The sequence below is a fragment of the Bradyrhizobium tropiciagri genome (assembly GCF_018130545.1).
In the GTDB taxonomy this organism is placed as follows: domain Bacteria; phylum Pseudomonadota; class Alphaproteobacteria; order Rhizobiales; family Xanthobacteraceae; genus Bradyrhizobium; species Bradyrhizobium tropiciagri_A.
The window spans coordinates 112,342-170,012 of the sequence record NZ_JAFCKF010000012.1; the positions used below are offsets into that span (position 1 = coordinate 112,342).

49 protein-coding genes (2 of these 49 only partly in view) are annotated in these 57,671 nt (G+C 64.3%); 35 read left to right on the forward strand and 14 right to left on the reverse strand.

The features are described from left to right. Positions 1-572, forward strand: the 3' portion of a protein-coding gene (locus JQ616_RS36690; RefSeq protein WP_212023046.1) for an AraC family transcriptional regulator. The gene continues 382 nt to the left of window position 1, outside the view; 572 of the gene's 954 nt are visible here — the last part of the coding sequence; its start codon lies beyond the left edge, outside the window; it ends in the stop codon at positions 570-572. 88 nt (positions 573-660) lie between these two features. On the opposite strand, the gene JQ616_RS36695 is transcribed toward JQ616_RS36690, so the two are convergent. From JQ616_RS36695 to JQ616_RS36710, 4 genes are all read right to left on the reverse strand, one after another. Then, complete coding sequence (locus tag JQ616_RS36695) at positions 661-1,335, reverse strand: peroxiredoxin-like family protein (protein ID WP_212023047.1); 675 nt, start codon at positions 1,333-1,335, stop codon at positions 661-663. Between the two features lie 165 nt (positions 1,336-1,500). Further along, on the reverse strand, positions 1,501-2,379 hold the full coding sequence (locus tag JQ616_RS36700) for a LysR family transcriptional regulator (protein ID WP_212023048.1): 879 nt from the start codon (positions 2,377-2,379) through the stop codon (positions 1,501-1,503). Positions 2,380-2,468: 89 nt separating this feature from the next. Further along, positions 2,469-3,395 carry a response regulator gene (locus JQ616_RS36705; RefSeq protein WP_212023049.1) on the reverse strand — a complete coding sequence of 309 codons (927 nt, stop codon included), beginning with the start codon at positions 3,393-3,395 and terminating at the stop codon, positions 2,469-2,471. Further along, positions 3,385-6,753: a hybrid sensor histidine kinase/response regulator gene (locus JQ616_RS36710; protein ID WP_212023050.1), complete on the reverse strand. Its 3,369-nt coding sequence runs from the start codon at positions 6,751-6,753 to the stop codon at positions 3,385-3,387. Before JQ616_RS36710 ends, JQ616_RS36705 begins: the two co-directional genes overlap by 11 nt. Positions 6,754-6,923: 170 nt before the next feature. Here JQ616_RS36710 and urtA point away from each other — a divergent pair, with 170 nt between their 5' ends. From urtA to JQ616_RS36745, 7 genes are all read left to right on the forward strand, one after another. Further along, positions 6,924-8,186, forward strand: coding sequence for an urea ABC transporter substrate-binding protein (gene urtA, locus JQ616_RS36715; RefSeq protein WP_028331438.1), 1,263 nt, complete (start codon positions 6,924-6,926; stop codon positions 8,184-8,186). Between the two features lie 117 nt (positions 8,187-8,303). Continuing rightward, positions 8,304-9,230: an urea ABC transporter permease subunit UrtB gene (gene urtB / locus JQ616_RS36720; protein WP_212023051.1), complete on the forward strand. Its 927-nt coding sequence runs from the start codon at positions 8,304-8,306 to the stop codon at positions 9,228-9,230. 17 nt (positions 9,231-9,247) lie between these two features. Beyond that, positions 9,248-10,381, forward strand: a complete 1,134-nt coding sequence (urtC, locus tag JQ616_RS36725) for an urea ABC transporter permease subunit UrtC (RefSeq protein ID WP_212023052.1) — start codon at positions 9,248-9,250, stop codon at positions 10,379-10,381. A gap of 12 nt (positions 10,382-10,393) precedes the next feature. Continuing rightward, positions 10,394-11,149 (forward strand): urea ABC transporter ATP-binding protein UrtD, encoded by a 756-nt coding sequence (urtD, locus tag JQ616_RS36730; protein ID WP_212023053.1) that lies wholly within the window; start codon positions 10,394-10,396, stop codon positions 11,147-11,149. Between the two features lie 12 nt (positions 11,150-11,161). Beyond that, entirely contained in the window at positions 11,162-11,851 is a 690-nt protein-coding gene (gene urtE, locus JQ616_RS36735) for an urea ABC transporter ATP-binding subunit UrtE (RefSeq protein WP_212023054.1), read from the forward strand. Positions 11,852-11,882: 31 nt separating this feature from the next. Beyond that, positions 11,883-13,112 (forward strand): formamidase, encoded by a 1,230-nt coding sequence (fmdA, locus tag JQ616_RS36740; protein WP_212023055.1) that lies wholly within the window; start codon positions 11,883-11,885, stop codon positions 13,110-13,112. 88 nt (positions 13,113-13,200) lie between these two features. Beyond that, positions 13,201-13,551, forward strand: coding sequence for an FmdB family zinc ribbon protein (locus JQ616_RS36745; RefSeq protein WP_050627942.1), 351 nt, complete (start codon positions 13,201-13,203; stop codon positions 13,549-13,551). Positions 13,552-13,665: 114 nt separating this feature from the next. Here JQ616_RS36745 and JQ616_RS36750 read toward each other — a convergent pair whose 3' ends face one another. The 5 genes from JQ616_RS36750 to JQ616_RS36770 all read right to left on the reverse strand — a co-directional run bounded on the left by JQ616_RS36750 (position 13,666) and on the right by JQ616_RS36770 (position 18,442). Beyond that, positions 13,666-14,451: an ABC transporter ATP-binding protein gene (locus JQ616_RS36750; protein ID WP_212023056.1), complete on the reverse strand. Its 786-nt coding sequence runs from the start codon at positions 14,449-14,451 to the stop codon at positions 13,666-13,668. After that, positions 14,448-15,221, reverse strand: coding sequence for an ABC transporter permease (locus tag JQ616_RS36755; RefSeq protein WP_212023057.1), 774 nt, complete (start codon positions 15,219-15,221; stop codon positions 14,448-14,450). The genes JQ616_RS36750 and JQ616_RS36755 overlap by 4 nt, the downstream gene beginning before the upstream one ends. Beyond that, positions 15,221-16,165 (reverse strand): ABC transporter substrate-binding protein, encoded by a 945-nt coding sequence (locus JQ616_RS36760; RefSeq protein WP_212023058.1) that lies wholly within the window; start codon positions 16,163-16,165, stop codon positions 15,221-15,223. The genes JQ616_RS36755 and JQ616_RS36760 overlap by 1 nt, the downstream gene beginning before the upstream one ends. Positions 16,166-16,343: 178 nt before the next feature. Beyond that, positions 16,344-17,087 (reverse strand): histidine utilization repressor, encoded by a 744-nt coding sequence (gene hutC / locus JQ616_RS36765; RefSeq protein ID WP_212023059.1) that lies wholly within the window; start codon positions 17,085-17,087, stop codon positions 16,344-16,346. Further along, a complete protein-coding gene (locus JQ616_RS36770; protein ID WP_212023060.1) occupies positions 17,084-18,442 on the reverse strand; it encodes a formimidoylglutamate deiminase in 1,359 nt (452 codons plus the stop codon). The genes hutC and JQ616_RS36770 overlap by 4 nt, the downstream gene beginning before the upstream one ends. An 85-nt stretch (positions 18,443-18,527) precedes the next feature. On the opposite strand from JQ616_RS36770, the gene hutI reads away from it, so the two are divergent. The 15 genes from hutI to JQ616_RS39855 all read left to right on the forward strand — a co-directional run bounded on the left by hutI (position 18,528) and on the right by JQ616_RS39855 (position 36,820). Further along, positions 18,528-19,742 (forward strand): imidazolonepropionase, encoded by a 1,215-nt coding sequence (hutI, locus tag JQ616_RS36775; RefSeq protein WP_212023061.1) that lies wholly within the window; start codon positions 18,528-18,530, stop codon positions 19,740-19,742. Beyond that, positions 19,739-21,298 carry a histidine ammonia-lyase gene (gene hutH, locus JQ616_RS36780; RefSeq protein ID WP_212023062.1) on the forward strand — a complete coding sequence of 520 codons (1,560 nt, stop codon included), beginning with the start codon at positions 19,739-19,741 and terminating at the stop codon, positions 21,296-21,298. Before hutI ends, hutH begins: the two co-directional genes overlap by 4 nt. Before the next feature lie 31 nt (positions 21,299-21,329). Further along, positions 21,330-22,997, forward strand: coding sequence for a urocanate hydratase (gene hutU, locus JQ616_RS36785; RefSeq protein WP_212023063.1), 1,668 nt, complete (start codon positions 21,330-21,332; stop codon positions 22,995-22,997). Positions 22,998-23,343: 346 nt separating this feature from the next. Further along, positions 23,344-24,498, forward strand: coding sequence for a transporter substrate-binding domain-containing protein (locus tag JQ616_RS36790; RefSeq protein WP_212023064.1), 1,155 nt, complete (start codon positions 23,344-23,346; stop codon positions 24,496-24,498). Next, positions 24,495-25,136: an ANTAR domain-containing response regulator gene (locus tag JQ616_RS36795; RefSeq protein WP_212023065.1), complete on the forward strand. Its 642-nt coding sequence runs from the start codon at positions 24,495-24,497 to the stop codon at positions 25,134-25,136. The genes JQ616_RS36790 and JQ616_RS36795 overlap by 4 nt, the downstream gene beginning before the upstream one ends. Before the next feature lie 127 nt (positions 25,137-25,263). After that, a complete protein-coding gene (locus tag JQ616_RS36800) occupies positions 25,264-26,514 on the forward strand; it encodes a transporter substrate-binding domain-containing protein (protein ID WP_249137785.1) in 1,251 nt (416 codons plus the stop codon). 124 nt (positions 26,515-26,638) lie between these two features. Beyond that, complete coding sequence (gene urtB, locus JQ616_RS36805) at positions 26,639-27,508, forward strand: urea ABC transporter permease subunit UrtB (RefSeq protein ID WP_212023066.1); 870 nt, start codon at positions 26,639-26,641, stop codon at positions 27,506-27,508. 18 nt (positions 27,509-27,526) lie between these two features. Further along, on the forward strand, positions 27,527-28,666 hold the full coding sequence (gene urtC, locus JQ616_RS36810) for an urea ABC transporter permease subunit UrtC (protein WP_212023067.1): 1,140 nt from the start codon (positions 27,527-27,529) through the stop codon (positions 28,664-28,666). Next, the gene (gene urtD, locus JQ616_RS36815) at positions 28,663-29,415 is read left to right on the forward strand and encodes an urea ABC transporter ATP-binding protein UrtD (protein WP_212023068.1); all 753 of its coding nucleotides are present in this window, start codon (positions 28,663-28,665) and stop codon (positions 29,413-29,415) included. The genes urtC (JQ616_RS36810) and urtD (JQ616_RS36815) overlap by 4 nt, the downstream gene beginning before the upstream one ends. After that, positions 29,408-30,100 (forward strand): urea ABC transporter ATP-binding subunit UrtE, encoded by a 693-nt coding sequence (urtE, locus tag JQ616_RS36820; protein WP_212023069.1) that lies wholly within the window; start codon positions 29,408-29,410, stop codon positions 30,098-30,100. Before urtD (JQ616_RS36815) ends, urtE (JQ616_RS36820) begins: the two co-directional genes overlap by 8 nt. A 33-nt stretch (positions 30,101-30,133) precedes the next feature. After that, positions 30,134-31,171: an aliphatic amidase gene (locus JQ616_RS36825; RefSeq protein ID WP_212023070.1), complete on the forward strand. Its 1,038-nt coding sequence runs from the start codon at positions 30,134-30,136 to the stop codon at positions 31,169-31,171. A 96-nt stretch (positions 31,172-31,267) separates the two neighbouring features. Beyond that, on the forward strand, positions 31,268-32,602 hold the full coding sequence (locus JQ616_RS36830) for a purine-cytosine permease family protein (protein WP_212023071.1): 1,335 nt from the start codon (positions 31,268-31,270) through the stop codon (positions 32,600-32,602). Positions 32,603-32,635: 33 nt separating this feature from the next. Beyond that, positions 32,636-33,655: an alpha/beta fold hydrolase gene (locus JQ616_RS36835; RefSeq protein WP_212023072.1), complete on the forward strand. Its 1,020-nt coding sequence runs from the start codon at positions 32,636-32,638 to the stop codon at positions 33,653-33,655. Positions 33,656-33,704: 49 nt separating this feature from the next. Then, the gene (locus JQ616_RS36840; RefSeq protein WP_249137788.1) at positions 33,705-34,517 is read left to right on the forward strand and encodes a CbbQ/NirQ/NorQ/GpvN family protein; all 813 of its coding nucleotides are present in this window, start codon (positions 33,705-33,707) and stop codon (positions 34,515-34,517) included. A 14-nt stretch (positions 34,518-34,531) separates the two neighbouring features. Continuing rightward, positions 34,532-36,820, forward strand: coding sequence for a nitric oxide reductase activation protein NorD (locus JQ616_RS39855; protein WP_212023074.1), 2,289 nt, complete (start codon positions 34,532-34,534; stop codon positions 36,818-36,820). A 9-nt stretch (positions 36,821-36,829) separates the two neighbouring features. Here JQ616_RS39855 and JQ616_RS36850 read toward each other — a convergent pair whose 3' ends face one another. Both JQ616_RS36850 and JQ616_RS36855 read right to left on the reverse strand, forming a co-directional pair. Then, positions 36,830-37,417, reverse strand: a complete 588-nt coding sequence (locus JQ616_RS36850) for an ANTAR domain-containing response regulator (RefSeq protein ID WP_212023075.1) — start codon at positions 37,415-37,417, stop codon at positions 36,830-36,832. Continuing rightward, the gene (locus JQ616_RS36855) at positions 37,414-38,577 is read right to left on the reverse strand and encodes a transporter substrate-binding domain-containing protein (protein WP_212023076.1); all 1,164 of its coding nucleotides are present in this window, start codon (positions 38,575-38,577) and stop codon (positions 37,414-37,416) included. The genes JQ616_RS36850 and JQ616_RS36855 overlap by 4 nt, the downstream gene beginning before the upstream one ends. 420 nt (positions 38,578-38,997) lie before the next feature. On the opposite strand from JQ616_RS36855, the gene JQ616_RS36860 reads away from it, so the two are divergent. The 9 genes from JQ616_RS36860 to JQ616_RS36900 all read left to right on the forward strand — a co-directional run bounded on the left by JQ616_RS36860 (position 38,998) and on the right by JQ616_RS36900 (position 48,397). After that, complete coding sequence (locus JQ616_RS36860; protein ID WP_212023077.1) at positions 38,998-40,398, forward strand: amidase; 1,401 nt, start codon at positions 38,998-39,000, stop codon at positions 40,396-40,398. A gap of 17 nt (positions 40,399-40,415) precedes the next feature. Then, positions 40,416-41,411 (forward strand): acetamidase/formamidase family protein, encoded by a 996-nt coding sequence (locus tag JQ616_RS36865; protein WP_212023078.1) that lies wholly within the window; start codon positions 40,416-40,418, stop codon positions 41,409-41,411. A gap of 58 nt (positions 41,412-41,469) precedes the next feature. After that, entirely contained in the window at positions 41,470-42,684 is a 1,215-nt protein-coding gene (locus tag JQ616_RS36870) for an urea ABC transporter substrate-binding protein (RefSeq protein WP_249137790.1), read from the forward strand. Positions 42,685-42,777: 93 nt separating this feature from the next. After that, entirely contained in the window at positions 42,778-43,644 is an 867-nt protein-coding gene (locus JQ616_RS36875; RefSeq protein WP_212023080.1) for an ABC transporter permease subunit, read from the forward strand. Positions 43,645-43,657: 13 nt separating this feature from the next. After that, a complete protein-coding gene (locus JQ616_RS36880; protein ID WP_212023081.1) occupies positions 43,658-44,731 on the forward strand; it encodes a branched-chain amino acid ABC transporter permease in 1,074 nt (357 codons plus the stop codon). Positions 44,732-44,734: 3 nt separating this feature from the next. Beyond that, positions 44,735-45,454, forward strand: a complete 720-nt coding sequence (locus JQ616_RS36885) for an ABC transporter ATP-binding protein (protein WP_212023082.1) — start codon at positions 44,735-44,737, stop codon at positions 45,452-45,454. Then, positions 45,444-46,154 carry an ABC transporter ATP-binding protein gene (locus JQ616_RS36890; RefSeq protein WP_212023083.1) on the forward strand — a complete coding sequence of 237 codons (711 nt, stop codon included), beginning with the start codon at positions 45,444-45,446 and terminating at the stop codon, positions 46,152-46,154. The genes JQ616_RS36885 and JQ616_RS36890 overlap by 11 nt, the downstream gene beginning before the upstream one ends. A gap of 60 nt (positions 46,155-46,214) precedes the next feature. Next, the gene (locus tag JQ616_RS36895) at positions 46,215-46,976 is read left to right on the forward strand and encodes an SDR family NAD(P)-dependent oxidoreductase (RefSeq protein ID WP_212023084.1); all 762 of its coding nucleotides are present in this window, start codon (positions 46,215-46,217) and stop codon (positions 46,974-46,976) included. A 17-nt stretch (positions 46,977-46,993) separates the two neighbouring features. Continuing rightward, positions 46,994-48,397, forward strand: a complete 1,404-nt coding sequence (locus tag JQ616_RS36900) for an amidase (protein ID WP_212023085.1) — start codon at positions 46,994-46,996, stop codon at positions 48,395-48,397. Between the two features lie 16 nt (positions 48,398-48,413). Here JQ616_RS36900 and JQ616_RS36905 read toward each other — a convergent pair whose 3' ends face one another. Continuing rightward, positions 48,414-50,003 carry an ABC transporter substrate-binding protein gene (locus JQ616_RS36905; RefSeq protein ID WP_212023086.1) on the reverse strand — a complete coding sequence of 530 codons (1,590 nt, stop codon included), beginning with the start codon at positions 50,001-50,003 and terminating at the stop codon, positions 48,414-48,416. Between the two features lie 22 nt (positions 50,004-50,025). Continuing rightward, positions 50,026-51,228, reverse strand: a complete 1,203-nt coding sequence (locus JQ616_RS36910) for a serine hydrolase domain-containing protein (protein ID WP_212023087.1) — start codon at positions 51,226-51,228, stop codon at positions 50,026-50,028. Positions 51,229-51,451: 223 nt separating this feature from the next. Between JQ616_RS36910 and JQ616_RS36915 the strand changes: the two genes are divergently transcribed. Beyond that, the gene (locus JQ616_RS36915) at positions 51,452-52,126 is read left to right on the forward strand and encodes a helix-turn-helix transcriptional regulator (protein WP_212023088.1); all 675 of its coding nucleotides are present in this window, start codon (positions 51,452-51,454) and stop codon (positions 52,124-52,126) included. A gap of 656 nt (positions 52,127-52,782) precedes the next feature. Here the strand turns inward: JQ616_RS36915 and JQ616_RS39555 are convergent. Next, entirely contained in the window at positions 52,783-53,700 is a 918-nt protein-coding gene (locus JQ616_RS39555; protein WP_349630099.1) for a D-alanyl-D-alanine carboxypeptidase family protein, read from the reverse strand. 501 nt (positions 53,701-54,201) lie between these two features. Between JQ616_RS39555 and JQ616_RS36925 the strand changes: the two genes are divergently transcribed. Further along, positions 54,202-55,779, forward strand: a complete 1,578-nt coding sequence (locus tag JQ616_RS36925; protein WP_212023090.1) for a gamma-glutamyltransferase family protein — start codon at positions 54,202-54,204, stop codon at positions 55,777-55,779. A gap of 319 nt (positions 55,780-56,098) precedes the next feature. Further along, a protein-coding gene (locus JQ616_RS36930) for an amidohydrolase (protein ID WP_212023091.1) crosses the window boundary here: on the forward strand, positions 56,099-57,671 show its 5' portion. It continues 95 nt past the right edge of the window; the window shows 1,573 of its 1,668 coding nt (coding positions 1-1,573); it begins with the start codon at positions 56,099-56,101; its stop codon lies beyond the right edge, outside the window.

Here is a 57,671-nt window from a genome sequence, read left to right on the forward strand (position 1 = left end):
GTTATCTTCCGCCGCGCCTTGTCGTGCATGCCGGCGCACGCACGGAAAAGGGGACGGCTGCGCAGCTTGCCGGACTTGTGTTCCTGATGCGCAGCGAAACGGCCGACGATCATCTGGGCGGCCACGCCATGCTGAATGCGCTGTCCACGGCAATGTTCGCGCTTGTGTTGCGGCTTGCGAGCGAGACCGATGCAACGTCACAGGGACTTCTCGCTCTGGTCGGCGATCCCAGGCTCGCGCCGGCGGTCGCCGCCATGTTCAGGGAGCCTGCGCACGCGTGGTCGCTGCCGGAGCTGGCGCGCCTGTGCAATATGTCGCGCGCCACGCTGGCGCGGCAGTTCCAGGAGAAGCTCGGGCGCTCGGCCAGCGATCTGCTTACCGATATCCGGATGACGCTTGCGGCAAATGAGTTGAAGGGATCATCGCTTTCGACCGGCGCCGTTGCCGAGATGGTCGGGTATCAGTCGGAGGCCGCATTCCAGCGCGCCTTCAAGAGCCACATGGGCGTGACGCCGGCGCAGTGGCGAAAGATGCAAACGTCCGAACCGGACGTCATGGAGGGCCTTGCCTAGCCGGCCGATCCGCCGCGCGTGGTGCAAGCTTGAACAGCGACGCGCAGGCGGCCGATGGTCGACTGCCATCGGCCGCTTCTGCCTGCCATTAGGCGCGGACGGCGGTCGCCTGCTGCAGAACCGGGATCATGTCTTCGGGTTCGGGGCGGTGGGTATAGTCCGGGTTGACTTCGGAGTAGAGGATCACGCCGTCCTGTCCGATCACGTAGCGGGCCGGCATCGGCAGCGTCCAGCTCGGATCGTCGTTGAAGGCCGGCAGATCGCTCTTCAGCTGCGTGTAGAGCTCGACCAGATAGTCGGGCAGGTGGAAGCGCAGTCCGAAGGCCTCGCCGACCTTGCCTTTCACGTCCGACAGGATCGGGAACGACAGCTTGTTCTGGCGCGCCGACTTGCGGCTGTTCGGCGCGGTCTGCGGCGAGATCGCGATCAGCGCAGCGCCATACTTGTCGAATTCCGGCTTGGCGGCTTCGAGCGCCTGCAGCTCCATGTTGCAATATGGGCACCAGACGCCGCGATAAAAGCTCAGCACCAGCGGGCCGCGCTTCAGCAGGTCAGCCGAGTTGACAATGTTGCCGTCGGCATCGCTCAACGAGAAGGAGGGGGCGACGTCGCCGGCCTTCCTGGCGCGCTGCGCAGCGCCTGAAGCGATCAGCTCCGCGGTCGCGCGGTGCATTGTTTCGATAACGGAGCGCGGAACGCTGTAGGGCGGCTTACCGGCTTCGAAATCGGCCTTGAAGGCATCGAGCTTGGCTTGAAGCGACATGACGGGTTCTCCTTTTTGCTTCTGTGCGGAGGACGGCCGCGCCCTCCGTTTCGTTGAACACACGCGAGAAGCTAAAGGAGTCAGCTGAACCGGGTAGCGTTGTCGTCGGATTAGCCTTTATTCCTGTCTGGAATAAGTATCTGACATCGGTGGCCGGTGAACCATTCACGCGTTGAAGCTGCGTTCGAAGAAATTCACAAAGGCCCGGGCCTTGGCTGTTGCGGCGCGGCCGGTCGGAAGCACGGCCCAGAGATCGAGCGCCGGGAGGCTCCATTCGGACAGCACTGGACGCACCGCTCCCGACCTGAGTTCGGGGCTGAACATCCATTCCGACGTGATCGCGAGCCCGACGTCTGCAAGGACCGCGCCCCTCACGCCCTCCGCAGCTGTCACCCGCAGCCGGCTCGGCACCGTGACGGCCAGTTCGGTACTCTCGCGCTGGAATGACCACACGTTGCCCTCGCGGAGATAGACGACGGCCTGATGCCGGCTCAGTTCGCTCGGTGTCGAAGGCGTCCCTGCGCGCTTGAAATAGGCCGGCGTGCCGAGCACCATGCGCTTGGATCGGGCTATGCGGTGCGCGGTTAATGCGGAGTCGGTCATCCGGCCCAGCCGCAACGCGACATCGATACCTTCCTGGACAAGGTCGATCTGGCGGTCGTCCAGCACGACTTCGAGCTCTAGTTCGGGATGCTGAGCGAGAAATTTGGGCAGCATCGGAATGAGGTGGATCCGGGCGAAGGTGACCGCCGCACAAATTCGCAGCCGTCCCTTGAGGCCGGCTCCAGCGCCACGCGCGGCGATCTCCGCCTCGGCCGCCTCATCGAGCGCGCGCCGGGCGCGCTCGAGATAACCGAGACCGGCTTCCGTCGGGGTGAGGCCGCGCGTCGATCGGGTGAGCAGCTTGACCCCGAGAAACTCCTCGAGCTGTGCGACCGATTTCGAGACCGCCGGCTGGCCGACCCGAAGCTGCCGCGCGGCGCCGGAGAACGAGCCGGTCTCGACCACCCGCACAAATGTCTCCATCGCCGCCAGACGATCCATGCCTATTCTCCTCAGGAATGAGCGCTATTGCGCATCCTGTCACGGCCCGAGGAGATTGGCCATTTGGCAGAGACGCTTCGGGACGGACGCTACGACCTGCGATGCCTGGCGTTGACCGCGATCGCCGCGGCGGCGGTGCGGTTCTCGACCCCGAGCTTGGCGTAGATCTGCTCGAGGTGCTTGTCGACGGTGCGCGGGCTTAAGCCCAGGATCTGCGCAATGTCGCGGTTGGTCTTGCCCTTGGAGAGCCAGGACAGCACCTCGCCCTCGCGGGTGGTCAGGCCGAGCTCGCTGGAGAATTCGGCCGGCATGTCGCCGCTGGTGTCCTTGGCGAGCCGCAGCAGGAATTCGTTGGGACCGAGCTTGCCCATATATTGCAGTCGGAGCTGCTCGTTGCCGGGGAATGACGCCACGGTCGCGGTCTTCTTTCCGGCCGTCCCCTTCTGCGCCTGTTCGAGCCATTGCGGCATCGGCTCCGGCAGCACGAAATTGTCGGCGGCGTCGGCGAGCGTGTCCGACAGCAGCCGCTGCGCCTGCGGCGTCGCCCATAGCAGCGCACCGGCGCTGTTGACCGCGAGCAGGTAGCGGCCGGAGACGTCGAGTGCCGCGCGGGCGCTCTGGGTCATCCGCGCATTGGCGAGATGGACCCGGATCCGCGCCAGCATCTCCTCGACCACGATCGGCTTGGTCACATAGTCGACGCCGCCGGCCTCCAGCCCGCGCACGATGTGCTCGGTCTCGGCCAACCCCGTCATGAAGATGATCGGCACGCCGTCAAGCCCGGCGTCGCGCTTCAGCCGCCGGCAGGTCTCGAAGCCGTCCATGCCCGGCATCACGGCATCGAGCAGCACGATGTCGGGGGTGATCTGGTCGACGATGCGCATCGCGGATGCCCCGTCGAGCGCGACCATCACGGTCATGCCGGCGCCGTCGAGGGCGTCGGTCAGCAGGCGCAACGTCTCCGGCGAGTCGTCGACGACGAGCGCGACGTCGCGCTTTCTTGGTTCAATGGTCATAGCTGTGCAATGTCTTCAACGTCGCCATGTATTGGTCGAGATCGAACCGGTCGATCAGCGTGCGCATCTGGCCGACGAAGTCGGTATGTTCGGGATGTTCATTGCCGATCTCGTCGAGCTTGAGCTGGATAGCCCTGATATGGCCGAGCTGGCCGAGGCTGATCAGCTCCTCGACATATTTCACCGGCGGGCGCGCGCCACTCTCGGGCTTCCATTGTGGGGGCGGAACCGGCTCGGCCTCATACTGCCACTCGATCTTAAGCAATTGTCGGATGGTCTCGAGCAGCCGCGGGATGTCGATCGGCTTCATCAGATAGCCGTCGTGGAACGGTTGCGCCAGCGGCGCGCCATGGGCCTCCAGCGCGCTGGCCGAGATCATCAGGATTCGCGCCTGGTGATGGCCTTCGGAGCGCAGGGTTTCGGCGACCGTCCAGCCGTCCATCCCCGCCATCGAGATATCGAGCAGGAACATGTCGGGACGGCAATGCTGCGCCAACGCAAGGCAACCCGGCCCATCCGGGGCACTGAGCAGGATGAAGCCGAGCGGCGTCAGGATCTCGCGCAGCAGGTCGCGATGGGTCGGATCGTCGTCGGTGATCAGGATCGTCTTGCGCGGACCGTGATAGCCATAGACGGGGGCATCGACCGGCGCATCGCGGCGCGGATTGGTGACCTCCGACAGCAAGAGCTTGACGCGGAACGTGCTGCCGGTGCCGACCGTGCTCAAGACCTTGATGTCGCCGCCCATCACACCGGCGAGCAGGCGGCTGATGGTCAGCCCGAGCCCGGTGCCGGTCTGCGGCTGGGTGACGCCGAGCGCGCCGCGCTCGAACGGCGCGAAGATCCGCTCGAGGTCGTCGGGCTGGATGCCCGGCCCGGTATCGATCACCTCGAACTCGGCGACCGGGCTGCGGTAATGCACCACGAACTGCACCTGGCCGGATTGCGTGAACTTGATCGCATTCGAGAGCAGGTTGATCAGGATCTGCCGCAGCCGCTTCTCGTCGGCATAGACCACGACCGGCAGCACGGCCGGCCGCCTGAACACGAAGTCGATGCCTTTTGCCGCCGCTTGCAGGCGGAACATGCCGACCAGTTGCTCGAGGAAATCGTTCAGCCGCACCTCGTCGCGCGACAGATAGAGGCGGCCGGCCTCGATCTTGGAGATATCGAGAATGCCGTCGATCAGACCCGACAAATGATCGGCGCTGCGCCGGACCACGCGCACCTGCTCGCGCGGCCGTATGTGGAGACTGTCGTCCTGCTCCAGCAGTTGCGCGTAGCCGGAGATCGCATTGAGCGGCGAGCGGAGCTCGTGGCTGAGGCCGACCACGTAACGGCTCTTGGCGAGATTCGCGGACTCTGCGACTTCCTTGGCGCGCTGCAATTCGGCGTCGGTGCGCTTGTGGGCGTCGATCTCCTGGATCAGCAGCGTGGTTTGCCGCCGCGTTTCTTCTTCCGCGGCTCGGCGGCTTTGTTGCGCCAGCACGAACAGCCAGGCGACGACGCCGATGATCAGGGCCAGCGCGAAGAACACCTTCCACAGCACGTCGGCCAATAGCTCGTTGGGATGCGCGGCCGCCGTGGTCTGCAGGTAAATCAGGCCGAGCACCAGCGCCACGAGACCGGCTGAGGCGACGAATACGCCGAGGTAATGGCCGAGCTGCGAATTGAGGCGCGCATAGATCGGCTGCGGCATCACCTTGCCCAGCGCATCCGAGACCTGCGCGCCGATCCGGCCATGCGGCTTGCAGAGGTCGTGGCAGCGCGCGTCGAGCGAGCAGCACAATGAGCAGATCGGACCGGCATAGGCCGGGCAGGAGGCCATGTCCTCGGGCTCGAACGCATGCTCGCAGATGCAGCACTGGATCGATTCAAGGTTCTGCCAGCTCCGTTTCGGCTTGCGCGCGATGTAGTACTTGCCATCGGTCGCCCAGGCGATGAGCGGAGCGGTAATGAAGGCAACCGCGAGCGCGACGAAGGCGGATAGCGCCTTCGCCGTCGGGCCGAACAGGCCGTAAAACGCGCTGATCGAGATGATGGTTGCGATCGCCATCGCGCCGACGCCGACCGGATTGATGTCGCAGAGATGGGCGCGCTTGAACTCGATGTGCTGCGGCCGCAGGCCGAGTGGCTTGTTGATGACGAGATCGGCGACCAGCGCTCCGACCCAGGCGATCGCGACGTTGGAGTAGAGCGCAAGCGTCTGCTCAAGCGCCTTGTAGACGCCGATCTCCATCAAGAGCAGCGCGACGACGACGTTGAACACCAGCCACACCACGCGGCCGGGATGCGAGTGGGTGAGACGGGAGAAGAAGTTCGACCAGGCGATCGAGCCGGCATAGGCGTTGGTGACGTTGATCTTGACCTGCGACAGGATCACGAAGGTGCCGGTCAGCGCCATCGCAAGATCCGGCTGCGACAGCACGTAACGGAAGGCTTCGAGATACATATTCGCCGGCTCGGCCGCGTGTTCGGCCGATACGCCGTGGCTGAGCGCGAAGAAGGCGAGGAACGAGCCGGCCAGCAGTTTGAGCGCGCCGAGCACGATCCAGCCGGGGCCGGCGCTCAGCAGCGCAATCCACCAGGCCTTGCGCGAGGTGCGGCGGTCGCGCGGCAGGAAGCGCAGGAAGTCGACCTGCTCGCCGATCTGCGCCACCAGCGCGAACACGACGGAAGCTGCAGTGCCGAACAGCAGCAGATCGAGATTGCCCGAGGGATCGCCGTGATCGCCGGCGAATTTGCGCCACTCGGTGAAGGAGTGCGGATTTGCCCAGGCGATCGCCGCGAACGGCATGATGTGGAGGATGATCCACAGCGGCTGGGTCCAGAGCTGGAAGCGGCTGATCAGCGTGATGCCGTAGATGACCAGCGGAATGATCACGACCGCGCTGATCAGATAGCCGATCGGTCGCGGGATGCCGAAGCACATGTCGAGCGCGCTGGCCAGGATCACCGCCTCGATGGCGAAGAAGATGAAGGTGAAGGAGGCGTAGATCAGCGAGGTGATGGTCGAGCCGATATAGCCGAAGCCGGCGCCGCGGGTCAGCAGGTCGATATCGATGCCGCATTTGGCGGCGTGGTAGGCGATCGGCAGCCCGCACAGGAAGATGATGACGCTGACGACCAGGATCGCGGCCGAAGCGTTCATCGCGCCGTAGTTCAGCGTGATGGTGCCGCCGATCGCCTCCAGCGCCAGGAAGGAGATCGCGCCCAGCGCCGTGTTGGCGACGCGGGCGGCGGACCAGCGCCGCGCGCTCTTGGCGGTGAAGCGCAGCGCGTAGTCTTCCAGCGTCTGGTTGGCGACCCATTGATTGTATTGGCGCCTGACGCGGTCTATCCGCTGCCGCCCTGCCACTTCGCTCTTACTCCTGGTCCACGTTGCGCTGATCGCGGGCAAATCCCGTACCAAAAATCTACGTCGCTATTTTGCGGTGCAGTATACGCGATCTCACGTATCAGTGCGCTGCACAAAAGTAAGCAATCCTCGCCTCATCAATAAGCGTTCTCGAACCAGATGGGGTGCTCATGTCAGACGAAACAAAACCAGGCCTGAAGTCTCCGCTCCGGCGCAAGCTCTTGATGGGAATGGCCGCATTGCCGGCCGTTTCGATGCTGGGCCGTCCCGCTTTCGCCGACGTTCCCGCAACCTCCGCGGTCAACACCACGGGTCTTGCAGTCACCGATAGCGAAGTCACGGTCGGCATCCTGCATTCGGTGACCGGCACCATGGCGATCTCCGAGACCGGCTCGGTCGAGGCCGAGAAGCTCGCGATCGAGCAGATCAACGCCGCCGGCGGCGTGCTCGGCCGCAAGATCAAGTTCATCCAGGAAGACGGCGCGAGCGACTGGCCGACCTTCGCGGAAAAGGCCAAGAAGCTCCTGGTCAACGACAAATGCGCCGCCGTGATGGGCTGCTGGACCTCGGCCTCGCGCAAGGCGGTGCTGCCGGTGTTCGAGCAGTACAACGGCATGCTGTACTACCCGACCTTCTATGAAGGCCTCGAGCAGTCCAAGAACGTGATCTACACTGGCCAGGAGGCCACGCAGCAGATCATCGCCGGCCTCGACTGGGTCAACAAGACCAAGGGCGCCAAGAGCTTCTATCTGCTCGGCTCGGACTACATCTGGCCGCGCACCTCGAACAAGATCGCGCGCAAGCACATCGAGAACCATCTGCAGGGCTGCAAGGTGGTCGGCGAGGAATACTTCCCGCTCGGCTCGACCCAGTTCAATTCTGTCATCAACAAGATCAAGCTGACCAAGCCGGACGTGATCTACGCGATCATCGTCGGCGGCTCCAACGTCGCGTTCTACAAGCAGCTGAAGGCGGCGGGCATCGACCTGTCGAAGCAGACGCTGCTCACCATCTCGGTGACCGAGGACGAGATCGACGGCATCGGCGGCGAAAACATCGCGGGCGCCTATGCCTGCATGAAATACTTCCAGTCGCTCGACAATCCGAACAACAAGGCCTTCGTGCCCGCGTTCAAGAAGATGTGGGGCGAGAAGACCGTGATCGGAGACGTCACCCAGGCTGCCTATCTCGGCCCGTGGCTGTGGAAGTTGACGGTGGAGAAGGCGCAGAGCTTCGACATCGACAAGATCGCGGCGGCGTCCCCCGGTGTCGAGTTCAAGGGTGCGCCGGAAGGTTACGTCCGGATCCACGAGAACCATCATCTGTGGTCGAAGACCCGCGTCGGACGCGCCAAGGCCGACGGCCAGTATGAGTTGATCTACGAGACCGCCGATCTGGTCGAGCCGGATCCGTTCCCCAAGGGCTACCAGTGAGGCTGCGCGCTTAGAGCGCAGTTTCACCTCAACGCATCGCGGCGTGGACGTCATCGCCCACGCCGCCGATCGGGCGCTGCTTGGTTGCGGCGCTGGCCCCTTGGACTGGAGAACCAGATGTTCGGCGACTATTCGATCAGCGACCTCGGCGCCATCCTTGCGATGCAGGGATTTGCCGGGCTCATCCTGTTCTCCGTCTACGTGCTGATGGCGCTGGGGCTTGCCATCATCTTCGGCCAGATGGGCGTCATCAACATGGCGCATGGCGAGTTCATGATCCTGGGGGCCTACGTCACCTGGATGACGTCGAACGTCGTTCAGCACGTCGCGCCCGGGCTATTCCCCGGTTACTTCTTCATCGCCATGATCCTGGCATTCATCGCCTCCGGCGCGCTCGGCATGTTGGTCGAATGGGCGCTGATACGTCATCTCTACAAGCGTCCGCTTGATACGCTGCTGGCAACCTGGGGCCTCAGCCTGATCCTGCAGCAGGCTTATCGCTCGATCTTCGGCGCACGCGAAGTCGGCGTCGAACTGCCGGAATGGATGATGGGCTCCTGGCAGGCGACCGACTCCATTCAGATCCCGATCAACGGCATGTTCGTGATGGCGCTGACCATCCTGATCACGATTGTCGTGTTCTACATCCTGTTCTGGTCGAGCTGGGGCAAGCAGGTGCGCGCCGTGGTGCAGAACCGCGTGATGGCGGGCGCCGTCGGCATCAATACCGAGAAGGTCGACCGCTACACCTTCGGACTCGGTTGCGGCATCGCAGGGATCGCGGGCTCAGCCTTCACCATGATCGGCTCGACCGGCCCGACCGCCGGCCAGCTCTACATCGTCGACACCTTCCTGGTCGTCGTGTTCGGCGGCGCCGCCTCGCTGTTCGGCACTATCGCCTCCGCCTTCTCGATCTCGCAGACCCAGTCGACGCTGGAATTCTTCCTGTCGGGATCGATGGCCAAGGTGATCACGCTCCTGACCATCGTCGCGATCCTGATGGTGCGTCCGCAGGGGCTGTTCGCGCTCAAGGTCCGCAAATAGGAACAAGCAGGCTGGTCATGATCAACTCGCGCTTTTTCAATCGCTCCGAACTGCTCGGCTTCCTTGCGCTCGCGGTGCTGCTGTTTCTCATCCTGCCGCTGTCGCTCGATATCTTCCGCCTCAATTTGGTCGCCAAATATCTGACCTACGCCTTCGTCGGCATCGGCCTCGTGCTGTGCTGGGGCTATGGCGGCATCCTGAGCCTCGGGCAGGGCGTGTTCTTCGGCCTCGGCGGCTACTGCATGGCGATGTACCTCAAGCTCGAGGCGTCTTCGGTCGCGAACACCAAGATCCAGTCGACGCCGGGCATCCCCGATTTCATGGACTGGAACCAGCTCACCTCGGTGCCCTTGTTCTGGAAGCCGTTCCACAGTTTTCCGATCACGGTACTGGCGATCTTGCTGGTTCCAGCCTTCTTCGCGCTGATCATCGGTGCCGCGATGTTCAAGCGCCGGGTCGGCGGCGTCTATTTTGCGATCATCACGCAGGCGATCGCCGCGATCCTCACCATTTTGATCGTGGGGCAGCAGGGCTACACCGGCGGCATCAACGGCATCACCGACCTGCGCACGCTGCACGGCTGGGACATTCGCACCGATCACGCCAAGTTCATTCTGTATTTCGTTGAGGTTGTGCTGCTGTTCGGATGCATCGTCGCCGCGCAGTTCATCCGCCTGACAAAACTCGGGCGCATCCTGGTGGCAATGCGGGAGCAGGAGGATCGCGTGCGCTTCGCCGGTTACAGCGTCGCCAACTTCAAGATCTTCGCGTTCTGTGCCGCGGCGGTGTTCGCTGCGATTGGCGGCGCCATGTTCACGCTCGAGGTGGGCTTCATGTCGCCGTCCTTCGTCGGCATCGTGCCGTCGATCGAGATGGTGATCTACACCGCGGTCGGCGGCCGGATGTCGATCTTCGGCGCGGTCTGGGGCGCGCTCTTGGTCAATTTCGCCAAGACCAGCCTCTCGGAATCCTTCCCGCAGCTCTGGCTGTTCGGCCTCGGTGCACTGTTCATCGCGGTCGTGCTGGCTTTCCCGAACGGGCTGTCCGGGATCTGGGCGGACCACGTCCAGCCCCGCATCGATCGCCTGTTGGCATTGCGCAAATCGAAATCGGCGGCCGGCATGATCGCCGACGGCGCACCGGCCGAGTGAGGAGGGACCATCATGCTCGTCGGCCATCAGCCCAAGGAATTCCTGCTCGCGGTCTCCGGTCTCACCGTGTCCTTTGACGGCTTCAAGGCCGTCAACGATCTCTCCTTCTATGTCGAGGAGAACGAGATCCGCGTCATCATCGGCCCGAACGGTGCCGGCAAAACCACGGTGCTCGACCTGATCTGCGGCAAGACGCGGGCGACGTCAGGCTCGATCCAGTTCCGCGGCCAGGAGCTGACGAAGCTGCGCGAGAACGAGATCGTGCAGGCCGGGGTAGGACGCAAGTTCCAGACGCCGTCGGTGTTCGAGGATCTCACCGTGTTCGAGAATCTCGAGATTTCCTTCCCGCGCGGCCGCACCGTGTTCGGCTCGCTGACCTTCCAGCGCGACGACACGGTCAAGCAGCGGGTCGAGGAAGTCGCCGAGATGATCTTCCTGAAGGACCGGCTCAATACCTATGCCGACCAGCTCAGCCACGGCCAAAAGCAGTGGCTCGAGATCGGCATGCTGCTGATCCAGGACCCGGACTTGCTGATGCTCGATGAGCCGGTCGCCGGCATGAGCGTCTCCGAGCGCGCCAAGACTGCCGAATTGCTCAATCGCATCATCAAGGACCGTTCGGTGCTGGTGATCGAGCACGACATGAAGTTCGTCGAGGACATCGCGCACAAGGTCACGGTGCTGCACCAGGGACAGATCCTGTCCGAGGGGACGATGGAGCACGTCAAGAACGATCCCAAGGTGATCGAAGTCTATCTGGGCCATTGAGGGTTTAAAGCGATGCTGGCAATCAATGATCTTCACGTCGCCTATGGCCAGAGCGAGGTGCTGCACGGCCTCAACGTCAAGGTCGCGTCGAACGAGATCGTCGCGATCATGGGCCGCAACGGCATGGGCAAGACCACGCTGATGAAGTCGCTGATGGGCATCCTGCCGGCCAAGAGCGGCTCGGTGTCGATGGATGGTACCGAGCTCGGCGCGATGAAGAGTTACGAGCGGGTCGCAAAGGGCCTGGCCTATGTGCCGCAGGGCCGCATGATCTTCTCGACCATGACGGTGAAGGAGAACATCGAGACCGGGCTTGTGGTGTCGGGCGGCTCCGAAGTGCCCGGCGACATCTACGAGCTGTTTCCGGTGCTGCTCGAAATGAAGGGGCGCCGCGGCGGCAATCTTTCGGGCGGACAACAGCAACAGCTCGCGATCGCCCGTGCGCTCGCGACCAAGCCCAAGGTGCTGCTGCTGGACGAGCCGACCGAAGGCATCCAGCCGTCGATCATCAAGGACATGGCACGAACCCTGAAGCGGATCCGCGACGAGCGCGGGCTGTCGATCGTCGTCTCCGAGCAGGTCCTGAGCTTCGCGCTCGACATCGCCGATCGCGTGCTCGTCATCGAGAACGGCGAGATCGTCCGCGACGATCCGCGCGACAGCGTCGATGCCGCGCAGATCTCGAAATATCTGTCTGTGTAACCACCACCAGTAAACGAAGGGGAGCAATGCGATGCCAGATACACTGATCAAGGTCGATCTCAGCAAGTCGGCCTATGAAAACGACAAGATCCACAATCGCTGGCATCCCGAGGTTCCGATCGTCGAGTGGGTCAGCCCCGGCGATGACTTCATCATCGAGACCGTCGACTGGACCGGTGGTTTCATCAAGAACAACGACTCCGCCGATGACGTGCGCGACATCGACCTGTCGATCGTGCACTTCCTGTCCGGCCCGATCGGCGTCAAGGGCGCCGAACCCGGCGACCTCCTGGTCGTCGACCTGCTCGACGTCGGTCCGTTGAAGGAGAGCCTGTGGGGCTTCAACGGCTTCTTCTCCAAGCAGAATGGCGGCGGCTTCCTCACCGACCATTTCCCGCTGGCGCAGAAGTCGATCTGGGACATCAAGGGCCTCTACACCTCGTCGCGCCACGTCCCCGGCGTCAACTTCGCCGGCCTGATCCATCCCGGCCTGATCGGCTGTCTGCCCGATGCCAAGATGCTGGCGGCCTGGAACAAGCGCGAAGCTGAATTGATCGCGACCAACCCGACCCGGGTGCCGGGCCTTGCGAACCCGCCGTTCGCGCCGACCGCGCATGCCGGACAGGCCAAGGGCGACACCAAGGCCAAGATCGGCCTCGAGGGCGCCCGCACCGTGCCGCCGCGTGAGCATGGCGGCAATTGCGACATCAAGGATCTGTCGCGCGGCTCGAAGATCTACTTCCCGGTGTATGTGCCGGGTGGTGGGCTCTCGATGGGCGATCTGCATTTCAGCCAGGGCGACGGCGAGATCACCTTCTGCGGCGCCATCGAAATGGCCGGCTGGCTGCACATCAAGGTCGACATCATCAAGGACGGCGTCTCGAAATACGGCATCAAGAACCCCGTGTTCAAGCCGTCGCCGATCACGCCGAACTACAAGGACTATCTGATCTTCGAAGGCATCTCGGTCGACGAGGCCGGCAAGCAGCACTATCTCGACGTCCACATCGCCTATCGCCAGGCCTGTTTGAACGCGATCGAATACCTGAAGAAGTTCGGCTACTCCGGCGCCCAGGCCTATTCGATCCTCGGCACCGCGCCGTGCCAGGGCCACATCTCCGGCGTGGTCGACGTGCCCAATGCCTGCGCCACGCTGTGGCTGCCGACGGAGATCTTCGACTTCGACGTGATGCCGTCGTCGGCGGGACCGATCAAGCACATCAAGGGCGACGTGCAGATGCCGATCTCGCCCGACAAGTGAATCCCTGCGCGAAGGGTGCGGGACGGCAGCGTTCAGGCCGCCCCGCATCCATCGCCTGATGTCACTCGACTGCGCAAGGATTGAGAAAATGCCGATCTACGAATATCTCTGCAACGACTGCGGCCCGTTCACCGACATGCGGCCGATGGCCGAATGCGATCTGCCGCAGGACTGCCCGCAATGCGAGACGACATCGCCGCGTGTGATTCTGACCGCGCCCGCGTTCTTCTGCATGCCATCGGACAAGCGCAAGGCGCATGCCACCAACGAGCAGAGCCGGCACGCGCCGAAGACGCTCGATCAGTACAAGGCAGCGCACGGCCCGGGCTGCGGCTGCTGCTCCTCCTCGGGAAAGAAGAAGCCGGCAAGGTTGATGACCAAGACCAAGAGCGGCGCCAAGGGCTTTCCGACCGCGCGCCCCTGGATGATCAGCCATTAGAGGCGTTTTCGAGCGAAGTGGATACCGGTTCGCGTTAAGAAAACGCGTCAAAACAGGAGTCTAGAGCCCCGATCCGATTCAATCGGGGTGGGGCTCTCGAAGCGCGGCTGATCGTCAGGCCTGTTCGGCGACCTTCAGGGCCTCGGTGCGGATCTCCTCGACCAGCCGCTCCTTCAGGGCGACGAATTCCGGCGTGGTCTTGATCTTGTAGGAGCGGGGATGGGGGAGATCGACCGCGATCTCCGCCTTGATGCGGCCGGGACGGGCGCTCATCACGATGACGCGGCTGCCGAGGAAGATCGCTTCCTCGATGTCGTGGGTGACGAACAGCACCGTCTTCTGGTCGCGCTCCCAGATCCCGAGCAGCATCTCCTGCATCAAGGCTCGGGTCTGGTTGTCGAGCGCGCCGAACGGCTCGTCGAGCAGCAGGATCTTCGGATCGTTGGCGAGCGCACGGGCGATCGCGGTGCGCTGCTGCATGCCGCCCGACAACTGCTTGGGCCAGTGGTTTTCGAAACCGGATAGTCCGACCCGGCGGATGAAGGCGTCGGCGATGTCGTGGCGCTCGCCTTGCGCAACGCCGCGCTCGCGGAGGCCAAAGGCGATGTTCTCGCGCACGGTCAGCCAGGGAAACAGGGTGTAGGACTGAAACACCATGCCGCGGTCGGCGCCGGGGCCGGTGACCTCACGCCCGTCGAGCGCGACACGCCCGCTGGTCGGCCGGTCGAGGCCGGCGATGATCCGGAGCAGAGTGGATTTCCCGCAACCGGAGGGACCTAGGATGGTGACGAAGTCGTTGTCGCCGACATCGAGCGTGGTGGGCTCGAGCGCGCGTGTCGGTGCATTGCCGGCGCGGGCGGGGAAGGTTCGCGAGACCTGATCGATCCTAAGCAGGGTCATGCGAGCTTCCACGGGAACAGCCAGGCGTTGAACGCCTTGAACAGGAAGTCGGAGATCAGGCCGATCAGCCCGATCACGATGATGCCGAAGATGATCTGCCCGGTGTTGAGCAGCGCCTGGCTGTCGGTGATCATGTGCCCGATGCCGGATGACGAGCCGATCAACTCGGCCACGATGACGTAGGTCCAGGCCCAGCCGAGCACCAGCCTGAGGATCTCTGCGATCTCCGGCGCGGCGGAGGGCAGCAGCACGCGGCGGATGATGCCGCTGTCGCGGGCGCCGAGCGTGTAGGCGGCTTCGACCAGATCGCGCCGCGTGGCGCCGACGGTGACGGCGACCATCAGGATGATCTGGAACACCGCACCGATGAAGATCACCAGCAGCTTCTGCAACTCACCGATGCCCGCCCACAGGATCAGCAGCGGAATGAAGGCGGACGCCGGCAGGTAGCGCGCAAAGGACACGAAGGGTTCGAGGAAGGCCTCGATCGGCTTGTAGGCGCCCATCAGCACGCCGATCGGCACCGCGATCACGGCGGCAAGAGCAAAGCCGCCGATGACGCGCCAGACCGTCATGCCGATGTCGAACAGGAAGCCCTGCTTGGCGAGGAGTTCGTAGCCTTCCTGCGCCATGGTCAGCGGGTTGGCGAGAAATGTCTTCGACACATGGCCGCCGAACGTCGCCCAGGACCAGAGGGCGACGAACAGCACGAAGAAGGCGAGGCCATAGGCCGCGCGCTGCTTCGATGTGGTGGGCTCGAGAGGACGCATTACTTGATGAAGCTGGCGTCGTAGATGTCCTCGACCTTCGGTGCGGCCTTGATGATGCCGACCTCGAGCAGCAGCTCCGCGGCGTCCTTGTTGAAGGAGAGGAAGTCGCCGGCGAAGAACTTCTGGTTGGCGGCCTTGTCCTGCCAGCGCAGGTACTTTGCCGAGTTGCCGAACTGCTCGCCGGATTGCTTCACGTCGGCGCCCATGATCTCATAGGCCTTGGCCTGATCCTTGGCGATTATGTCGAGCGCCTCGAAATAGCTGTTGGCCAGCGCCTGCGCCGCCTTTGGATTGTCAGTCAGGAATTTTGGCGTGCAGCCGAACGTGTCCATCACGATCGGATAGTCGAGCGTGGTGGCGATGATCTTGCCCTTGTCGGGCGCGGCGCGCACCGTCGACAGATAGGGCTCGTAGGTCATCGCGGCGTCGTTCTGGCCGGAGACGAAGGCCTGCGCCGCGGCGGCGGGCTCCAGATTCACCACGGTGACGTCCTTCACCGTCAGGCCGTTCTTCTTCAGCATCCAGGCCAGCGCGAAATAAGGCGAGGTTCCCGGCGCCGATGCCGCGATGGTCTTGCCCTTCAAGTCCTTGATCGCGGCGACATCGTTGCGCACGGCCATGCCGTCGGCGCCATAGCTCTTGTCGAGCTGAAAGATCTGCTTGGTCGCGACACCATTGGCGTTCCAGGAAATCCAGGTCTCGACCGTCGTCGCCGCGCACTGGATGTCGCCCGAGGCGATCGCCAGATGCCGGTCCTTCTGCGGGATCTTCTTCAAGGTCACGTCGAGGCCGTTCTTCTTGAAGATGCCGGCCTCCTTGGCGAGCGTCAGCGGCGCGAAGCCGGTCCATCCGGAGATGCCGACGCCGACCTTGATGTCATCCGCGAACGCGGCGGTGGACGCGAACAAGGCCGCGATGGCGGGCAATAGCTTGAGCGAACGCATGATAGTCGACCCCTTGAACGATGGATTGAACCCAGTTGATGTCTTCACGCCAGTGATGTCGTCACGTCAGTGATGTCTTCACGCCAGTGAACTCTTCGCGTCGGTCGCGGCGGATTGCCGCATGAGGCATGTCGGTGACTGATGATGCATTGCATGAAATATGCCGCGCAAGACGCTTTCAGCCTCCCTTGAAGCGAGCCACCAGGCGGTGCGTCTCGCCTGGATAATGCAGCCGCACCGCGGTCACCGTGCGCGCGCTGCGCCAGGTGTATCGGTCGATGACGAGGCAGGGCGCGCCGACCGCGATGTCGAGCGCCTTGGCCAAGCGATCGTCCGCAACGACTGCGCTGATGGTGTGTTCGGCCTCGGTCCACGGCACGTGGTGCAGCAGCCATGATCCCGGCGGTTCTCGTGCGAAGTCTGCGGTTGCGGCGTCCGGAACGGTGGCGAGATCGATCAGCCTGTCCTCGACTGCAAATGGCACGCCGTCGCCGCTGTGCCGGCAAGCGATTGCGATCACTTTGCCGGCCGTGGTCACGCCAAGCCGGGCGCGATCGGCCGATGTTGCGGTGCGCCGCCGGCAATCGATCAGCTGATAGCTGTAGCTGCGGCCGAGCGCGGTGATCTCGGCCCTGATATCGGCGATCGTGAGCACCGCCGATATGTGCTGCGGGCGGCGCACGAAGGTGCCGGCGCGTCGCCGCCGCTCGATCAGATCGGCCTGCGCCAGTTCCGACAGCGCCTTGTTCACCGTCATGCGCGAGCAGCGGTAGCGCGCCATCAACTGATGCTCGAACGGGATGCGGTGACCCGGCGGCCATTCACCGGTCAGGATCCGGGTCTCGATGTCGAGACGGATCCGCTTGTAGAGCGTCGGCTTGTTGGCCGCTCCGGGTTTCGTCCGATCGGAGGCGAGGCTCACGTGACGAGCCTCCGGATGCTTGCGTTGAATCGCTCGCGCGCTCTGTCGCGCAGCCGATGCCGTCCGCCGGTGACCAACTTGTCGCCGCCGGCCCAGACGCAGTCGATCGCGTCGCCTCCCGCCGCAAACAGCCATCCGTCGAGAGCGGCATCGCCTGATCGACCCGCGAGTGAAGGATGCGCCGTGTCGAGGCTGACGATGTCGGCCCGCGCGCCGGGCACGAGCCCGGCGTTGCCTTGCGCGAGCGCCTGCGCACCTCCTGCGAGCGCGTGATCGAACAGCGCGCGGCCGGTGGACGCACCGGGACGCCCCGACAGCACGTTGCGCTCGCGGTGCTTCAGTCGCTGGCCGTATTCGAGTTGGCGAAGCTCGTCGGCGACCCCGATCAGCACATTGGAATCGGTCCCGACGCCGAACCGGCCGCCCGCGGCAAGGAACTCGTGCGCGGAAAAGATGCCGTCGCCGAGGCTCGCTTCAGTGATCGGGCAGAGGCCGGCGACTGCGCCGCTGGCGGCGAGCGCGGTGACTTCCCGCTCCGTCATGTGGGTCGCGTGGATCAGGCACCAGCGCCGATCGACGGGCACATGGTCGAGCAGCCATTCGACCGGCCGCTGCCCCGACCAGGCAAGGCAATCGTCGACCTCGCGCACCTGTTCGGCGGCGTGGATATGAATTGGCGCTCCCTCGGCAAGTGGAATGATTGCTGTGAGCTCATCCGGCGCCACGGCGCGCAGGCTGTGCGGGGCGATGCCGATATTGGCGCCGGGCAATTTCCGGATCACCTCGCGCGAAGCCGCCATCAGCGCGGCGAACTGATCGACCGAGCAGATGAAGCGGCGCTGCCCGGCATGTGGTGCGGCGCCGCCGAATGTGCCGTGCGCATAGAAGCTCGGCAGTAGCGTGAGCCCGATGCCGGAGGCTTCAGTCGCCTCCGCGATGCGCACGGCCATCTCGGCCGGATTGGCGTAAGGCGAGCCGTCGCGATCATGGTGCAGATAGTGGAACTCGCCGACGCGGGTAAAGCCGCGCTCCAGCATCTCGACATAGAGCAGGGTGGCAACGGCTGCGACGTCGTCCGGCGTCATCGTCAGCGCAAAACGATACATCGTCTCGCGCCAGGTCCAGAACGTGTCGGTGGTATCGCCGCGCTGTTCGGCAAGGCCGGCCATGCCGCGCTGGAAGGCGTGGCTGTGCAGGCTCGCCAATCCCGGAATGGCCAATTGGTGGCGTTCGTCGCCGGCGGCGGGCGCAACGCCTGCCGTCAATGAGGCGATCGTGCCATCGGCGACGACAACCTGCACGTCATTGGCCCAGCCCGAAGGCAGCAGCGCGCATGCGAAATGCAGTCGTGTCATTTTTCCACGCCGGCTGGACAGAACCTCGACACGATTATATGTCTAGACATATAAGTCAAGCATCCCAGCTCGAAGGGACGATCGCATGGCAGAGCGTTTCGACCGCATCTGGCACAACGCCCGACTCGCCACGATGCGCGATGGTCGCGTCGATCTCGGCGAGATCGAGCAGGGCCTGATCGCGGCGCGCGACGGCCGCATCGTCTATGCAGGCGCACAGTCGGATTTTCCTGTGGATGCCGACGCCGCTGAACGGATCGATTGCGCCGGCCGCTGGATCACGCCCGGACTGGTCGACTGCCACACCCATCTCGTCTACGGCGGCAACCGTGCGCACGAGTTCGAGCTCCGCCTGAAGGGCGCGAGCTATGAGGAGATCGCGCGCGCCGGCGGCGGCATCGTCTCGACCGTTGCGGCGACGCGCAAGGCGACCGAGGGCGAACTTGTCGCCGGCGCGCTGCCGCGGCTCGATGCGCTGATCGCCGAGGGCGCAACCACCGTCGAGATCAAATCCGGCTATGGCCTCGATGCCGAGACCGAGATGCGGCAGCTCGCGGCGGCACGCAGCCTCGGCCGCGTACGGCAGGTTGCGATCCGCACGTCGTTTCTCGGCGCACATGCGCTGCCGCCGGAATCCGATGGCGACAAGGATCGCTACATCGATCTGATTTGCAACCAAATGCTCCCGGCGGTGGCCAAGGCCGGCCTCGCCGATGCCGTCGACGGCTTCATGGAGGGGATCGCATTTTCCGGAGAGCAGACGGCGCGGGTGTTCGAGGCGGCGCGTGCGCTCGGACTACCCGTGAAGCTGCATGCAGATCAATTGTCGAATCTCGGCGGCGCGACACTCGCCGCGAAATTCTCCGCGCTGTCGGCTGATCATCTGGAGCACACCGATGAATCCGGCGCGGTCGCGATGGCGAAGGCGGGGACATCAGCGGTGCTGCTGCCCGGCGCGTTCTATTTCATTCGCGAGACGCAGAAGCCGCCGGTCGAACTGTTCCGGAAACACGGCGTACACATGGCGCTGGCGACCGATTGCAATCCCGGCAGCTCGCCGCTGACCTCGCTGCTGCTTGCGATGAACATGGGCGCGACGCTGTTCCGGATGACGGTCGCCGAATGTCTCGCAGGCGTGACGCGCGAAGGCGCACGCGCGCTCGGCGTGCTTGCCGAGACCGGCACGTTGGAGGCCGGCAAATGGTGCGATCTAGCGATCTGGGACATCGAACGTCCGGCCGAGCTGGTCTACCGCATCGGCTTCAATCCGCTGCATAGCCGGGTGTGGAGGGCGCAATGAGCGCTGCTGCCGCGCCGATTGTTGTGACGCCCGGAACAGTCGACCTCGACATTCTTGCGCGCGTGCTCGCGGGCGCGTCCGTCGTGCTCGATCTGTCGTTCTGGCCGCGCGTCGACGCGGCCGCCGCGATCGTCGAGAAGGCCGCGCAGATCGACATTCCCGTCTACGGCATCAACACCGGCTTCGGGAAGCTGGCATCGACGCGCATCGCGCACGACCAGACTGCACTGCTTCAGCGCAACCTGATTCTGTCACATTGCTGTGGGGTGGGGCCTGCGACGCCAGAACCGATCGTGCGGCTGATGATGGCGTTGAAGCTGATTTCGCTCGGGCGCGGCGCCTCCGGTGTGCGCCGCGATGTGATCGAGCAGCTGCAGGGCATGCTCGCGCGCGGCGTCTCGCCGCTGGTGCCGCAGCAGGGCTCGGTCGGCGCTTCCGGCGATCTGGCGCCGCTCGCCCATATGACCGCGGTCATGATCGGGGAGGGGCAGGCGTTCCTTGATGGCAAAATCGTGCCGGGGCATGACGCGCTTGCCGCGGCCGGTCTCGCACCGCTGACGCTCGGTCCCAAGGAGGGGCTGGCGCTGATCAATGGCACGCAGTTTTCCACCGCCTACGCGATCTCCGGCCTGCTGCGCGCGCATCGACTGGCCTGCGCCGCGCTGGTGACCGGTGCGCTGTCGGTCGATGCGGCGATGGCGTCGACGGTGCCGTTTCGTCCCGAAATTCAAGCCTTGCGCGGTCATGACGGGCAGATCGCCGCGGCGGCGACCTTGACCGCATTGCTCGATGGCAGCGACATCAGGAAGTCGCATCTCGAAGGCGACGAACGCGTGCAGGACCCTTATTGCCTGCGCTGCCAGCCGCAGGTCGCGGGCGCCGTGCTCGACCTGCTCGCACAAGCCGCGCGCGGACTGACCATTGAAGCCAATGCTGTCACCGACAATCCGTTGGTGCTGGTCGATACCGGCGAGATCGTCTCGGGCGGCAATTTCCATGCTGAGCCCGTGGCGTTCGCCGCCGATCAGATCGCGCTGGCGCTCTCGGAGATTGGGGCGACCAGCGAGCGGCGGATCGCAACCCTCGTCGATCCCGCCCTGAACTTCGGCTTGCCGCCGTTCCTGACGCCCGACCCCGGCATCAATTCCGGCTTCATGATCGCCGAGGTGACCGCCGCGGCGCTCTTTGCCGAGAACAGGCAGCGCGCGATGCCGTGCTCGATCGATTCCACGCCGACCAGCGCCAATCAGGAAGATCACGTCTCGATGGCCGCGCACGCCGCGCGCCGGCTGTCCGACATGGCCGACAACCTGGCTTCCATCCTCGGCATCGAGCTGCTGGTCGCCGCGCAGGGCATCACACTGCGCGCGCCACATGCGACCAGCGCGCCGCTCGCAGCCGTCATCGCCGCGTTGCGCGCGCAGGTCCCGGCGCTCGCCGCCGACCGCTACATGGCCGGCGATCTCGCGCGGGCCGCATCGCTGATCGAAGCCGATGCGTTGCCCGTAGCTGTGATCGCGGCGCTTTCGACCGATCCGTTTCCAAGACTCACTTAGAAGACTTGCCTAGCCGACAGGGACACCCGTCATGAATCGCAGACTGGATAATGAACGCATCATCCGTGCCCCCCGCGGCAGCGACATCAGCGCGAAGAGCTGGCTCACCGAAGCACCGCTGCGCATGCTGATGAACAATCTGGACCCTGACGTCGCCGAACGGCCGAGCGAGCTCGTGGTTTATGGCGGTATCGGCCGTGCGGCGCGCGACTGGGAGAGCTTTGACCGGATCGCCGCCTCCCTGCGCAAGCTCGAGGGCGACCAGACGCTGCTGGTGCAATCCGGCAAGCCGGTCGGCATTTTCCGCACCCATGCCGATGCACCGCGCGTCCTGATCGCGAATTCGAACCTGGTGCCGCATTGGGCGACGCTTGACCATTTCAACGAGCTCGACCGCCAGGGCCTGATGATGTTCGGCCAGATGACGGCGGGCTCATGGATCTATATCGGCAGCCAGGGGATCGTGCAGGGGACCTACGAGACCTTTGTCGAGGTCGGCCGCCGGCATTATGGCGGCAGCCTCGCCGGCAAATGGATTCTCACCGCAGGTCTCGGCGGCATGGGCGGTGCCCAGCCGTTGGCCGCGACCATGGCCGGCGCCTCGATGCTCGCGGTCGAATGCCAGCCCAGCCGCATCGAGATGCGGCTGCGCACGGGCTATCTCGACCGCCAGGCGGCGACGCTTGATGAAGCGCTGGCGATCATCTCCGAGGCGACCAAGAGCCATAAGCCGGTATCGGTCGGCCTGCTCGGCAATGCCGCCGAGATATTTCCCGAGCTCGTACGTCGCGGCGTGCGGCCGGACATCGTCACCGACCAGACCAGCGCGCATGATCCGATCAATGGCTATTTGCCGAAGGGGTGGACGCTCGCCGACTGGGAGGCGCGGCGCGCCGTCGATCCGAAGGCGGTCGAGACCGCGGCCAAGACGTCGATGGTCGATCACGTCCAGGCGATGCTGGATTTCCACGCGCAGGGAATTCCGACGCTCGACTACGGCAACAACATCCGCCAGATGGCCAAGGACATGGGCCTGAAGCAGGCGTTCGATTTTCCCGGCTTCGTTCCGGCCTATATCCGTCCGCTGTTTTGCCGCGGCGTCGGCCCGTTCCGCTGGGCGGCGCTGTCAGGCGATCCCGAGGACATCTTCAAGACCGATGCCAAGGTGAAGGAGCTGATGCCGAACGACAGCCACCTGCACAATTGGCTCGACATGGCAAAAGCGCGCATCAAGTTTCAGGGGCTGCCGGCGCGGATCTGCTGGGTCGGGCTCGGCGATCGCCATCGCCTTGGCCTTGCCTTCAACGAGATGGTGGCGCGGGGCGAGCTCAAGGCGCCGATCGTGATCGGCCGCGATCATCTCGACAGCGGCTCGGTGGCGAGCCCGAACCGCGAGACCGAGGCGATGCGCGACGGCTCCGACGCGGTGTCCGATTGGCCGCTGCTCAATGCGCTGCTGAATTGTGCGAGCGGCGCCACCTGGGTGTCGCTGCACCATGGCGGCGGCGTCGGCATCGGCTATTCGCAGCACGCCGGCATGGTGATCGTTGCGGACGGCACCGCGGAGGCGGCGCGCCGGCTCGAGCGCGTGCTGTGGAACGATCCCGCGACAGGGGTCATGCGCCATGCCGACGCCGGCTATGAAACGGCGATCGACTGCGCCCGTGCCAACGGGCTCGATCTGCCGAGCCTGCGCTGACGCGAGTCCATGCGATTGAGGCCTCGTAAGGTACCGATCAGTATGTTCGCGGCTCTCAACCTTCTGGTTGATATACGCGAGGCCACCGGCCGGACATGTCTTGCGACGGGAAACCGCTGCTGCGGCTACCGGAGATAGGCGGTCCGCAGAGCGCTGCACCTGTGGTCCATCGACGATGACACATTATAGTCTGCCTGCTTTCGCGTCAGCGGCGCTGACAGGATGAGCGGCGAGGGTCCTTGTCTCGCGGCAGACGACATGCAATCTTCCGCTCCCGGCAATGCTGTTCGAGAGCAACAAGAATAATAATCCCTCTCGTCCCTCCAATTCTGTCGAGGGCCTGATCATGTCGAACCTTACCCAAACGACCTCCGCTCCATGGCGGATAGGAGTGCTGTTCTCGCGAACCGGCTTCATGTCGGTGATCGAGGAGACCCAGTATCAGGGTACACAACTCGCGATCGAGGAAGTGAATGAAGCGGGCGGGATCTGCGGCCGCGAGCTGGTTCCCGTCGCCTACGACCCCGGTTCGGATTCGGCCGCCTACGGCCACTACGCCAAGCGGCTGATGGTCGAGGACCAGGTCAGCACCATCTTCGGCTGCTACACCTCGTCGAGCCGCAAGGCGGTGCTGCCGGTGGTCGAGCGGTTGAATGGCCTGCTTTGGTACCCGACGCTCTACGAGGGGTTCGAGGCGTCGCCCAACGTGATCTACACCGGCTCCTCACCGAACCAGAACAGCCTCGCGCTGTGCCGTTATCTGATGGATACGTTCGGGACGCGGTTCTATTTCGTGGGATCGGATTACATCTTTCCGCGCGAATCCAACCGGGTGATGCGGGAACTGCTCAAGTCCAATGGCGGCTCGGTCGTGGGCGAGCGCTATGTCAATGTCTTTGCGCGCTGGCAGGATTTTGTGCCGATCGTTCAGGACATCAAGCGCGTCAGGCCGGACGTGATCTTCTCGACCGTGGTCGGCGAAGGCACGGTGTTTCTCTATCAGGCCTACGCGAATGTCGGGCTGGATCCGAAGCAGACCCCGATCGCGAGCCTGACGACGACGGAAGCCGAAATTGCCGCCATGGGCTTCGACGTCGGCGAGGGGCACGTTACGGCGGCGTCGTATTTTCAGGGCGTCGAGGGCAGCGCCAATAACGCGTTCGTGCAGCGCTTCAAGAAGCGTTTCGGTTCGGATATCTCGACCAACATGTGCGCCGAGGCATCCTATTTCCAGCTGCATCTGTTCGCCAAGGCGCTCGAGCAGGTCAAGTCGCTCGACACCGAAGTGCTGCGCTCGATGGTGTTCGGCACCAGCTTTGATGCGCCGCAAGGTGCAGTGACAGTCAACCCGATGTCGGGGCATACTGATCTCTGGACCCGGATCGGGCGTGCCAACCGCCAGGGGCAGTTCGATGTCGTCAGCCAGTCGAAGGAGCCGGTGCATGCCGATCCGTTCCTGATCGGATATGGTCGTGCAACGCAAACAGGAAGCGTCCAATGAACGAGATGTCGCGTAAGCCGACGCAGAGCCGAGACGTCGGCGGGCGCAAGACCATGGTTCAGGAACTTGCCGATCTGTCGGCCGTGGTGGTGGCGCCGGTCGACGATCAGGTCGGCATGTTGCTGCGCGAATTGCAGCGGTTTCGGATGCGGGTGCGTCAGGTCTGGCCGATGCCGGAGAGCGTGCCGGCCGATGCCGACGTGGTGTATTGCGAATATTCGCCTGACCTGGCGCGGCGTCTGCCGTGGATTCCCGGCGATGCGCGTTCCGCGCTGGTCGTGATCCTGCCGGCAACGGAGAGCGTGCACGCCGACGCGCTGTGCCATGCAACGCCCAACGCCGTGCTGCCGCGGCCGTTCACGCAGAATGCGGTGTTGTCCAGCCTCGTGCTGGCGCGCAGCCAGTTCAGTTACGAGCGGCGGTTGCGCAGCAAGATCGAGAAGCTCGACGACAATCTGCGCTCGATGCGCACGGTGGAGCGCGCCAAGGCCATCCTGATGGCGACGCGGCAGATGCCGGAAACCGAAGCCTATGGCTTCATCAGGCGACAGGCGATGGATCGTCGCGTGTCGGCAAGCGCAGTCGCCGCGGCGATTGTTGACTCGTTCGAACTGCTTGGCTACGATCATCAACAGTAAGCCCCAATAGCGGGGCCGGCGGCGACAGCGCCGCCTTCGACACAACCGGCAACAAAGCCCTCCCAATGCTCGCGTCAGCGCGCATCGGGAGGGCTTTTTGTTTTTTCAGTCCTGAAGGGAGCTAAGGATGAGCATTTCACGGCGGACTTTGCTGAGGAATACAGCGGCGCTTGGTGCGTTTGCCGGCGCCGGACTGCCGCATATCTGGATCAAGAACGCCGACCTCGCTTACGCCGCGGGCGGCGAGATCAAGGTCGGCGTGCTGTTCTCGCTGACCGGAACGACTGCGATCATCGAGGAATCGCTGAACAAGGCGACGCTGCTTGCGATCGAGGAGATCAATGCAGCCGGCGGCATCAAGGGCAGCAAGATCGTGCCGATCGTCGAGGATCCCGCCTCCGATCCGGCGACGTTCTCGGAGAAGGCGCGCAAGCTCGTCGTCGGCGACAAATGCGTCAGCGTGTTCGGCTCCTACACTTCGGCGAGCCGCAAGGCAGTGCTCCCGGTGTTCGAGCGGCAGAACAATCTCTATTGGTATCCGACGCTCTATGAGGGCCGCGAGTGCTCGAAGAACGTGATCTACACCGGCGCCGTGCCGAACCAGCAGCAGGACGAGTTCGTGCCCTGGCTGGTCAAGAAATTCGGCAAGAAGTTCTACCTGATCGGCTCGAACTACATCTATCCGAAGGAAGAAAACAACTACTGCAAGAAACTGCTTGAGAAGCTCGGCGGTGAGGTCGTAGCGGAAGAATATGTGCCGCTCGGTCATTCCGAATTCTCGTCCGTGATCAACAAGATCCGCTCGACGCAGCCGAACGTGATCTTCTCCACCGTGGTCGGCGATTCCGTGGTCGCACTGCATCGTCAGTACAAGGCCGCCGGCCTCGATCCCGAGAAGATGCCGATGGCAAGCCTCACGACCTCGGAGAACGAGGTTGCGGCGATGGGCGGCGAGGCCGCTGCCGGTCACTTCACCTCGGCGCCGTACTTCATGGTGCACAAGTCGCCTGAGAACGAGAAGTTCGTCGAGGCCTACAAGAAGCGCTGGGGCGCCGACAAGGTGACGCATTTCGTCTCGGAGGCCTGCTACTTCCAGACCTATCTGTTCAAGCAGGCGGTCGAGAAGCTCGCCACCAGCGACATCACGCCGCCGAACATCCGCGATGCGGTCAAGGGCCAGAGCATGATTGCGCCGCAGGGCAAGGTCCAGATCGAGCCGGAGAACCTGCACACCTGGCTGTGGCCCAAGATCGCCCAGGCGAAGTCGAACGGCCAGTTCGAGATTCTCGTCGAAGCCAAGGAATGGCTGAAGCCGGTGCCGTATGCGGCGTATCCCGGGCAGTCCTGCACCGAGAAGGGCCTGGTCGAGAAGAGCTGACGACGGGGGCGACAATGGCCGTCGGCGTGCGGCACCGGCGGCCAGCTTCCCGCAACGACAGCGTCCTCTCGCACACATGCGAGGGGCAGGGCGCACTACACGAACATCGAAAGCGGATCCCGACGTGGACCAATTCATCGAACAAATCGTCACCGGCCTCAGCATCGGATCGATCCTGCTGCTGGTCGCGCTGGGCCTGTCGATCATCTACGGCTCGATGGGCATCATCAATCTCGCCCATGGCGAGTTCGTGATGCTCGGCGCTTACGCGGCCTGGGTGTTCCACACCTATCTCGGGCTCGGCCTGCTGGCGAGCCTGGTTCCGATCTTCCTCGTGGTGGCTGCGTTCGGCTGGGTCATCGAACGCTTTGTCCTGAGCCTTCTGAACAACCGGCCGCTGGATACGATCCTCGCGACCTGGGGCGTCGGCATCATGCTGCAACAGGCGGTGCGGCTGATGGTCGGCAGCGAGTTGCGCTACGTGCAGCTGCCGCCGGCACTGTCCGACAGCATGGACGTGTTCGGTATTCCGGTGTCGTCGTATCGCGTGTTCCTGTTCGTGGTGTCGATCGCGCTGTTCGGGGCGACCTGGTTGCTGATGAACCGCACCACGGTCGGGATGAAGCTGCGCGCCATCATCCAGGACCGCTCCGTCGCGGCGTCCTTCGGCATCAACGCCAAGCGGGTCTATGCGCTGACCTTCGCCTATGGGGCGGGCCTTGCTGGACTTGCCGGCGCGCTGGTGTCGCCGCTGAAGAGTGTGTCGCCCGACATGGGCACCGGCTATGTGGTCGATGCCTTCATGGTGGTGGTGCTCGGCGGCGTGCAGAGCCTGGCCGGCACCGTGGCGAGCGCCTTCATCCTCGGCGAGCTCTCCGGCGGCATCGCCTTCCTGCAGAACGACACGGTCGCGAAGGCGATCGTGCTGCTTGCCATCGTCGTCCTCATCCGTTTCCGCCCCGAAGGGCTTTTCACCGCACGCGTGCGGGCCTGAAAGACAGATCGCTAATCTATGCCGTCGCATGTTCCTCACTCCAGCGGATTGCAGCGCCTGATCGCGCAGCTTGCACCGCTGCTGATCGTCTGCGCCGTGGTGTTCGCGCTTCCGGTGCTGCTCAACAACGACTTCCTGCTCAACAAGGTCGCGCGCTATCTGGTGCTCGGCATCCTCACGATATCACTCGGGTTGTCCTGGGGATTCGGCGGCATCCTCAATCTCGGTCAGGCGATGAGCTTCGGGCTCGGCTCCTATGCCATGGCGATGACGCTGAAGCTCAAGACCGTGCCGGTGCACACGGGAGCCAGCGGGCTACCGGACTTCATGGTCTGGAACAATGTCGCGCATTTGCCCTGGTTCTGGGAGCCGTTCCGCTCGCTGTCCTTTGCGATCGCGGCGGGCCTGATCGGGCCGGCGCTGGTTGCGGCGGCGCTCGGCTGGTTCATGTTCCGCGGACGCGTCACCGGCGTCTATGTCTCGATCATCACGCTCGCCACCATGGTGGTGATCAATCTCGTGATTATCGACCAGCAGAGCTACACCGGCGGTTTCAACGGCATCACCGATCTCGCCCAGCTCGAGCTGTTCGGTGTCGCGTTCGATGCCTATGGCCGCGCGACCTATTATCTCGTCGCCAGCTGCGTCCTGCTCAGCCTGCTGGTGGCCTTCGCTTTCACCAAATCCAAGGCCGGTCTGATCGTGCAGGCGATCCGCGACCATGAGAGCCGGGTGCGCTACTTTGGCTACGATGTCGCGCTCTACCAGATCTTCGTGTTCGCACTGTCGGCAGCGATCGCGGGGCTTGCCGGCATGCTCTACACCGTGGTGATGGAATTTGCCTCGCCGACCTTCCTTGGCGTGCAGCTTTCGCTTTCGGTCGTGGTGTGGTGCGCAGTCGGCGGCCGGCAGAGCCTGGTCGGCGCGTTCCTCGGCGCGGTGCTGGTGGCGGGCATGCAGGGCGCGCTGTCGGAATCCGCGGCGTTCCTCGAAACCTGGACGCTGGTGATGGGCGCGCTGTTCGTGCTCGTGGTGCTGTTCCTGCCGAAGGGGCTCGCCGGCCTCGCGCAGGCCGCGCTGCGCTGGACCGTGCAGCGTCGCCAAGCCGCCGGCCGCGACGTCGCGCAAGGCGTCGGCCAGACGGAGGGCAGCACATGAGCTCGCATCTGGATCTCCGCGGCGTCTCGGTCAGCTTCAACGGCTTTAAGGCGCTCAATGCGCTCAACATGAGCGTGCGCAAGGGCGAGTTGCGCTGCCTGATCGGGCCGAACGGCGCCGGCAAGACCACGGCGCTGGACATCATCTGCGGCAAGGTCAAGCCGAGTGCCGGCACCGTCAGCTTCGATGGCACCGCGCTGCAGGATCTCGAGGAATACGAGATCGCCCGCGCCGGTGTTGGCCGCAAATTCCAGGTGCCGAGCGTGTTCCGCGAATTGTCAGTCTCCGAGAATCTCCACGTGGCGCGAGCCCGTCGCACCTCGGTGCTCGGCAATCTGCGCTGGAACATCGGCAATTCCGGCCGCGAGGATGTCGAGCGGCTTGCCGAATTGGTCGGGCTCACCGAGCAGCTCGATCGACCGGCCGCCTATCTGTCGCACGGCCAGACCCAGTGGCTGGAGATCGGCATGCTGGTGGCCCAGGACGCCGAGCTGATCCTGATGGACGAGCCGACTGCGGGCATGACCGCGCAGGAAACCCGCAAGACCGCCGAGTTGTTCGCGCGGCTGAAGGGCAGGCACACGCTGATCGTGGTCGAGCACGACATGGGCTTCGTCAAGGCGATCGGCGACATCATCTCGGTGATGCATATGGGCCAGATGCTGGCCGAGGGCACCGCAGCGGAGGTCGAGGCGCATCCCGAAGTCCGCCGCGCCTATTTGGGATCGGGAGGCATCAGCCATGCTTGAGCTGACCGACGTCGACGCTTTCTACGGCAACAGCCGCGCCTTGCAGGGCATCAACCTGACGGTCGGTAATGGCGAGTTCCTCGCGGTGCTCGGCCGCAACGGGGTCGGCAAGACCACGCTGATGCGCAGCATCCTCGGCCTGATGGATCGCTGCACCGGACGGCTGGCGCTCGATGGCGCCGACATCTCGCCGCTGCGGACCTATCAGCGCGCCAAGGCCGGCATCGCCTATGTGCCGCAGGGCCGCGGCATCCTGCCGAAATTTACCGTGCGCGAGAATCTGACGCTCGGGACCTTCGCCGCGAAATCGGCCAGCGGCATCGACGAGTGGGTGCTCGAGCTGTTTCCGGTGCTCAAGGACTTCCTCAATCGCTACGGCGGCAATCTCTCGGGCGGCCAGCAGCAGCAACTCGCAATCGCGCGCGCGCTGTTGGCCCAGCCCAAGGTCATCCTGCTGGACGAGCCGACCGAGGGTATCCAGCCGAACATCGTCGAGCAGATCGAGGACGTGATCATGCGCCTCAACCGCGAACGCGGGATCACGGTCGTGCTGGTCGAACAGAATGTCGCGTTCGCGCGGCGTGCGTCTCATCGCTTCGCGCTGCTCGAAAAGGGACGCGTTGTCGCCAAGGGCGCGATCGGTGAGCTCACCGATGATCTCATCCAGCTGCACATGGCCGTGTAGCGGGAATTATCGTTCACGAAAGGGAGTCGAGACATGTTGCATGGAGACATATCGAGCAGCAAGGACACGGTCGGCGTCGCCGTGGTCAATTACAAGATGCCGCGCCTGCACACCAAGGCGGAAGTGCTGGAGAACGCGCGCAACATTGCCAAGATGGTGGAGGGCATGAAGCTCGGCCTGCCGGGCATGGACCTCGTGATCTTCCCGGAATACTCGACCCACGGCATCATGTACGACTCCAAGGAGATGTACGAGACCGCGTCGTCGGTGCCGGGCGAGGAAACCCGCATCTTCGCCGACGCCTGCCGCAAGGCCAAGGTCTGGGGCGTATTCTCGCTGACCGGCGAGCGCCATGAGGAGCATCCCAACAAGGCGCCGTACAACACCCTGATCCTGATGAACGACAAGGGCGAGATCGTCCAGAAGTATCGCAAGATCATGCCGTGGGTGCCGATCGAGGGCTGGTATCCCGGCGATTGCACCTATGTCTCCGATGGCCCGAAGGGGTTGAAGATCAGCCTGATCATCTGCGACGACGGCAACTACCCGGAGATCTGGCGCGACTGCGCGATGCGCGGCGCCGAGCTGATCGTGCGCTGCCAGGGCTACATGTATCCGGCCAAGGAACAGCAGATCCAGATCTCGAAGTCGATGGCCTGGGCCAACAACTGCTACGTTGCGGTCGCCAACGCCTCCGGCTTCGACGGCGTCTACTCCTACTTCGGCCATTCCGCGCTGATCGGTTTTGACGGCCGCACACTCGGCGAGTGCGGCACCGAGGAGAACGGAATCCAGTACGCCCAGCTGTCGGTGTCACTGATCCGCGACGCCCGCCGCAACATGCAGTCGCAGAACCATCTCTTCAAGCTGATGCACCGCGGCTACACCGGCCTGATCAACTCCGGTGAGGGCGACCGCGGCCACGCGGTGTGCCCGTACACATTCTACAAGAACTGGATCACGGACCCCGAGGGGACGCGGGAAATGGTCGAGGCCATGACGCGCCCGACCGTCGGAACCGACGAATGTCCGATCGAGGGCATTCCGAACCAGAAGGTCGCGCATCGCTAGGCGACATCGACGATCGGCGCCGGCGCGGACCTTTCGCGCCGGCGTGGCTCGAGGCAACGGCGGGCATTTTCACATCGGGGAAACAGGGGCGATATCATGAGCGGTCAATCCAATAGCGGACTGGTTCATCAGACCGAGGAGCAGATCGACGATCTTCTCGGCCATGAATTCGAGCACGAGCCGGTGCCGATCAGCGCCCGGCGCAGCGCCTTCTCGGTCACGATGGTGTGGCTGGGCTTTCCCATGATCATCACCGGCGCGATGACCGGATCGCTGCTGGTCTTGGGCATGGGGTTCAAGAACGCGTTGGTGGCGATGATCATCGGCAATCTGATCATGTTCGCCTATGTCGGCGCGCTCGGCCTGATCGGCACGCGGCGCGGCATGAACTTCGCGCTGATCGCGAGCATCGTGTTCGGAAAGAAGGGCTATGTGCTGGCGTCGGGCCTGCTGTCGACCCTGCTGCTCGGCTGGTATGCGGTGCAGACCGGCATCACCGGCGCACTGATCTCCTCGACTTACGGCCTCAACTATGTGGCGATGACCATCGTCGCCGGCGTGCTCTATATCGGCATCACTTTCGTCGGCGTGAAGGGGCTGCACTATATCGGGTTGGCGTCGGTGCCGCTGTTCGTCGTGCTCGGCCTCTGGGTCGCAGCCGACGCGGCCTCGACCACGACGTCAGCGGCGATCTTTAGCTATGCCGGCAACAACGGCGTGGCCAGCATGTCGATGGGCGTCGGCCTCACCGTGGTGCTGGCGCTGTTCATCGATGCCGGCACGGTGACAGCGGACTTCAACCGCTGGGCGCCGAGCCCGCGGGCCTCGCTGGTCGCGACCTTCAGCGCGTTTCCGTTCGCCAATCTGGTGGCGATGCTGGTCGGCGGCGTGATGACGGCGGCGCTTGCGGTGCCGAACGCCAATCCATTCGGCGTCGACAATATGTTCGGCTTCATGAACGGCAAGCAGCTCACCTGGCTCAGCATTCTCGCCTTCATCTTCCTCTACACCAATCTCGGCTCGGTCTGCTCGCACTGCCTCTACAACGCAGCCACCGGCTGGTCGCGGATCCTCGGCACGAATATGCGGCTGATGGCCGTGATTCTCGGCGGCATCGGCATCGTGGTGGCCGCCGGAAACGTCTGGGCGTTCTTCATCCAGTGGCTGTCGCTGCTTGGCATCATCGTGCCGCCGATCGGCGCGATCATCCTGGTCGATCAATATCTGCTGCGGGCCGACGCGCGCGCGGACGTGGACTGGCGCGCAAAACCATTCATTGCCTGGGGCATCGGGTCGCTGTGCGCCTTTGCGGTTGAAAATCTGATGCCGGGGTTGTCCACTGCGATTTCGGCCGCGCTGGTCGCCGGCGTCGTGTACGGAGCGATCGCGCGGGTGGAGTCTTCGTCAGAGAAGGTGGCGCGTCCCGCGTAAGCGACGACTTAATCAAGCAAAAAGGGTACAGCAATGAGCGTCGACTATCAGATCTATGATCTCGGCAATCTGACCTTGCAGCGCGGCGCGACCATCCGCGACTGCAAGCTCGCCTACAAGACGTTTGGCCAGCTCAATGCGGCCAAGGACAATGTGATCGTCTATCCGACCTGGTACTCCGGTCAGCACTACGACAATGAGTGGCTGATCGGGCCGGGTATGGCGCTCGATCCGGCGAAATACTTCATCATCATTCCGAACATGCTCGGCAACGGCCTGTCGTCGTCGCCGAGCAACACCCCTGAGCCGTATAACGGGCCGCGTTTCCCGCAGGTGACGGCTTATGACAATGTGCGGGCCCAGCACCGGCTGGTGACCGAGAAATTCGGCATCAAGCACATTCGCCTGGTGGTCGGCTGGTCGATGGGCGCGTTGCAGACGTTCCACTGGGGCGCGCTTTATCCTGACATGATGGATCTCTTGGCGCCGTTCTGCGGCTCGGCGAAGTGCTCGCGGCACAATTATGTGTTCCTCGAAGGCGTCAAGGCCGCGCTCACGGCGGATGCCGCCTGGAAGGAGGGCTGGTACACCGACAAGCCGGCCCGTGGCCTGCGCGCCGCCGCGCGGGTCTATGCCGGCTGGGGCTTTTCGCAGGCGTTCTATCGCGAGCAGCTCGACATCAAGACCATGGGCTATTCGTCGCTGGAGGATTTCCTGGTGGCGTTCTGGGAGGGCTTCTTCCTGCCGAAGGACCCCAACAATCTGCTGACCATGTTGTGGACCTGGCAGAACGGCGACATCAGCGCCAACGAGATCTACAACGGTGACTTCAAGGCCGCGCTACGGGCCATCAAGGCCAAGACCTACGTCATGCCTGGCCAGACCGATCTCTACTTCCCGCCCGAGGACAGCGAGAACGAGGTGGCCAACATGCCGAACGCCAAGTTCGTGCCGGTGCCGTCGATCTGGGGCCACTTCGCCGGCGGGCCGGGGACCAATCCGGTCGATGTCGCCTTCATCGACACCAAGCTCAAGGAATTGCTCGCGTCGTGATATCGAACGATTGCGAACGGCTGCCTGCGCGATCATGGGAGGCGTGAGCTTGTCCAATCCCGCTTTGCTGCTCGATCAGTACCGCATCCGGGAGGAGCCGTATTACCGGTCCCTCAAGGATGAGGTCGAACTGTTCGGCGCAGCCTATGCGAGCCGCATGCCGGTGATGCTGAAGGGCCCCACCGGCTGCGGCAAGACCCGCTTCATCGAATACATGGCCTGGCGGCTCGGCCGGCCGCTGATCACGGTTGCCTGTCACGAGGACATGACGGCGGCGGATCTGGTGGGCCGCTGGCTGCTTGATGCAGAGGGTACGGTGTGGAGCGATGGGCCGCTGACCACGGCGGTGCGTCTTGGTGCGATCTGCTATCTCGACGAGGTCGTCGAGGCTCGTCAGGACACCACAGTCGTGATCCATCCCTTGACCGACGATCGTCGGGTGCTGCCGCTCGAGAAGCGCGGCGAGCTGATCCACGCCCATTCCGACTTCCAGCTCGTGATCTCTTACAATCCGGGCTACCAGAGCGCGATCAAGGACCTCAAGGAATCCACCAAGCAGCGCTTTGCGGCGCTGGATTTCGGCTATCCCGACCGGCCGGCCGAAACCGAGGTGGTGTCGCGCGAGGCCGGCATCGAACCTGATCTCGCCGATCTGCTGGTGAAGATCGCTCAGCACAGCCGCAACCTGAAAGGGCAGGGCCTCGACGAGGGCGCGTCGACCCGGATGCTGGTCAATGCCGGCCGCTTGATCGGATGCGGCATCAGCCTCGAAAAGGCCTGCGAGACCACGATCGTCGTTCCCCTGACCGATGACGCCGACACCAGGAACGCGTTGCGCGACGTGATCTCGGCCTGTGCGTGAATGGAAGCGCAGGGGTGGCGGTCGCACAAATCAGTTCGCTCGATAGCTTCCGATCCGGGCGTCGGCTCGCAGCGCTGCTGCGCGGCCACGATGATCTCGGCGCGGCCGTACAGGCGGCGCGGACCGCTTTGCACCGGACAGATCAGCTTGATCATCTCGCGGCCTGGGACGAGGCCGTGCACGAGCTGTTCGCGGCCAATCTCGGCCAAGCCGTTGTTTTGGGCTTCTTGCACCTATCGGAGCAATGGCCGGCGCACCGATCGATCGACGATCTGATCGCGATCGGACGCGCTGCCCGAGACGTTGGCCGGAATGCCGGAAGCCGCGCCGCCCATGCTTTGCTGACTGAAATGTCCAAGGTGCTGCCGCAACTCGCGAGTGCCGGAGAGCTTTCCGCTGTTCTTGTCGCGCTGGGCCAGCTCGCGGATGTGGGGCCGGAATCGGTCGGTCTTGCGCTCGGCCGTCTGGGGCCGCTGCTCGCGCATGCCGGCGGCGAGGATTTCTCCGCCTGGGTCTCTGCCGGCCTGCGCGCAAGCGGCGGCCGTGCATCGCGCCGGCGCGCTTATTTCGCACTCGACGATCCGCTTTCGGCGCGGCTGTTCGCCGTCGGCCGCACCGGCGATGATTTTGCCCGGCTGGAGAAGCGCCTCGCTGCAACCATGCTGGCGCTGTGGAACAGGAAGCCGCGCTTCCGCAAGCTTGCCATTGCACCGACACCGGTGCCACGGCGGACCTCACTCGCCGCCGGCCTGATCGGCCTGCCAGAGACCTTTCCCGGCTTCGAAGGCGAGGCGGCGGACGCCGTCTATCTCGCTGCGGTCGCACATGCCGGCGCGCATCTGGTGCATTCCACCGTCCGCTTTCCCGTGGGGCGGCTGAAGGCGCTGCAGATCGCGCTGGTCTCGCTGATCGAGGATGCCAGGGTCGAGACGCTGGCGCTGCGCGAGATGCCCGGCATGCGCCGGCTTTGGCTGCCGTTCCACTCTGCGACGCCGTCGGGGCAGGCGACCGCAGCCGGATTAATGACGCGGCTGGCGCGGGCGCTGATCGATCCGGACTATCAGGATCCGGATGCCTGGGTGACCAAGGGACGTCAGCTGTTTGCCGATGCTGCCGGCCGCTGGACCGATCCCGCCATCAGCCGCGAGATCGGCGGGCTGCTCGGCAACGATATCGGGCAGATGCGGCTGCAGTTCAACGCCAAGAGCTATGTCGTCGAACCTGCTTATCGCGACGACAATCTGGCGCTGTGGGATTTCGGCGAACAGCCGGACAGTCCAACCGAGACGATCGAACTTGCCGTCGATTCGGTGCGGATCGAGCGGCGTGACGATCCGAGCAGCCAATCGACTGACGACAACGCCAAGCCGCACGAGACGCTGCGCGCGAAGGCCGGCGCCGTGACGCTGCTGGACGGGTTTCCAGTCGCGACCTACCCGGAATGGGACTATGCGGCGCGTACCGAACGGGCGGACTGGACAACGATCCTGGAGGCCGACGCCGCCACGTCCGCACAGCCGTTCGATGCTTCGACGGACGCCGAGGCGATGCGCTGGATCACCGAACTGACCCGAGACGCGTCAATCGGCCGCCGGGTCCGTCAAAAAGGCCAGCGCGATGGCGATGCGCTCGACATCGACGCGGCGATTGCGCTGACGATCGAGCGTCGTACCGGCAGCATCAGCGAGCCCAGGGTCTACCAGCGCGATGCGCCGGGGCCGCGCGATCTCGCCATCCTGCTGCTGCTGGACCTCTCGCAATCCACCGCCGACCGTGACCGTCGCGGCCGGACGGTGCTCGATGTCGAGCGCAAGGCGGCCGCGATCATGGCTTCGGCGGTCGACGCCGCCAATGATGCGATTGCCGTACATGGCTTCAGCTCCGACGGCCGCGAGCGTGTGCGCTATGTTCGCATCAAGGATTTTGAGGAGCCGATGGACGCCGTCGTCCGTGCGCGCCTTGCCGGGCTTGGCAGCAGCCATTCCACCCGGCTCGGCGCGGCGCTGCGCCATGCCGGCGGCTACCTCGCAGGGCGGCGCGCATTCCGGAAAGTGCTGCTGGTCCTCACCGACGGCGAGCCGTCCGACGTCGATGTGCCCGATCCGCAATACCTGGTGGAGGACGCGCGCCGTGCCGCGCAGCAGCTGCGGCGGCGCGGCACTGATATTTTCGCCTTCGGTATCGGCGAGGACAGGTTTCCCCAGCTCGATCGGATCTTCGGTGAGCGCTATGCGCTCCGCGTGCCGCGCATCGAGGTGCTGCCGCAACGGGTGATGCAGCTCTATGCGGAGCTGAAGAAATAGACGGTGGAGCTAGCCGGTTGCCCGGGGCAGGGAGCCGTTTGCGGTGATCTCCGCGGAGATTTCCTCGATCGTCTTGCGCTGTTCCATGGCGGCGCGCCGGATCAGCGCAAACGCTGCCGGCTCGGCCAGCGCATGGGTGTGCATCACCTGAAGCACGGCGGCGAGCACGACGCGGCGGGATCGAAGACGCTGTTCGAGCTTGAGCACCTGCTGCTTAAGCTCGTTGGTGCGTTCGCTCCGTTCGAAGGCCAGCACGAGCGCGGCATAGATGCCGGCCGAGCGCAGCGGCTTGACCAGGAACGAGGCCGGGTCGAGCTCGAGCACCAGCTTCAGGCGGCTCGGCGTTTCGGTGCCGAGCAGGGCGATGACCGGGCTGCGTCCGAGCGAGGTACGCTGCGCCGGCGAAGCAAGCGGCAGGAACTCGTCGTCGATCAGCGTCACGTCCGGACGGCAGTCGATATGGGCGTCGCCATCCCATGTGACGATGTCGATCCCGAGACGCTCGAACTGGCGCCTGACGATGGAGGCATCGCGCTCGTCCTTGATGGCGACGAGGGCCTTGCGTCCGCGCAGCGAAAATGAAGACGGCTTGGTCATTTCACAACCCGCAAATGCGGCGCATTCGGCGACGTTGCATCCCTTGCAGGGCTGGCGGCGACGTCGAGCTGCGTCAGATAGGGATCCGGCTTAACCGGAGCGTCGGCTTCCCAGAAGATGTCAAACTGTCCCTCGGCGTTAGAGACGGCGAGCCGCGGCGTCAGGACGCAGTGGTTGTTGCTGCCGTCGATCCAGACCGGGCCTTGCGGCGAATTGTAGCGGTGGCCCGCCGCGGCGCGCCGCACCTCGCCGATATCGGATGTGCCGGCACGCTGCAGCGCACGGGCCAGCAGATAGACCGCGACATAGGCGGATTGCCCGTCCACCGAAGGGCTGCTGTGCTCGCCGTAACGCGCCTTCCAGCGCGCGACGAAGGCCCGGTTCTCGGGCAGGCGAATGCTCTCGAAATAGGCTGATGATGTGATGCATCCGGCCGACGCAGGCCCCACGATCTTGAGCTCCGGCTCGCACAGGCTGCAGCTGACCATCGGAATATTGAGACCCGCAGCCGTGGTCGCGGCATGAAAGGCACGGATGAAGTCGTAGCTCGAACTGCCGACCAGCGTATTGAAGACCACCGGCGGCCGGCGGCGCACGATCTCGTCGACGATGTGACCCACGGCGCTCTCGCCAAGTTCGAGCAATCGTTCGGCGAGAATGCGGCCCCCCGCCGCCGTCGCCAACTCGCGGGTGACGCGATTGGTCTCCCAGGACCAGACATAGTTGGAGCCGACGCAGAAGATCTCGCGCGACAGATTGTCCAGCACGTAACGCACCAGCGGCAGCACATTGTGGTTGGGCGAAGCGCCGACATAAATGACGTTGTCCGAGCATTCGAACCCTTCGTAGCGGGCGGGATGCCAGAGCAGACGGTCGGTGCGCTCGACGATCGGCAGCACCTGTTTGCGCGACGCCGAGGTGTAGCAGCCGACAATATGCTCGACGCCGACATTGCGAATGAGGTCGTCGCAAGCCGTGTGATACTCGGAAACCACTCCGCGGGGATCGCGCACATGCGCTGATATCGAGAAGTCGAAGCCGTCCTGGCTGTTGATCTCGTCGACCGCCATCATCGAGCTCTTCAGAAGCTCGCGTCCCATCGCCTGATAGGGCCCGTGCTGCGAGCAGATGATGCCAACGGGAATGGACGGCTTTGTCATCGACGACTTTCATTGCGACCCGCGAAGGAAATCATCTTCGCAGAGGTCGGTGCAAGAGGTCATGCTGATTTGCTGCGCATGCACCTTGCGAAATTTGTGCAGCCAGCCTCGTTGACAACGCGCTGCACATCTCCTTAGAATTTTCTCCTACAGGGCTACCTGTCGAACCCAGCGCGCGTCGATTTGGCCGATGACGTCCCGATTGCCGCGCAGAGTGCTCCGTTCGATCCGGGACCCATGCGATAGTTCATAGCCGCGGCATTTGAGCCATTCGTCACCTTCGTTTTGGAGGGGCGGGTGGCTTTTTGCATTTGCCGCCAAACAAATTGGCGACACGTCCGTGTCGCCAAGCCGGAGGCGCATGCGCGGTGATGGGCAGTGCCTGCGCTTGCGTCGTGCCAAGTGCGGGGATGAGAAACGATGTCGACGACGGAACTTCACTACCTTGGGCTGATCGAGATCGGGCAGCAGATCCAGGCCAAAAAGCTCTCACCGGTCGAGGTGACCAAAGCGATGCTCGGACGGATCGAGCAGCTCGACGGCAAGCTCAAGAGCTACGCGCATGTGATGGGCGATGCAGCGCTTTCCCAGGCTGCGGCCGCCGAGAAGGAGATCGCATCCGGCAAGGTCAAGGGGCCGCTGCACGGCGTGCCGATTGCCGTCAAGGATCTGTGCTGGGTCAAGGGTGCGCCGGCCGCGCACGGCATGACGATCCATCGCGACTTCCGTCCAAGCGAGGATGCCACGGTGGTCGCGCGGCTGAAGGATGCCGGCGCGATCATTCTCGGCAAGCTGCAGCAGACCGAGGGCGCCTATGCCGATCATCACCCGAAGATCGATCCGCCGAAGAATCCCTGGAATGCCGATCTGTGGTCCGGCGCGTCCTCGAGCGGGTCCGGCGTCGCCACCGCAGCGGGGCTCTGCTTCGGTTCGCTTGGAACCGACACCGGCGGTTCGATCCGCTTTCCCTCGGCCGCCAACGGGATCACCGGGCTGAAACCGACCTGGGGCCGCGTCAGCCGGTACGGCGCCTTCGAACTCGCGGCGACGCTCGATCACATCGGTCCGATGGCCCGCAGTGCGGCCGATTGCGGCGCGATTCTCGCCGTGATCGCGGGCCAGGATCCGAACGACACCACCTCGGTGCCGCTGCCTGTGCCGGACTATCTGGCCAGCCTGTCTGGAAATCTGCGCGGCGTGACGATCGGCGTCGACCGGCGCTGGACCAGCGAGGGCACCGATGAGCCTGCCGGCAAGGTGCTCAGCGAAGGCCTGCGTGCCGCGACCGAGCTCGGCGCGACAATCAAGGACATCACGTTCCCCGATCCGAAGGCGGTCATTGAGGATTGGTTCCCGCTGTGCGGCATCGAGGTGGCGGTTGCGCATGAGGAGACCTATCCCGCACGCAAGGACGAATACGGCCCGGCGCTCGCAGGACTGCTCGATCTCGGCCGGGCGCAGTCCGGCTTGGATTATCAGAAGATCGTGCTGCGGCGCGAAGCGTTCCGCGGCGCGGTGCGGCTGCTGTTCGAGACGGTCGATCTGATCGCGGTCCCGGCCCAGGCCTTCGCTGCGCCGACCTTGGCCAAGATGGCGGCACTCGGTGAGGACCCGTCGCTGATCACCGGGCTGCTGCGCTTCACCTGTCCGTTCGACATGACCGGCAGCCCGACCGTGACGCTTCCGGGCGGCTTCGCGCTGAACGGCGGCCCGGTCGCCTTCCAATTTGTCGGACGTCATTTCGACGAAGCAAGCCTCGTCCGCGCCGGCGATGCCTTCCAGCGCGTCACCGACTGGCACAAGCGCCATCCCGCGATCTGAGTTGAGGAGCCGTTCGTATGACCGAAGACTGGTTGAAGAGTTCCATCATGGCCAAGCGCGCCGTCGCCAAGGGCGCGACCGGCACGACCCATAGTCTGACGATCGAGCAACAGGGCGGGTTCCATTACGTCTATGGGCCTTATGCCAAGCCGACGCTGTCGATCGATCCCGGCGGCGTGGTCGTCGTCGAGACCGAAGACGCCTTCGGCGGCGTGCTGACCAGCGAGAGCGACAGCCCCACCGCGAAGCTCAACTTCCCTTATTTGAACCCGCAATGCGGACCGATCGCGGTCAAGGGCGCCAAGAAGGGCGATTGCCTCGCGGTCTATATCCGCGATGTCGAGACCCGCGGCGCGCAGCCGGCCGGGACCACTTGCATCATTCCGGAGTTCGGCGGTCTGGTCGGCACCGCATCGACGGCGCTGCTCAATCCGCCGCTGCCCGAGCGCGTCAAGAAGCTGCATGTCGACCGCAACGGCGTGCGCTGGAACGACAAGATCACGCTGCCTTACGAGCCGTTCATCGGCACCATCGGTGTGTCGCCCGAGATCGAGGCGATCTCCTCGCTGCAGCCGGATTATCACGGCGGCAACATGGACCTGCCGGACGTCGCGCCCGGCGCGATCATCTATTTTCCGGTGCATACCGAAGGCGGGCTGCTCTATGTCGGCGACTGCCACGCCACCCAGGGCGATGGCGAGCTCTCGGGCGTCGCGCTCGAACAACGCGCCACCGTGACCTTGCAGGTCGACCTCATCAAGAACTGGAGCTTCGCCTGGCCGCGGCTCGAGACGCGCGACTTCATCATGACCATCGGCAGCGCCCGTCCGCTCGAAGACGCGGCGCGCATCGCCTATCGCGAGCTGGTGCGATGGATGAGCGCCGATTACGGCTTCGATGAGATCGACGCCTACATGCTGCTCAGCCAGGCCGGCCGCATGCGGCTCGGCAACATGGTCGACCCCAAATACACGATGGGGGCCTCGATCCTGAAGAATTATCTCAAGGCGTGAACTTCAACATCCTTCAACGACAGAGGATATGGCGATGTATTCGGGGCGTGTAGTGGGAATGGCTTTGCTCGGTGCCGTGCTAGGTGCCGCGGCAATAGGTAGCGCGCAGGCGGCCGAGCCGCCGCTCAAGGTGGGCTTGCTGGAGGACGTCTCCGGCGACCTCGCGTTCATGGGCATGCCGAAGCTGCACGGCTCGCAGCTCGCGGTTGAGGAGATCAACAAGAGCGGCGGCATTCTCGGCCGCCAGATCGAATTGATTCATCTTGATCCGCAGGGTGACAACGCCCGCTATCAGGAGTTCGGCCGTCGCCTGCTCAATCGCGACAAGGTCGACGTGCTGATCGGCGGCATCACCTCCGCCTCGCGCGAGGCGTTGCGTCCGATCGTCGATCGCACCACCACGCCATACATCTACACCAACCAATATGAAGGCGGTGTCTGCGACGCCAGCATGATCAGCATGGGCGCGGTGCCGGAACAGCAGTTCTCGACCCTGATCCCCTGGATGGTCGAGAAGTTCGGCAAGAAGGTCTATGTGATCGCCGCCGACTATAATTTCGGCCAGATCTCCGCAGAGTGGAACCGGAAGATCATGAAGGATCTCGGCGGCGAGGTCGTTGGTGAGGAATTCATCCCGCTCGGCGTGTCGCAGTTCGCGCAGACGATCCAGAACATCCAGAAAGCGAAGCCGGACTGGCTGCTGACCATCAATGTCGGCGCCGCGCAGGATTCGTTCTTCGAGCAGGCCGCCGCCGCCAACCTCAATTTGCCGATGGGCTCCTCGATCAAGATCATGCTCGGCTTCGAGCACAAGCGGTTCAAGCCGCCGGCGCTCAACAACATGCATGCGACTGCGAACTGGTTCGAGGAGATCGACACGCCCGAAGCCAACGACTTCAAGAAGCGCTGGCACGCCAAATTCCCCGACGAACTCTACATCAACGACATGGGCTATAACGCCTACAATGCGCTCTACATGTACAAGGCGCTGGTCGAGAAGGCGAAGTCGACCAAGCTCGAGGACATGCGCAAGGTGATCGCGACCGGAGATGCCTGCATCGATGCGCCTGAAGGCAAGGTCTGCATCGATCCGAAGAGCCAGCATACCTCGCACCGTATGCGCCTGATCTCGGTCGGGCCCAAGCACGAGGTGACCGTGGAGAAGGACTATGGGACGATCCAGCCGTACTGGCTTGGCGAGATCGGCTGCGACCTGACCAAGAAGAACGACAAGGACCAGTACACGCCGAGTCATCTTCCCAGCAAATCGTGATGCGCAGGGCACGAATCTTGCTCGTGCTTTGCATCTCGAATTCAAAGCGAGACGGCGCCGCAATGATGCGGCGCCGTGATCACGGAGAGTGGAATGTCGGCTGAACTCTTCTCGGTATTCTATCAGTTCGCCGACGTTTTCGCGTTCCTGATCCTGTCCGCGGCGGGCCTTGCCATCGTGTTCGGCATGATGGGCGTCATCAACATGGCGCATGGCGAGTTCATCATGTGCGGGGCCTATGTCACGGTCGGCCTGGTGAATCTCGGCGTGCCGCTGCCGATCGCCCAGATCCTGGCCGCGCTGACGGCGGGGATCATCGGCATGATCGTCGAGTTGCTGATCGTGCGCCGCTTCTACAAGCGTCCGCTCGACTCGCTGCTCGCCACCTGGGGCCTCAGCCTGATCGTGACCCAGTCGATGCTGCTGATCGTCGGCTCCGCGGTGCGCGGCATCGGCACGCCGGAGGGCAGCTTTGCGATCGGCGGCTACACGTTCTCGACCTACCGCCTGGTGCTGTTCGGCGCTGCGGTGGCGGTGCTGGTCGGCCTCTACATCATCTTCATGAAGACGCGCTTCGGCGTGATCGCGCGCGCCACGATGCAGAACGCCGCGATGGCGAAGGCGCTCGGCGCGCGCACCGGGCGGATCTATTCCATCAGCTTCGGGATCGGCACCGCGCTGGCCGGACTGTGCGGCGCGCTCTACGCGCCGACCATGACGTTGATCCCGACCATGGGCGCGACCTTCGTGGTCGAGAGCTTTGTCACGGTGGTGATCGGCGGCGCCAATGTGCTGCTCGGAACCGCGCCGGCTGCGGTGTTCCTGGCGATGATCCGGATGGCGTTGAATGCGAGTTACGGCCAGATCATCGGTCAGATCGGCATGCTGTTTGCTGTGATCCTGATCATACGTGTGCTGCCTGAAGGGCTATCCAGCGTGCTGGTGCGTCGTGGGCGCTAGACGGGAATTTCTGATGTTGAAGCTGCTCGAGGGCCCGCAGACGCTTGGACGCGGAAGGATCTTCTGGTCCTGTTTCCTTGCCGTGCTGGCGGGGGCGCTGATCTATCCGCTGTTCGCCGACTCCTATGATGTCGGCAATTTTGCCTACTTCCTGATCTGGATCTTCATGGCGCTCGGGCTCTGCCTGATGTGGGGCTATGGCGGCATGCTGTCGTTCGGCCAGACCTTCTTCTTCGGCATCGCCGGCTACGGCTATGGCGTGCTTGCCATCAACATGGGCGGCGGGACTGCGACGATCGCAGCGCTGGTGCTTTCGGTTGTCGTCGCGATGATCGCAGCCGGAATCCTCGGCTATTTCATGATCTGGGGCGGCATCAGCGGCATCTTCTTCGGCATCGTGACGCTGTCGGCGACGCTGGTGCTTGCCTTCTTCCTTGGCCAGACCGCCGGACCGGAATGGCATATCGGTCCGGCGCGGCTGAACGGCTTCAACGGCATGAAGGGCATGGACCCGCTCACCGTCGGCAGCTTCGATATCGAGGGATCGGCGCTCTATTACCTCATGATCGCACTGATCGTGATTGTCTACATTGCGCTGCGCATGCTGGTGAACTCGAGCATCGGCAACGTGATCGTGGCGACAAGGGAGAACCCGCAGCGCGCCGAGATGCTCGGCTACGACGTCCGCAAATACCAGCTCCTGACCTTCGTGATCGGCAGTGGCCTCGCGGGGCTCAGCGGCGCGCTGTACACGTCCTGGGGCCAGTTCATCACGCCGTCCAGCATCGGCCTGCCGGCGGCGGCGATGCCGATAGTGTGGGTCGCATTCTCCGGACGCAACGATCTGACCGCGACCCTGGTCGGCTCGTTCCTGCTGTTGTTCGGCTTCCAGACCATCACGGTCTACAGCCAACAGGCGGCGCTGGTGCTGATGGGCGTGCTGCTGCTTGCGACCGTGATGCTGGCGCCGCAGGGTTTCGTGCTCGGCATCGGCAAGCTCGTGGTCGATTGGTGGAGCAGGCGCCGGCGTCGCGACGAGGGCACCGCACTGGCCGATACCGGCCGTCTGCAATCGGATGAGACCTGACCCATGGCACTCGTCGAGGTGAAAGGCGTATCGAAGCGGTTCGGCGGATTGACCGCGGTCTCCGAGGTCGACCTGACGGTCAATGCCGGCGAGGTCCATTGCCTGATCGGACCCAATGGCGCCGGCAAGAGCACGCTGTTCAAGCTGATCGTCGGCCTCTATCCGCCGACCACGGGCAGCATCTTCTTCGACTCCACCGATATCACCGCCGAGCGGCCCTACGCGCGGGTGCAGCGCGGCATGAGCATCAAGATGCAGGCCCCGAGCGTGTTCAAGGAGCTGCCGGTGCGGCAGAACATTCAGGTCGCGCTGCAGGAACGACTTTCGGGCGCGGAATGCGCTGCCGAGGAAGAACGGCTGTTGGCGCTGCTCAATCTGGCGGAGGACTCTGGCAAGCTCGCCGGCGCGCTGTCGCACGGCCAGCAGCAATGGCTGGAGATCGGGATGGCGCTGGCCCTGCAGCCGCAACTCCTGCTGCTCGACGAGCCGACCGCGGGCATGTCGCCGGAAGAGACCTACAAAACCGGCGAGCTGATCAAGTCGTTCAATGCCCAGGGGATGACTGTGCTGGTGGTGGAGCACGACATGGCGTTCGTGCGTCAGGTCGCACAGCGCGTCACCGTTCTGCATCTTGGCAAGATCTTCGCCCGCGGCAGCCTCGAGGCGATCCTGGAAGACGAGAAGGTTGCAGAAATTTACCTCGGTAAGACCCATGCCCACTGATCGCATTCTGGACGTGTCGGGACTTTGGGCGGGTTACGGCGCGACGCCGATCCTGCAAGGCGTCAGCATGCAGGTTTCGCGCGGCGAGATCGTCGGCGTGATCGGCCGCAACGGCGTCGGCAAGTCGACCCTGATGCGATGTCTGATCGGGCTGTTGCAGAGCTGGCGCGGCACCATCAGCTTCATGGATCAGGATGTCACCCGGCTCGAGGCCGATGCGCGGGCGCGCGCCGGCTTCGGCTACATCCCGCAGGGCCGCGACGTGTTTCCGCAGATGAGTGTCGAGGAGAATTTGCAGGTCGGGGAGCTGATCGGCGGCCCCGATGGCAAGAAGCTGCCGGAGCTGGTCTACGAGTATTTTCCGCGCCTGAAGGAACGTCGGCGCCAGATCGCGGGCACCATGTCGGGCGGTGAACAGCAGCAGCTTGCGATCGGCCGCGCGCTGATCGGCAATCCGGCGCTGATGATCCTCGACGAGCCGTCCGAGGGTATCCAGCCGTCGATCGTGCAGCACATTTGCGAGGCGTTGAAATCGTTCCGCACCGAGCTTGGCACCACGATCGTGTTCGTCGAGCAGAACCTCGACACCATCCTGGAGATCGCCCAGCGCTGCTACATCATGGAAAAGGGCAAGATCACGCGGTCGCTGGCCGGCGAGGAGGTCAATGCCGACAATGTGCGCGCGCAGCTGTTGCTTTGAGCGGCCGCCCGCGCGGTCAGGAATTATGTTCGACAATCGATAATAACGGAGGGAATGGACATGGATCTGGGACTCAAGGGAGCAAAGGTTCTCGTTACCGGCAGCACCAAGGGCATCGGCAGGGCAATCGCCGATACATTCGCGGCCGAGGGCGCCAATGTCGGCATCTGCGCGCGCAACCAGGCCGACGTTGACGCTGCGGTCACCGCAATCAAGGCCAAGGGTGTTGCGGCGTTTGGCGCCGCAGTCGACGTCTCGAACGGGCCGGCGCTGAAGGCCTGGGTCGCCGATATGGCTGCAAAACTCGGCGGCATCGATGTCGTGGTCGCCAATGTCAGCGCGCTCTCGATCGGGCAGGACGAGGAGAGCTGGGAGAAGGAGTTCTCCACCGACATGATGGGCACGGTGCGCCTCGTCAACGCGGCAATGCCTTTCCTGGAAAAGAGTAGCGCTGCTGCGATCGTCTCCATCTCCAGCGTCTCGGGACGCGAGGTCGATTTCGCCAGCGGCCCCTATGGCACCTTCAAAGCCGCGATCATCCACTACACCCAGGGCCTCGCCTATCAGCTCGCGGCCAAGGGCATCCGGGCCAATTCGGTGTCACCGGGCAACACTTATTTCGAGGGCGGTGTCTGGAACATGATCAAGGACGGCAATCCCGAGCTGTACAAGACCGCGCTGGCGCTCAACCCGACCGGCCGCATGGGCACGCCGCAGGAGATGGCCAACGCCGCCGTGTTCCTGGCCAGCAAGGCGGCGAGTTTCATCACCGGGACCAACCTCGTGGTGGACGGTGCGCTGACGCGCGGCGTGCAGTTCTGACCGGGGGCGACAGCGACATGTCAGCAGATCCATTGCACTACAAGTCGATCACCGAGATCTCCGGGCTCATTCGCCGCGGCGAGGCGAAGTCCGCGGAGATTACGGAGGCGATGCTGAGCCGGGTCGCGCGGCTGGACGGACAGTTTCATGGCTATGCGCACGTCCTTGCCGAGCGGGCGATGGCGCAGGCGAAGCAGCGCGACGCGGAGATCGCCAAAGGCATCTGGCGTGGCCCGTTGCACGGCATTCCGATCGGGCTGAAGGACCTCTGCTACACGACGTTCGCGCCGACGGCGGGCGGCACCACGATCCACGCGAAATTCGTGCCGTCCTTCAACGCCACGATCGTGGACCGGCTCGAGGTCGCCGGCGCGGTGACGCTCGGCAAGCTCAAGATGACGGAGGGGGCCTATACCAGCCACCATCCGTCGGTGCAGGCACCGCTCAATCCCTGGAATGTGAACTATTGGGTCGGCTCGTCGTCGAGCGGGTCGGGTGTAGCGACATCGGCCGGGCTCTGCTACGGCTCGATCGGCAGCGACACCGGCGGCTCGATCCGGTTTCCGTCGGCGACCTGCGGCTTGACCGGCATCAAGCCGACCTGGGGCCGCGTCAGCCGGCACGGCGTCTTCCCGCTGGCGGACTCGCTAGACCACGTCGGGCCGATGTGCCGCAGCGCTGCGGATGCCGGAGCGATGCTCGGCGTCATCGCGGGTGCCGACGCCAACGATCCGACCGCGCTGCGGGCGCCGGTGCCGAACTATCTGGCCGGCATCGGCGACGGCATCAGGGGCCTCCGGATCGGGGTTGATCGCCGGCACACCCAGGAGGGTATCGATCGGCAGGTCGTCGCCGCGCTGGTGCAAGCCGAGCGCGCGCTCGCCGATCTCGGCGCCGAGATCCGCGAGGTGCATTTTCCGCCCTATCAGAAGCTGGTCAGCCAGTGGATTGCGATGTGCTCGGTGGAGACGGCAGAAGCGCATCTGGACACCTACCCGTCGCGCAAGTCGGAGTACGGACCGGACCTCGCCCAACTGATCGAGCAGGGCAGGGCGACCAGCGGTGTCGATATTGCCGCGATCCATCACGAGCGGCTGAAGTTCGCAGGCAGCCTCGCTGCGATGTTCGAGGATATCGATCTGCTGCTGATCCCGACCATGCCGGTGCCGATCCCGACGCTCAGCAAGATGAGCGAATACGGCGCCGACCCGACCGTGCTGCTGAACATCCTGCGCTTCACGGCGGTGTTCGACTTCTCGGGCAGCCCGACCATCACGCTACCGATGGGCATGGCCTCCGACCAGATGCCGCTCAGCATGCAGCTGGTCGGGCCGCATCTCTCCGAAGATGTGCTGGTCCGCGCCGGCGCCGCATTTCAGTCGGTGACCGACTGGCATACGCGGCGGCCGCCGATCGACTAGAGCATGATCCGCATCGTCAGCCGGTCTTGTCGACGTTCCAGAACAGCGGCACCGGCGCGCGGACGATGTCCTTCAGTGCCTTGCGCGTCGCGGCCGGCTGGTTGTACTGCCCGGTCGGGACGTGGGTTACCACCTCATAGGCCCGCGCCTGGATCTTGTCGGCGAGGGCCTTCTGCTCTTGTGGCGCCGCGGCGCGGGCAAAGCCGTCGCGCAGCCGCTCGAGCTCGGCGTCCTCGACCCAGCCGAAGAAGCCACCGTTCTTGCCCTTGCCGTTGACGCAGGCATTGCCGATCGGATTGACGAGGTCGGCGCTGGCCCAGGTCGAATGGTACAGCGACCAGCCGCCCTCGGCCGGTGCCGACTGCTTGGCACGCCGCGCCACCACCGAACCCCAATCCATCGCCAGCAAATTGACGTTCATGCCGATCCCGCGCAGCGCTTCGGCGGTGACCGTGCCGAGCGCCGTGATGATCGGCGCGTCGGTCGCGTGCAGGATCGTGATCGGCTCGCCCTTGTAGCCGCCCTGCTTGAGCAGCTCCTTGGCCTTCGCGGTGTCCGACCTGGTCGACCAACCGATGGGGCTTTCAAACGGCGTGCCGGCAATGAAGATCGCCGGCGTGACCTTGTAATAGTCGGGATTGCCGATCTGGGTGTCGAGCCAGTCCTTCTGGTTCACTGCGTGCAGCACCGCCTGGCGGATCTCCGGCCGATCGAACGGCGGCACCAGCCAGTTCATCCGGCACATGCCGGAGAAGCCGAGCGTGTTGTAATCGACCAGCTCGACATTCGGCGCGCGCGCGAGGATCGCATGGTGATCGTGCGGCGGCACCTCGAAATAGTCGATCTCGTCGTTGATCAGCGCGTTGGTCGCGATCTGGAAATCCGGCACGCTGACCCATTCGTAGCGGCCGATCTTCACGACCTTGCCGCCGCCGGTCCCGTCCGATGGTTCGTCGCGCGACACGTAGTCCGGGTTCTTCTCATAGGCGGCCTTGACGCCGGGCTGGAACTCCGCGGTCACGAAGCGGAACGGCCCGGAGCCGAGATGATCCGTGATGGCCTGATCGGCCGGGGTCGCGGCGATCCGCGCCGGCACGATGAACGGCACATTGGCGGTTGGCTTGCCGAGCGCTGCCAGCACGAAGCCGCACGGTTCCTTCAGCAGCATGCGGAAGGTCCGCTCGTCGACAGCCTTCAGCTCGGCGACGAACTCGAACAGCTTCTGGCCCATCGTGTCGCGCCTGGCCCAGCGCTGCAGCGAGGGGATCACGTCGGCCGACGTCACCGCGCTGCCGTCGTGGAATTTGAGGCCGGGCCGCAGGCGGAACGTGTAGGTCAGGTTGTCGGCAGAGACCTCCCAGGCCTCGACCATCTGCGGCTTGATCTCGAATTTCGAATTGGTCGAGAACAGCGTGTCGTAGATCATGTAGCCGTGGTTGCGCGCGGTCCATGCCGTCGTCATGATGGGATCGGTGGCGCGAAGCGGCGCGTGCATGACAGCCGTGATCGTTGTCGTGCTGGCGCGTGCGATCCGCGGCATCGCGACGCCGAGGCTCGCTCCTGCACCGATCTGCAACAGACGGCGGCGGTTGATCGATGGTCCCACGATGTCCCCCTGTCGCAACCGTTCAGGCCTTGGCGTTGAGCCTGGCCGCAATCGCGCGGTAGCCGCGCATCCACATGTGATCGAGATCGAGGTCCATCGGCAGCGGCTGCGAGGAGACGCGCGCGATCACGGTCTCGTTGGCCGGATCGATGTAGACCCACTGGCCGTGGATGCCGACCGCGGCAAACGGCGTTTCGCGCCGGTCGAGCGTGTACCATTTGTTGCGGTAATTGCCGTTCGGGAACACCTTGGTCAGGTCGCCGCGTGACCAGGCCTCGGCATTGCCGTTCTGCCTGATGTCGTCGACCCACCAGCTGGGCACCACCTGTCGGCCGTTGCTGATGCCGTGATTGCGCATCATCTCGCCGAACCGGGCGAGGTCGCGCAGCGTTGCGCAGATGCCGCCGGCGACGCGCGCTGCGCCGCGCGAATCGACGGTGATGTAGGCGTCGTGCTCGGCACCCATCGGCTGCCACAGATAGTGTGAAAGGATCTTTGCATAGGACATGCCGCAGGCGCGCTCGTAGACCCAGCCGAGCACGTCGGTGTTGGTCGAGACGTAGTGGAAAGTCTGGCCATGCGGCGCGCCGTTTGGCCGCAGCGTGCGCAGATAGTCGCGCAGATTGCTCGGCGGAATGGTGGGATCCGGCAGCTCCCAGCCGGTCGAGCGCCGGTAGTTCATGACGTCGCCGTCGCGCGCCATGTAGTCCTCGTCGAACCGGATACCGACGCTCATGTCGAGCAGATGCCGCACCGTGCAGTTGCCGCCATAGACCGATCCTTCCATCTCCGGGATGTAGCGCGTCACCGGCGCGTCGGGATCGAGCTTGCCGTGATCGGCCAGGATGCCGCCAAGCGTGCCGGCGACCGACTTGCTGACCGAGAAGATCAAATGCGGCGTGTCCGGCGTCAGGCCGTGGGCATACCATTCGTACGCGACCTGTCCGCGATGCGACACCACGATTCCGTCGGTGTGGCTGGTGCGCAGCGCCTCGCCGACGCCGATCGTCTCGCCGCGCGGGTTGGCGAAGCTGACGTCGTCGAGATAGCGCGGCGCAAAGGAAAGCGGCGCCGGTGTTGTGCCGCGCGCGATGTTCGCGGTCGGCAGCAGTTCGCGGACATTGCGGAATGCCCACTCGTTGAACGGATGCTGACGCCAGTTGGCGAGCGTGACTTGTTCGTCGGCCGCCGACGGGAAGGCAGCCATGATGCGACGCGTGTTCATTCTTGATCCAGCGATGCCATTGGGAGACATGCGAAAGTTCCGCATGCGCCACGCCGCTCGCAATCAACCGGATGGTGGAGGGGGCCGTCGGGTTACCCTGGCGTAACCGTTTCAGGATGTGCGCTTGGCCCGCAATTTGCTTGACTATGCCCTGCGGCTGCCCCAGCGTGACAGGCATGCGACGCGCAGACGTTCGCCATCGGGAAACATCGGGAGGTAGGTCATGATCGCGCTTCTGGGCCGACCGGATCCGGCAACCACGCAAGCCATTCAATTCGCACGCGGGATTCTCGAGGGGTCGGCGACGGCGTTCTACGAGGTCGACGGCAATCTGACCCTCAACCGCTTCGTGCTCTCCAGCAACGTGCCGCCGAGTTTCCACGACCAGTATCTGGCCGGCATGAATCGACTCGATCCGTTGCATCCGCGCTCCGCCAGCAACCGGCCGATTGCCCGGCTGAGTGTGGCGCTCAATCAATGCGCGACCCAGGAGGCGGCGACCTACCGCGCCTTCGCCGGGCAATGCGGCGTCGCCGACATGATCGAGTTCTTCTTCCGCCGCAACGACCGGATCGTCGCCGGCATGAGCGTGCTCTGGGCGCCGGGCTGCACCATTCCCGACGGCAGCATGAACATCGCGGAGAAGATCCACGACTATCTCGAATTCAACCTGACCAGCCGGCTGTCCTCGAATGCCGACGAGCCGGCGCGCTACGGCCTGACCTCGCGCGAGATGGAAGTCGTTGAGCTGTTGTGCTGCGGCCGCACCAACCGCGAGATCGGCGAGTGCCTGAACATCGGCCTGGCGACGGTGAAGACCCACCTGATCCACATCTTCGAGAAGCTCGGCGTCGAGACCCGCTCGGCCGTGGTGGCGATGATGTCGCGGCCGCATTGAGCGGCGCTGGGCCGTGGATGCCGAGGCCGCAGCTCTTGCAACGCGTCGTCCCGGCGCAGGCCGGGACCCATAACCACAGGGTTGAGTTGTTCAAAAGGGCTGTGGCCGCGGCACCGCGCAACAATGAGCATTCGTGGTAATGGGTCCCGGCCTTCGCCGGGACGACGGCGAGTTTGTTGAACCGCTTGCGAGCCATATTCTCGCATTCTCGCGAGATGATTTGTCCGAGCCTTGCTCTTCGCCTCCGCCGTCTCGGTTTGATGTTGCTGAGTTACCAGTCGGGCTAATCTGCCGCACGCAATTGGGCGGGACCGTCGCTTCGTGGGCCGAAGCGGCGATCCCTGATCGCGCGATGTGCATGGTCGGGGTGTGGGGTTGACGTCGGCCAATCCGCACGACTGGGGACATAGTAGATCGACAATTGCACGCGACAATTGCCATTCTGAACTAGCTCTGAGTATCAGATCGAGGCGGCGCAAAAGTAGTAGCGCGGCGCACCAATTGCGGTTCCTGGTGGATGAAACTTACGAAAGAGGCGTAACGTCATCGGTGGAGGCTGGCCGCTACAGCCTCCGAAGCCGCCGTTAGCCCCAGCTCACCCCCTGAGCTGGGGCGCGCCGGAGCGCAACGTCGAAGCGCAGCGAGGCGTGTGCCGATCAGAGGCGTGAACTGACCTTGGTTGTCGCGGGCTTCGTTGCTGCCTTTGACTTAGCCCGCGTCGTCACGCCATGTCTCGCAATTCGGGTATGCCGCTTGCTAATCTGCTTTGCGTGCCTCGATGCCAGACGACGCGATGTGTATTCCTGACCATCGATCGGTCCGAGGTGCGCCGGGTCGCCGTTCAAATATGGCCGCCCGACTCCGAACTGCTTTTCGTGCTCGTCGATCCATTTCCATAGCTTCCTGGTCTCGGTCGCGCGCTCGTCCTTGCTCCCGCCATTCATGCTGATGACGTCTGCGGCGAGCCCGTGACCATAGCCTCCACGTGAGCTGCCGCCGTGATACGACTTGTCATTCGCGGCCTTCAGCCCGCTTGCAATCGACTGGCGGTAGTCGTCCCGGAATCCGCTTGTGATCCCGGGTGCCAGTCCGGCCTGTTCTGCGGCATAGAGCATATAGAACAGCTTTTGCTTGAAGGCCCGATCCATTCCTCCGATCACGTAATCCATCAGCGGCATACCGGCTTTCTCTGCCGCGTTGGGGTCCTTCCATCCGAAGTCGTTTTCGACCCGTTTCGGAATGCTGCGCGTGACGGTGATCTGCTTTTTCTTCCGCTTGATCGTCACCTCCTTCTTCTCGTAGGCGACGATCCAGTCGGTCTTCGGCGCTCGCGTGTAAAGCGCGCCAAGGAAGCGGTCGATGCACGCCTCGGCAACAAAGCATTCGTCCAGCACCAGGACTGAATCAATATTGGCCAGAGCGGTCTTGGGCGATTCGACAACGGCCGTAGCGGATGGCTGTTCGGGTTGCTGCTCGCCTGGCGTCGTTGGCAAAGCCTCGGGCGACGCGCGGCCCGTAACTGGCGGGACGCTCCCGTTGGCATCGGCCTGAGCCGACGGTTCGGATGCAATCACCAGTGGGCTCGGTCCCTCCGTGGGCGGCCCTGCACGCACGTCATGAACGGCGACACCGCATGACAGTGTGACCACAGACGCGGCAAGGCGTGACCAACCAGCGCCGCGACCGAACCGACTTCGCCTGGCGCCATGAAGCTCTTTGAAAGAGGACATCGGCATTGGAAATCATCGTGAGCCAAGTTGATCATGGCAGCGTGCCATCGCGTTCTGAGCCTGGCAACCAGTTACCCACCGGGGAAATACGGGTGAGCGCGCAACCAAGCTGATAAGCCGCAACATTCTTCGCGCGGAGGTTTGACGGGTTTTACTGGGTTGCCGTTCGAGTTGTTTGTCGGGTCTGGGAAGCGCCTTGCGACACAGTCTCGATGTCGTTTGGCCGATCCACCATTAGGTGGATTGCTGCTCACCGCGCCGGCAAACGAGAGTCCCTCAAGGACCGGTGTCGTATCCGACAATGTTGGCGAGCGGCTGCCGCTCGCAGACATTGAAGGACCAGACATGCGTGATTTCATGGCCATCGGCCGATCGGTGGCGGTTGCCGAGCGCGGCATGGCTGCAACCTCGCACCCGCAGGCGACGCTCGCCGCGGTCGAGATGCTGAAGGCTGGTGGCAATGCCGTCGATGCCGCGGTGGCCGCGGTCGCGGTGCAGGGCGTGGTTGAGCCGCAGATGACCGGCATCGGCGGCGACTGCTTCGCACTGATTTCACCTGACGCAGGTGAGCCGATCGCGCTGAACGGCTCCGGCCGTACGCCGGCCGGTACCGATGTCGAGAAATTTGCCGCAAGCGGCGCGCGCGACATTCCGCCGACCGCGCCCGAGGCGGTGACCGTGCCCGGCGCGATCGACGCGTGGTGCCGGCTGGTCGCCGACCACGGCAGCAAGTCGCTCGAAGAGATCTTCCGGCCGGCGATCGCGGCTGCCGAGCAGGGCTTCTGCGTGACGCCGCGGGTCGCCGAGGATTGGCGCCGCTTCCGGGCCCGGATCGAGATCGACGCCAATGCCGCGGCGCAGTTCCTTCCCGGCGGCAAGGCGCCGGAGGTCGGCGACATCCGCACCCAGCCTGCGCTCGGCCGCACCCTGCGCCGGATCGCGCAGCACGGGCGCGAGGCGTTCTACGCGGGCGAGGCCGCCGACGAGATGGTGGACATCCTGCGTGGGCTCGGCGGGGCTCACAGCGCCGAGGATTTCGCGACGCAGACCTCCGACTACGTGCGCCCGATCTCGGCGCGCTATCACGACCACGATGTGGTTGAATGTCCGCCGAACGGGCAGGGCCTGGCCGCGCTGATGATCCTGCGCACGCTCGCAGGATTCGACGTCGGCGCGCTCGCGCAGGCCGATCGCATCCATCTGCTCGCCGAGGCGACCAAGGCCGCCTACCGCGCACGCGACGCCTTCTTCTGCGATCCCGCGACCGGCAAGGTCGATCCGGCCGCTTTCCTTGCCGAAGACTATATCGGGATGATCCGCAGCAAGATCGACATGAACCGCGCCTCGGCGCCCGTGGTCTGGGACCATATCGAGCACCGCGACACGGTCTATGTCACGGTGGTCGATCGCGACCTCAACGCGGTCTCGCTGATCAATTCGCTGTTCTATCCGTTCGGCAGCGGCATCTATGCGCCGAAGTCGGGCATCCTGCTACACAACCGCGGCTGGAGTTTTCGCGCCAGGCCCGGACATTCGAATTCGCTCGGGCCGCGCAAGCGGCCGATGCACACCATCATCCCGGGCCTGCTGCGCAAGGACGGCAGGACCGTGATGTCGTTCGGGGTGATGGGCGGGCATTACCAGGCCGCGGGCCACGCCAATCTGATCTCGAACATCCTCGACATGAAGATGGACATCCAGGCCGCGGCCGAGGCGCCGCGCTCCTTTGCCTTCGACGGCGCGCTGTCGCTGGAGACGACGATCTCTCCCGCTATCCGCGACGAGCTGCGTGCCCGCGGCCACGATGCGCGGTTTTCGGAGGAGCCGATCGGCGGCTGCCAGGCGATCCGCATCGACCATGCGCGCGGCGTCCTGTTCGGCGCTTCGGACCACCGCAAGGACGGTCTGGCGCTCGGGTTCTGAGGCGCACCGCGCAACTTCGGATTAATAGAATAATACGGCCGATTTGCCCGACATGTCAAGTCGACATGTCGGATGCCGGGACGCCGCCGGCTACTTTGCATGGGGTTGTTTTCGATGTTTTGGCAGTGCGCCCCGGCGGAGCCAGGCAATACGCAATTGCCCCGCATTGCGGGAGGCGGCGGAGCATCCACCGGACGGTGGATTGTTCCAAATGCCGACATGCCGAACGTTTGGCGTCACGCTGGTGTCGTGCGCGGTTCGGCCGCTGTGCACCGCACAGTGCGCGCTCCAGGCTTTCCCAATCGAGAAGTTGATCCGCATGACCAGGACATTCGCCGACACGGTCTTCCGCAACGGCCGGATCTACACGTCGAACCGGGCGCAGCCCTGGGCGACCTGCGCGGCCGTCAAGGCCGGCCGGTTCATCGCCGTCGGCGAGGAGCGCGATGTCGCGGCGCTGGCCGGCGAGGGGACGGCATCGGTCGATCTCGGTGGCCGGATGGCGATGCCGGGGATCGTCGACATCCACAATCACATCATGATGGGCGGGCAGGCCGATCTCTACGAGCTGCGCTTCTCCAACGCCGACAGCATTCCTAGGATCGCCGAGACCCTGCACAAGGCGGCGTCGGTGGCCAAGCCCGGCGCCTGGATCGTCGGCGGGCAGTTCGGCAACAATCTGCTGAACGAGATGAACACCGCGGAGTCCTGCGCGCTGCTCGATGCGGCGTGTCTCGGACATCCTGTCGTGCTGCGCGATGACACCTATCACAATCGCTGGGCGAGCTCGGCGGCGCTGCGGCTCGCCGGCGTACAGGCCACCACCTCCGATCCGACCGACGGCGAGATCGGCCGCGACCTCAAGACCGGGACTTTGACCGGGATCATGATCGAGGCTGCCTCCGGCCTCGTCGAGCGCGCGCTGGCGGCGTCAGGTCACTACACGGCCGAGATGGACCGCGCGGCGGTGGCTCGTTCGATCTCGGTGCTGAATGCCTATGGTGTCACCGCCTTCATCGACGCCGCCAGCATGCAACCGATCATGGCGGCGCTGAAGGGGCTCGACGATCGCGGCGAGCTCACCGCCTGGGCGGTCTGCGCGATGCCGGTGGTCGAGCCGGGCTTTATGTTCGGCAAGGCCGGCGAGGAACTGTTTGCGTTGCGCGAGGATTACCGCGGCGCGCATGTGAAGCCCGACTATGTGAAGGTGTTCCTCGACGGCGTGCCGGGCGCCAAGACCGCGGCGTTCCACGAGCCGTATGTCGCCGATCCCGTACGCGGCTGCTGCTTCCGCGGCGCCACCATGCTGACCGTGCCGGACCTGATCCGCTGGCTCGGGCGCTGCGAGAAGCTCGGCCTTGCCGCCAAGATCCATTGCGCGGGAGATGCCGCGGTGACGCAGGCGCTCGACGCCATCGACGTCGTGCGCAGCTTCAACGGCCCAACCCATCTGGTCCATCAGATCGCACATGCGAGCTACATCGCGCCTGATGACATCAAGCGCTTCGCCGAACTCGGCGTCGCGGCCGACCTGTCGCCGATCATCTGGTATCCGACCGTCTTCCTCGAGGCACACAAGGCCGCGATGGGCGAGGAGCGCGCACAGCGCTTCTGGCCGAACAAGGATTTGAAGGAGGCTGGCGCGTTGATGGCCGGCGGCTCGGACTGGCCTGTCATCCCGATCCCCGATCCCTGGCAGGGCATTGAGGGCATGGTGACAAGGCAAAACCCCACCGGCGATTTTCCCGGCAAGTCGCTGTGGGCGGAGCAGGCGCTCGATCTCACCACCGTGATCGACATCTACACCATCGACGCCGCGCGCGCGGCCGGGCTCGGCCAGTCGATCGGCTCGATCGAGGTCGGCAAATCGGCCGATCTGATCGTGCTCGACC

Excerpts from the sequence above, each read along its gene's own strand:
- JQ616_RS36800 (WP_249137785.1), top strand. The coding sequence starts at position 25,264 with ATGAGCATTTCACGGCGGACTTTGCTGAGGAATACAGCGGCGCTTGGT.
- JQ616_RS36880 (WP_212023081.1), top strand. The coding sequence starts at position 43,658 with ATGTTGAAGCTGCTCGAGGGCCCGCAGACGCTTGGACGCGGAAGGATC.
- JQ616_RS36855 (WP_212023076.1), bottom strand. The coding sequence starts at position 38,577 with ATGACAAAGCCGTCCATTCCCGTTGGCATCATCTGCTCGCAGCACGGG.
- fmdA (WP_212023055.1), top strand. The coding sequence starts at position 11,883 with ATGCCAGATACACTGATCAAGGTCGATCTCAGCAAGTCGGCCTATGAA.
- JQ616_RS36750 (WP_212023056.1), bottom strand. The coding sequence starts at position 14,451 with ATGACCCTGCTTAGGATCGATCAGGTCTCGCGAACCTTCCCCGCCCGC.
- JQ616_RS36705 (WP_212023049.1), bottom strand. The coding sequence starts at position 3,395 with ATGACCATTGAACCAAGAAAGCGCGACGTCGCGCTCGTCGTCGACGAC.
- JQ616_RS36870 (WP_249137790.1), top strand. The coding sequence starts at position 41,470 with ATGGCTTTGCTCGGTGCCGTGCTAGGTGCCGCGGCAATAGGTAGCGCG.
- urtE (WP_212023069.1), top strand. The coding sequence starts at position 29,408 with ATGCTTGAGCTGACCGACGTCGACGCTTTCTACGGCAACAGCCGCGCC.
- urtA (WP_028331438.1), top strand. The coding sequence starts at position 6,924 with ATGTCAGACGAAACAAAACCAGGCCTGAAGTCTCCGCTCCGGCGCAAG.
- hutU (WP_212023063.1), top strand. The coding sequence starts at position 21,330 with ATGAATCGCAGACTGGATAATGAACGCATCATCCGTGCCCCCCGCGGC.
- JQ616_RS36890 (WP_212023083.1), top strand. The coding sequence starts at position 45,444 with ATGCCCACTGATCGCATTCTGGACGTGTCGGGACTTTGGGCGGGTTAC.
- JQ616_RS36795 (WP_212023065.1), top strand. The coding sequence starts at position 24,495 with ATGAACGAGATGTCGCGTAAGCCGACGCAGAGCCGAGACGTCGGCGGG.
- JQ616_RS36790 (WP_212023064.1), top strand. The coding sequence starts at position 23,344 with ATGTCGAACCTTACCCAAACGACCTCCGCTCCATGGCGGATAGGAGTG.
- JQ616_RS36760 (WP_212023058.1), bottom strand. The coding sequence starts at position 16,165 with ATGCGTTCGCTCAAGCTATTGCCCGCCATCGCGGCCTTGTTCGCGTCC.
- JQ616_RS36925 (WP_212023090.1), top strand. The coding sequence starts at position 54,202 with ATGCGTGATTTCATGGCCATCGGCCGATCGGTGGCGGTTGCCGAGCGC.
- JQ616_RS36915 (WP_212023088.1), top strand. The coding sequence starts at position 51,452 with ATGATCGCGCTTCTGGGCCGACCGGATCCGGCAACCACGCAAGCCATT.
- JQ616_RS36700 (WP_212023048.1), bottom strand. The coding sequence starts at position 2,379 with ATGGATCGTCTGGCGGCGATGGAGACATTTGTGCGGGTGGTCGAGACC.
- JQ616_RS36875 (WP_212023080.1), top strand. The coding sequence starts at position 42,778 with ATGTCGGCTGAACTCTTCTCGGTATTCTATCAGTTCGCCGACGTTTTC.
- JQ616_RS36825 (WP_212023070.1), top strand. The coding sequence starts at position 30,134 with ATGTTGCATGGAGACATATCGAGCAGCAAGGACACGGTCGGCGTCGCC.
- JQ616_RS36885 (WP_212023082.1), top strand. The coding sequence starts at position 44,735 with ATGGCACTCGTCGAGGTGAAAGGCGTATCGAAGCGGTTCGGCGGATTG.
- urtD (WP_212023053.1), top strand. The coding sequence starts at position 10,394 with ATGCTCGTCGGCCATCAGCCCAAGGAATTCCTGCTCGCGGTCTCCGGT.
- urtD (WP_212023068.1), top strand. The coding sequence starts at position 28,663 with ATGAGCTCGCATCTGGATCTCCGCGGCGTCTCGGTCAGCTTCAACGGC.
- urtB (WP_212023051.1), top strand. The coding sequence starts at position 8,304 with ATGTTCGGCGACTATTCGATCAGCGACCTCGGCGCCATCCTTGCGATG.
- JQ616_RS36770 (WP_212023060.1), bottom strand. The coding sequence starts at position 18,442 with ATGACACGACTGCATTTCGCATGCGCGCTGCTGCCTTCGGGCTGGGCC.
- hutH (WP_212023062.1), top strand. The coding sequence starts at position 19,739 with ATGAGCGCTGCTGCCGCGCCGATTGTTGTGACGCCCGGAACAGTCGAC.
- JQ616_RS36850 (WP_212023075.1), bottom strand. The coding sequence starts at position 37,417 with ATGACCAAGCCGTCTTCATTTTCGCTGCGCGGACGCAAGGCCCTCGTC.
- JQ616_RS36755 (WP_212023057.1), bottom strand. The coding sequence starts at position 15,221 with ATGCGTCCTCTCGAGCCCACCACATCGAAGCAGCGCGCGGCCTATGGC.
- JQ616_RS36830 (WP_212023071.1), top strand. The coding sequence starts at position 31,268 with ATGAGCGGTCAATCCAATAGCGGACTGGTTCATCAGACCGAGGAGCAG.
- JQ616_RS36895 (WP_212023084.1), top strand. The coding sequence starts at position 46,215 with ATGGATCTGGGACTCAAGGGAGCAAAGGTTCTCGTTACCGGCAGCACC.
- JQ616_RS36865 (WP_212023078.1), top strand. The coding sequence starts at position 40,416 with ATGACCGAAGACTGGTTGAAGAGTTCCATCATGGCCAAGCGCGCCGTC.
- JQ616_RS36860 (WP_212023077.1), top strand. The coding sequence starts at position 38,998 with ATGTCGACGACGGAACTTCACTACCTTGGGCTGATCGAGATCGGGCAG.
- JQ616_RS36835 (WP_212023072.1), top strand. The coding sequence starts at position 32,636 with ATGAGCGTCGACTATCAGATCTATGATCTCGGCAATCTGACCTTGCAG.
- JQ616_RS36745 (WP_050627942.1), top strand. The coding sequence starts at position 13,201 with ATGCCGATCTACGAATATCTCTGCAACGACTGCGGCCCGTTCACCGAC.
- urtC (WP_212023052.1), top strand. The coding sequence starts at position 9,248 with ATGATCAACTCGCGCTTTTTCAATCGCTCCGAACTGCTCGGCTTCCTT.
- JQ616_RS36695 (WP_212023047.1), bottom strand. The coding sequence starts at position 1,335 with ATGTCGCTTCAAGCCAAGCTCGATGCCTTCAAGGCCGATTTCGAAGCC.
- JQ616_RS36910 (WP_212023087.1), bottom strand. The coding sequence starts at position 51,228 with ATGAACACGCGTCGCATCATGGCTGCCTTCCCGTCGGCGGCCGACGAA.
- JQ616_RS36900 (WP_212023085.1), top strand. The coding sequence starts at position 46,994 with ATGTCAGCAGATCCATTGCACTACAAGTCGATCACCGAGATCTCCGGG.
- urtE (WP_212023054.1), top strand. The coding sequence starts at position 11,162 with ATGCTGGCAATCAATGATCTTCACGTCGCCTATGGCCAGAGCGAGGTG.
- urtC (WP_212023067.1), top strand. The coding sequence starts at position 27,527 with ATGCCGTCGCATGTTCCTCACTCCAGCGGATTGCAGCGCCTGATCGCG.
- hutI (WP_212023061.1), top strand. The coding sequence starts at position 18,528 with ATGGCAGAGCGTTTCGACCGCATCTGGCACAACGCCCGACTCGCCACG.